This is a genomic window from Streptomyces sp. NPDC045695 (assembly GCF_056432025.1).
Genome location: NZ_JBWKJU010000003.1, coordinates 445,779 through 499,464 on the forward strand (window position 1 = coordinate 445,779; position 53,686 = coordinate 499,464).

58 protein-coding genes, 1 tRNA gene and 2 pseudogenes (2 of these 61 only partly in view) are annotated in these 53,686 nt (G+C 71.2%); 28 read left to right on the forward strand and 33 right to left on the reverse strand.

Annotation, left to right across the window (positions count from 1 at the left end; translation table 11 throughout):
- On the reverse strand, positions 1–333 hold the 5' portion of the coding sequence (locus AC07DU_RS08375; protein ID WP_479110311.1) for an N-acetyltransferase family protein. 144 nt of this gene lie to the left of the window's left edge; 333 of the gene's 477 nt are visible here — the first part of the coding sequence; the start codon lies at positions 331–333; the stop codon falls past the left edge of the window.
- Between the two features lie 185 nt (positions 334–518).
- Here AC07DU_RS08375 and AC07DU_RS08380 point away from each other — a divergent pair, with 185 nt between their 5' ends.
- The 9 genes from AC07DU_RS08380 (at position 519) to AC07DU_RS08420 (ending at position 10,322) form a co-directional block, all read left to right on the forward strand.
- Positions 519–1,901 carry an NAD(P)/FAD-dependent oxidoreductase gene (locus AC07DU_RS08380; RefSeq protein ID WP_360894113.1) on the forward strand — a complete coding sequence of 461 codons (1,383 nt, stop codon included), beginning with the start codon at positions 519–521 and terminating at the stop codon, positions 1,899–1,901.
- A gap of 394 nt (positions 1,902–2,295) precedes the next feature.
- Positions 2,296–2,820 carry a DUF6907 domain-containing protein gene (locus AC07DU_RS08385; protein ID WP_479110313.1) on the forward strand — a complete coding sequence of 175 codons (525 nt, stop codon included), beginning with the start codon at positions 2,296–2,298 and terminating at the stop codon, positions 2,818–2,820.
- Complete coding sequence (locus tag AC07DU_RS08390) at positions 2,817–3,197, forward strand: DUF6907 domain-containing protein (protein ID WP_479110315.1); 381 nt, start codon at positions 2,817–2,819, stop codon at positions 3,195–3,197. Before AC07DU_RS08385 ends, AC07DU_RS08390 begins: the two co-directional genes overlap by 4 nt.
- A 251-nt stretch (positions 3,198–3,448) precedes the next feature.
- Complete coding sequence (locus tag AC07DU_RS08395; protein WP_479110317.1) at positions 3,449–4,366, forward strand: hypothetical protein; 918 nt, start codon at positions 3,449–3,451, stop codon at positions 4,364–4,366.
- 109 nt (positions 4,367–4,475) lie between these two features.
- Entirely contained in the window at positions 4,476–4,673 is a 198-nt protein-coding gene (locus AC07DU_RS08400; RefSeq protein WP_479110319.1) for a hypothetical protein, read from the forward strand.
- Positions 4,674–4,772: 99 nt separating this feature from the next.
- Positions 4,773–5,294 carry a plasmid transfer protein TraA gene (traA, locus tag AC07DU_RS08405; RefSeq protein WP_479110321.1) on the forward strand — a complete coding sequence of 174 codons (522 nt, stop codon included), beginning with the start codon at positions 4,773–4,775 and terminating at the stop codon, positions 5,292–5,294.
- A 14-nt stretch (positions 5,295–5,308) separates the two neighbouring features.
- Complete coding sequence (gene traB / locus AC07DU_RS08410; protein ID WP_479110323.1) at positions 5,309–7,312, forward strand: plasmid transfer protein TraB; 2,004 nt, start codon at positions 5,309–5,311, stop codon at positions 7,310–7,312.
- A gap of 665 nt (positions 7,313–7,977) precedes the next feature.
- Entirely contained in the window at positions 7,978–9,762 is a 1,785-nt protein-coding gene (locus AC07DU_RS08415; RefSeq protein WP_479110325.1) for a hypothetical protein, read from the forward strand.
- On the forward strand, positions 9,759–10,322 hold the full coding sequence (locus AC07DU_RS08420) for a hypothetical protein (RefSeq protein WP_479110327.1): 564 nt from the start codon (positions 9,759–9,761) through the stop codon (positions 10,320–10,322). The genes AC07DU_RS08415 and AC07DU_RS08420 overlap by 4 nt, the downstream gene beginning before the upstream one ends.
- Positions 10,323–10,633: 311 nt before the next feature.
- Here the strand turns inward: AC07DU_RS08420 and AC07DU_RS08425 are convergent, their stop codons facing one another.
- From AC07DU_RS08425 to AC07DU_RS08450, 6 genes are all read right to left on the reverse strand, one after another.
- Positions 10,634–11,617 carry a hypothetical protein gene (locus tag AC07DU_RS08425; protein WP_479110329.1) on the reverse strand — a complete coding sequence of 328 codons (984 nt, stop codon included), beginning with the start codon at positions 11,615–11,617 and terminating at the stop codon, positions 10,634–10,636.
- Positions 11,618–11,652: 35 nt separating this feature from the next.
- The gene (locus AC07DU_RS08430) at positions 11,653–11,898 is read right to left on the reverse strand and encodes a hypothetical protein (RefSeq protein ID WP_479110331.1); all 246 of its coding nucleotides are present in this window, start codon (positions 11,896–11,898) and stop codon (positions 11,653–11,655) included.
- Positions 11,895–12,164, reverse strand: coding sequence for a hypothetical protein (locus tag AC07DU_RS08435; protein ID WP_479110333.1), 270 nt, complete (start codon positions 12,162–12,164; stop codon positions 11,895–11,897). Before AC07DU_RS08435 ends, AC07DU_RS08430 begins: the two co-directional genes overlap by 4 nt.
- Entirely contained in the window at positions 12,161–12,355 is a 195-nt protein-coding gene (locus tag AC07DU_RS08440) for a hypothetical protein (protein WP_479110335.1), read from the reverse strand. Before AC07DU_RS08440 ends, AC07DU_RS08435 begins: the two co-directional genes overlap by 4 nt.
- A complete protein-coding gene (locus tag AC07DU_RS08445) occupies positions 12,352–14,670 on the reverse strand; it encodes a YfjI family protein (protein WP_479110337.1) in 2,319 nt (772 codons plus the stop codon). The genes AC07DU_RS08440 and AC07DU_RS08445 overlap by 4 nt, the downstream gene beginning before the upstream one ends.
- A gap of 298 nt (positions 14,671–14,968) precedes the next feature.
- On the reverse strand, positions 14,969–15,199 hold the full coding sequence (locus AC07DU_RS08450; RefSeq protein WP_479110339.1) for a DNA-binding protein: 231 nt from the start codon (positions 15,197–15,199) through the stop codon (positions 14,969–14,971).
- 127 nt (positions 15,200–15,326) lie between these two features.
- On the opposite strand from AC07DU_RS08450, the gene AC07DU_RS08455 reads away from it, so the two are divergent.
- Both AC07DU_RS08455 and AC07DU_RS08460 read left to right on the forward strand, forming a co-directional pair.
- Positions 15,327–15,920: a helix-turn-helix domain-containing protein gene (locus AC07DU_RS08455; protein WP_479110341.1), complete on the forward strand. Its 594-nt coding sequence runs from the start codon at positions 15,327–15,329 to the stop codon at positions 15,918–15,920.
- Positions 15,913–17,109: a tyrosine-type recombinase/integrase gene (locus AC07DU_RS08460; RefSeq protein WP_479110345.1), complete on the forward strand. Its 1,197-nt coding sequence runs from the start codon at positions 15,913–15,915 to the stop codon at positions 17,107–17,109. The genes AC07DU_RS08455 and AC07DU_RS08460 overlap by 8 nt, the downstream gene beginning before the upstream one ends.
- A 100-nt stretch (positions 17,110–17,209) precedes the next feature.
- Here AC07DU_RS08460 and AC07DU_RS08465 read toward each other — a convergent pair.
- Positions 17,210–17,283 (reverse strand) — tRNA-Thr (locus AC07DU_RS08465).
- Positions 17,284–17,392: 109 nt separating this feature from the next.
- Positions 17,393–18,562 (reverse strand): hypothetical protein, encoded by a 1,170-nt coding sequence (locus tag AC07DU_RS08470; protein WP_479110347.1) that lies wholly within the window; start codon positions 18,560–18,562, stop codon positions 17,393–17,395.
- A gap of 287 nt (positions 18,563–18,849) precedes the next feature.
- Here AC07DU_RS08470 and AC07DU_RS08475 point away from each other — a divergent pair, with 287 nt between their 5' ends.
- From AC07DU_RS08475 to AC07DU_RS08485, 3 genes are all read left to right on the forward strand, one after another.
- Entirely contained in the window at positions 18,850–19,938 is a 1,089-nt protein-coding gene (locus AC07DU_RS08475; protein ID WP_360894168.1) for an ABC transporter ATP-binding protein, read from the forward strand.
- A gap of 254 nt (positions 19,939–20,192) precedes the next feature.
- Positions 20,193–20,606 carry a hypothetical protein gene (locus AC07DU_RS08480; protein ID WP_360894171.1) on the forward strand — a complete coding sequence of 138 codons (414 nt, stop codon included), beginning with the start codon at positions 20,193–20,195 and terminating at the stop codon, positions 20,604–20,606.
- A gap of 28 nt (positions 20,607–20,634) precedes the next feature.
- Complete coding sequence (locus AC07DU_RS08485; protein WP_479110349.1) at positions 20,635–21,420, forward strand: nucleotidyltransferase family protein; 786 nt, start codon at positions 20,635–20,637, stop codon at positions 21,418–21,420.
- A 126-nt stretch (positions 21,421–21,546) separates the two neighbouring features.
- On the opposite strand, the gene AC07DU_RS08490 is transcribed toward AC07DU_RS08485, so the two are convergent.
- The 6 genes from AC07DU_RS08490 to AC07DU_RS08515 form a co-directional block, all read right to left on the reverse strand.
- Positions 21,547–23,052, reverse strand: a complete 1,506-nt coding sequence (locus tag AC07DU_RS08490; protein WP_479110351.1) for a DoxX family protein — start codon at positions 23,050–23,052, stop codon at positions 21,547–21,549.
- 189 nt (positions 23,053–23,241) lie between these two features.
- On the reverse strand, positions 23,242–24,213 hold the full coding sequence (gene rlmB / locus AC07DU_RS08495; protein WP_360894180.1) for a 23S rRNA (guanosine(2251)-2'-O)-methyltransferase RlmB: 972 nt from the start codon (positions 24,211–24,213) through the stop codon (positions 23,242–23,244).
- 95 nt (positions 24,214–24,308) lie between these two features.
- On the reverse strand, positions 24,309–25,709 hold the full coding sequence (gene cysS / locus AC07DU_RS08500; protein WP_360894183.1) for a cysteine--tRNA ligase: 1,401 nt from the start codon (positions 25,707–25,709) through the stop codon (positions 24,309–24,311).
- A 94-nt stretch (positions 25,710–25,803) separates the two neighbouring features.
- Entirely contained in the window at positions 25,804–26,361 is a 558-nt protein-coding gene (ispF, locus tag AC07DU_RS08505; RefSeq protein WP_479110353.1) for a 2-C-methyl-D-erythritol 2,4-cyclodiphosphate synthase, read from the reverse strand.
- Positions 26,351–27,097 carry a 2-C-methyl-D-erythritol 4-phosphate cytidylyltransferase gene (gene ispD, locus AC07DU_RS08510; RefSeq protein ID WP_360894189.1) on the reverse strand — a complete coding sequence of 249 codons (747 nt, stop codon included), beginning with the start codon at positions 27,095–27,097 and terminating at the stop codon, positions 26,351–26,353. The genes ispF and ispD overlap by 11 nt, the downstream gene beginning before the upstream one ends.
- Positions 27,098–27,363: 266 nt before the next feature.
- The gene (locus AC07DU_RS08515) at positions 27,364–27,846 is read right to left on the reverse strand and encodes a CarD family transcriptional regulator (protein WP_003953493.1); all 483 of its coding nucleotides are present in this window, start codon (positions 27,844–27,846) and stop codon (positions 27,364–27,366) included.
- Between the two features lie 623 nt (positions 27,847–28,469).
- Between AC07DU_RS08515 and AC07DU_RS08520 the strand changes: the two genes are divergently transcribed.
- Positions 28,470–29,159: a DUF461 domain-containing protein gene (locus AC07DU_RS08520; protein WP_479029021.1), complete on the forward strand. Its 690-nt coding sequence runs from the start codon at positions 28,470–28,472 to the stop codon at positions 29,157–29,159.
- Positions 29,160–29,281: 122 nt separating this feature from the next.
- Here the strand turns inward: AC07DU_RS08520 and phoP are convergent, their stop codons facing one another.
- Positions 29,282–29,953 carry a two-component system response regulator PhoP gene (phoP, locus tag AC07DU_RS08525; RefSeq protein WP_465270294.1) on the reverse strand — a complete coding sequence of 224 codons (672 nt, stop codon included), beginning with the start codon at positions 29,951–29,953 and terminating at the stop codon, positions 29,282–29,284.
- A 69-nt stretch (positions 29,954–30,022) separates the two neighbouring features.
- Positions 30,023–31,204, reverse strand: a pseudogene (phoR, locus tag AC07DU_RS08530) (two-component system sensor histidine kinase PhoR); the annotation flags it as partial.
- Positions 31,205–31,424: 220 nt separating this feature from the next.
- Between phoR and phoU the strand changes: the two are divergent.
- Together phoU and AC07DU_RS08540 are read left to right on the forward strand one after the other, a co-directional pair.
- Positions 31,425–32,102 carry a phosphate signaling complex protein PhoU gene (gene phoU / locus AC07DU_RS08535; RefSeq protein ID WP_360894197.1) on the forward strand — a complete coding sequence of 226 codons (678 nt, stop codon included), beginning with the start codon at positions 31,425–31,427 and terminating at the stop codon, positions 32,100–32,102.
- Positions 32,103–32,318: 216 nt separating this feature from the next.
- The gene (locus AC07DU_RS08540) at positions 32,319–32,468 is read left to right on the forward strand and encodes a hypothetical protein (protein WP_360894200.1); all 150 of its coding nucleotides are present in this window, start codon (positions 32,319–32,321) and stop codon (positions 32,466–32,468) included.
- 117 nt (positions 32,469–32,585) lie between these two features.
- On the opposite strand, the gene AC07DU_RS08545 is transcribed toward AC07DU_RS08540, so the two are convergent.
- A complete protein-coding gene (locus AC07DU_RS08545) occupies positions 32,586–33,146 on the reverse strand; it encodes a TetR/AcrR family transcriptional regulator (protein WP_360894203.1) in 561 nt (186 codons plus the stop codon).
- A 98-nt stretch (positions 33,147–33,244) separates the two neighbouring features.
- On the opposite strand from AC07DU_RS08545, the gene AC07DU_RS08550 reads away from it, so the two are divergent.
- Positions 33,245–33,841, forward strand: coding sequence for a DUF2867 domain-containing protein (locus tag AC07DU_RS08550; protein ID WP_479029024.1), 597 nt, complete (start codon positions 33,245–33,247; stop codon positions 33,839–33,841).
- A gap of 37 nt (positions 33,842–33,878) precedes the next feature.
- Here AC07DU_RS08550 and AC07DU_RS08555 read toward each other — a convergent pair whose 3' ends face one another.
- The 3 genes from AC07DU_RS08555 to AC07DU_RS08565 all read right to left on the reverse strand — a co-directional run bounded on the left by AC07DU_RS08555 (position 33,879) and on the right by AC07DU_RS08565 (position 35,851).
- Positions 33,879–34,271 carry a hypothetical protein gene (locus AC07DU_RS08555; protein ID WP_479110355.1) on the reverse strand — a complete coding sequence of 131 codons (393 nt, stop codon included), beginning with the start codon at positions 34,269–34,271 and terminating at the stop codon, positions 33,879–33,881.
- 232 nt (positions 34,272–34,503) lie between these two features.
- A complete protein-coding gene (locus AC07DU_RS08560; RefSeq protein WP_360894212.1) occupies positions 34,504–34,800 on the reverse strand; it encodes a hypothetical protein in 297 nt (98 codons plus the stop codon).
- Positions 34,801–35,038: 238 nt separating this feature from the next.
- Positions 35,039–35,851: an arylamine N-acetyltransferase family protein gene (locus AC07DU_RS08565; RefSeq protein ID WP_479110357.1), complete on the reverse strand. Its 813-nt coding sequence runs from the start codon at positions 35,849–35,851 to the stop codon at positions 35,039–35,041.
- Positions 35,852–36,178: 327 nt separating this feature from the next.
- Here AC07DU_RS08565 and AC07DU_RS08570 point away from each other — a divergent pair, with 327 nt between their 5' ends.
- Positions 36,179–36,406 (forward strand): hypothetical protein, encoded by a 228-nt coding sequence (locus AC07DU_RS08570; RefSeq protein ID WP_479110359.1) that lies wholly within the window; start codon positions 36,179–36,181, stop codon positions 36,404–36,406.
- Positions 36,407–36,562: 156 nt separating this feature from the next.
- Here the strand turns inward: AC07DU_RS08570 and AC07DU_RS08575 are convergent, their stop codons facing one another.
- Positions 36,563–37,321 (reverse strand): phosphoglyceromutase, encoded by a 759-nt coding sequence (locus tag AC07DU_RS08575; protein WP_479110361.1) that lies wholly within the window; start codon positions 37,319–37,321, stop codon positions 36,563–36,565.
- 164 nt (positions 37,322–37,485) lie between these two features.
- On the opposite strand from AC07DU_RS08575, the gene AC07DU_RS08580 reads away from it, so the two are divergent.
- The gene (locus AC07DU_RS08580) at positions 37,486–38,763 is read left to right on the forward strand and encodes an MDR family MFS transporter (protein WP_479110363.1); all 1,278 of its coding nucleotides are present in this window, start codon (positions 37,486–37,488) and stop codon (positions 38,761–38,763) included.
- Positions 38,764–38,792: 29 nt separating this feature from the next.
- Here AC07DU_RS08580 and AC07DU_RS08585 read toward each other — a convergent pair whose 3' ends face one another.
- The gene (locus tag AC07DU_RS08585) at positions 38,793–39,293 is read right to left on the reverse strand and encodes a type III secretion system chaperone family protein (protein ID WP_360894225.1); all 501 of its coding nucleotides are present in this window, start codon (positions 39,291–39,293) and stop codon (positions 38,793–38,795) included.
- Complete coding sequence (gene mshA / locus AC07DU_RS08590; protein ID WP_479110365.1) at positions 39,286–40,656, reverse strand: D-inositol-3-phosphate glycosyltransferase; 1,371 nt, start codon at positions 40,654–40,656, stop codon at positions 39,286–39,288. The genes AC07DU_RS08585 and mshA overlap by 8 nt, the downstream gene beginning before the upstream one ends.
- A 332-nt stretch (positions 40,657–40,988) precedes the next feature.
- Between mshA and AC07DU_RS08595 the strand changes: the two genes are divergently transcribed.
- From AC07DU_RS08595 to AC07DU_RS08605, 3 genes are all read left to right on the forward strand, one after another.
- A complete protein-coding gene (locus AC07DU_RS08595; protein ID WP_479110367.1) occupies positions 40,989–41,822 on the forward strand; it encodes a class I SAM-dependent methyltransferase in 834 nt (277 codons plus the stop codon).
- A gap of 230 nt (positions 41,823–42,052) precedes the next feature.
- On the forward strand, positions 42,053–43,108 hold the full coding sequence (locus tag AC07DU_RS08600) for a C40 family peptidase (RefSeq protein ID WP_453289070.1): 1,056 nt from the start codon (positions 42,053–42,055) through the stop codon (positions 43,106–43,108).
- Positions 43,109–43,624: 516 nt separating this feature from the next.
- Complete coding sequence (locus tag AC07DU_RS08605; protein ID WP_479110369.1) at positions 43,625–44,992, forward strand: PP2C family protein-serine/threonine phosphatase; 1,368 nt, start codon at positions 43,625–43,627, stop codon at positions 44,990–44,992.
- A 103-nt stretch (positions 44,993–45,095) separates the two neighbouring features.
- Here the strand turns inward: AC07DU_RS08605 and AC07DU_RS08610 are convergent, their stop codons facing one another.
- From AC07DU_RS08610 to AC07DU_RS08620, 3 genes are all read right to left on the reverse strand, one after another.
- Positions 45,096–45,431: a DUF2516 family protein gene (locus AC07DU_RS08610; RefSeq protein ID WP_360894240.1), complete on the reverse strand. Its 336-nt coding sequence runs from the start codon at positions 45,429–45,431 to the stop codon at positions 45,096–45,098.
- Positions 45,432–45,576: 145 nt separating this feature from the next.
- Positions 45,577–46,143 (reverse strand): hypothetical protein, encoded by a 567-nt coding sequence (locus AC07DU_RS08615; RefSeq protein ID WP_360894243.1) that lies wholly within the window; start codon positions 46,141–46,143, stop codon positions 45,577–45,579.
- Positions 46,144–46,160: 17 nt separating this feature from the next.
- Complete coding sequence (locus tag AC07DU_RS08620; RefSeq protein WP_360894246.1) at positions 46,161–46,559, reverse strand: helix-turn-helix domain-containing protein; 399 nt, start codon at positions 46,557–46,559, stop codon at positions 46,161–46,163.
- A gap of 185 nt (positions 46,560–46,744) precedes the next feature.
- Between AC07DU_RS08620 and AC07DU_RS08625 the strand changes: the two genes are divergently transcribed.
- The 4 genes and pseudogenes from AC07DU_RS08625 (at position 46,745) to AC07DU_RS08640 (ending at position 47,901) form a co-directional block, all read left to right on the forward strand.
- The gene (locus AC07DU_RS08625; protein WP_479110371.1) at positions 46,745–47,320 is read left to right on the forward strand and encodes a hypothetical protein; all 576 of its coding nucleotides are present in this window, start codon (positions 46,745–46,747) and stop codon (positions 47,318–47,320) included.
- A 27-nt stretch (positions 47,321–47,347) separates the two neighbouring features.
- Positions 47,348–47,443: pseudogene (locus tag AC07DU_RS08630) on the forward strand (RNase A-like domain-containing protein); the annotation flags it as partial.
- 16 nt (positions 47,444–47,459) lie between these two features.
- Entirely contained in the window at positions 47,460–47,735 is a 276-nt protein-coding gene (locus AC07DU_RS08635; protein ID WP_479110452.1) for a hypothetical protein, read from the forward strand.
- Positions 47,716–47,901, forward strand: coding sequence for a hypothetical protein (locus tag AC07DU_RS08640; RefSeq protein ID WP_479110373.1), 186 nt, complete (start codon positions 47,716–47,718; stop codon positions 47,899–47,901). The genes AC07DU_RS08635 and AC07DU_RS08640 overlap by 20 nt, the downstream gene beginning before the upstream one ends.
- Positions 47,902–47,984: 83 nt before the next feature.
- Here AC07DU_RS08640 and AC07DU_RS08645 read toward each other — a convergent pair whose 3' ends face one another.
- The 5 genes from AC07DU_RS08645 to AC07DU_RS08665 form a co-directional block, all read right to left on the reverse strand.
- Positions 47,985–48,788 (reverse strand): hypothetical protein, encoded by an 804-nt coding sequence (locus tag AC07DU_RS08645; RefSeq protein WP_479110375.1) that lies wholly within the window; start codon positions 48,786–48,788, stop codon positions 47,985–47,987.
- A gap of 116 nt (positions 48,789–48,904) precedes the next feature.
- On the reverse strand, positions 48,905–49,252 hold the full coding sequence (locus AC07DU_RS08650; RefSeq protein WP_360894255.1) for a DoxX family protein: 348 nt from the start codon (positions 49,250–49,252) through the stop codon (positions 48,905–48,907).
- Positions 49,253–49,397: 145 nt separating this feature from the next.
- Positions 49,398–50,165 (reverse strand): putative protein N(5)-glutamine methyltransferase, encoded by a 768-nt coding sequence (locus AC07DU_RS08655; protein ID WP_479110377.1) that lies wholly within the window; start codon positions 50,163–50,165, stop codon positions 49,398–49,400.
- Between the two features lie 115 nt (positions 50,166–50,280).
- Entirely contained in the window at positions 50,281–51,525 is a 1,245-nt protein-coding gene (locus AC07DU_RS08660; protein WP_360894261.1) for a GNAT family N-acetyltransferase, read from the reverse strand.
- 90 nt (positions 51,526–51,615) lie between these two features.
- A complete protein-coding gene (locus AC07DU_RS08665; protein WP_479038227.1) occupies positions 51,616–52,191 on the reverse strand; it encodes an RsiG family protein in 576 nt (191 codons plus the stop codon).
- A 136-nt stretch (positions 52,192–52,327) separates the two neighbouring features.
- Here AC07DU_RS08665 and dtd point away from each other — a divergent pair, with 136 nt between their 5' ends.
- Positions 52,328–52,753, forward strand: a complete 426-nt coding sequence (gene dtd, locus AC07DU_RS08670) for a D-aminoacyl-tRNA deacylase (RefSeq protein WP_360894267.1) — start codon at positions 52,328–52,330, stop codon at positions 52,751–52,753.
- 16 nt (positions 52,754–52,769) lie between these two features.
- Here the strand turns inward: dtd and ygfZ are convergent, their stop codons facing one another.
- Positions 52,770–53,686, reverse strand: partial view of a CAF17-like 4Fe-4S cluster assembly/insertion protein YgfZ gene (ygfZ, locus tag AC07DU_RS08675; RefSeq protein ID WP_360894270.1) — the 3' portion only. It continues 52 nt past the right edge of the window; the window shows 917 of its 969 coding nt (coding positions 53–969); its start codon lies beyond the right edge, outside the window — the gene reads right to left on this strand; its stop codon occupies positions 52,770–52,772.

Sequence of the window (53,686 nt, forward strand, 5' to 3'; positions counted from 1 at the left end):
CCCGCGCTCCACGCAGAGCCGTGCCAGCTCCCGCAGCAACGCCTTGCCGTGGCCGGCGCCGCGCACGCCAGGCCGTACGTAGAGGTCCTCCAGGTAGATCCCGGGCACCCCGCGCCACGTCGAGAACGACAGGAACCACATCGCGAAGCCGACGACCTCGCCGTCCTGCGCCTGCGCGACGTGCGCGAACACCGCCGGCCGCTCCCCGAAGAGCGCCTCCCGCAGCTGCTCCTCGCTGGCGCGTGCCTCGTGCGGCACCTTCTCGTACTCCGCGAGCTCGCGGATCATCGCGTGAAGGACGGGAACATCGGTGACCACGGCGCTACGAATCATCCGAGCACCCTAATCCGACGCCTCCGACGCCTCCGACGCCTCCGACGCCACGCGCCCCCACCTCCGCCAGCCCCCTACGGCCCCCGCCACCCCACCCACACCGGACATCCGGCCCCGCATCACGCCCCACGGCGCGACAGTCCGTCCCTGGACACCCCCGCGCCACCCCGTGTAGCAATCCCCCCATGACGATCAACGGCGGCATTTCCTTCTGGTACGCGACCGACCACACCACCCCCCGCACCCCACCCCGCGCCCCCCTCACCGCCCACGCCACCGCCGACGTCGTCATCGTGGGCGGCGGCTACACCGGGCTCTGGACGGCGTACTACCTCAAGCAGGCCGCCCCCGACCTCCGCGTCACCGTCCTCGAACAGAAGTTCTGCGGCTACGGCGCCTCCGGCCGCAACGGCGGCTGGCTCTACAACGGCATCGCCGGCCGCGACCGCTACGCCGCCCTCCACGGTCACCCGGCCGCCCGCCGCCTCCAGCAGGCCATGAACGACACCGTCACCGAGGTCATCGACGTCACCACCAAGGAAGGCATCGACGCCGACATCCACCGCGGCGGCGTCCTCGAAGTCGCCCGCACCCCCGCCCAGCTCAGCCGCCTGAAGGCCTTCCACGCCGCCGAACTCGCCTTCGGCGAAACCGACCGCGAGCTCTACGACGCCGCCGCCACCCAGCGGCGCATCGCCGTCGCCGACGCCGTCGGCTCCAGCTGGAGCCCGCACGGCGCCCGCGTCCACCCGCTGAAGCTGGTCAAGGGCCTCGCCGCCGCGTGCGAACGCCTCGGTGTCGTCATCCACGAATCCACCCCGGTCACGGAGATCTCCGCCGGAAAGGCCGTCACCCCCTACGGCACCGTCCGCGCCCCGCACGTCCTGCGCTGCACCGAAGGCTTCACCGCCGCCCTCAAGGGCCAGAAGCGCTCATGGCTCCCCATGAACTCCTCGATGATCGTCACCGCGCCCCTACCCGCCGACGCCTGGGACCGGTTGGGCTGGTCGGGCCGGGAGGTCCTGGGCGACATGGCCCACGCGTACATGTACGCCCAGCGCACCGCCGACGACCGCATCGCGATCGGCGGCCGCGGCGTCCCCTACCGGTTCGGCTCCCGCACGGACAACGACGGCCGCACCCAGCCCGCCACCATCGAGGCCCTCACCGCCCTCCTCTTCGCCTTCTTCCCGCAGCTCACGGGTACGGAGATCACGCACGCCTGGTCGGGCGTCCTGGGCGTTCCCCGCGACTGGTGCGCCACCGTCACCCTGGACCGCGCCACCGGACTCGGCTGGGCGGGCGGCTACGTGGGCTCGGGCGTCGCCACGGCCAACCTCGCCGCCCGCACCCTGCGCGACCTGGTCCTCGGCGACGCCACCGAGCTGACCACCCTGCCCTGGGTGGGCCACCGCGTCCGCCGCTGGGAGCCCGAACCCCTGCGCTGGCTCGGCGTCCAGGCCCTCTACGCCGCCTACCGCGAGGCGGACCGCCGCGAGAGCGCCTCGCACAGCCCGGCGACAACCCCCCTGGCCCGCCTGGCGGACCGCATCTCGGGCCGCCACTGACCCCGGCCGCGCATGCCCAAGACCCCCGGCCGGACACGCCGAAGGCCCCGGACCTGAACGGTCCGGGGCCTTCGAAAAGCAGAGCCCCCTGTCGGGTTCGAACCGACGACCCCCGCTTTACAAGTCCGTGACGCCCGAACGCCTGACCGGCATCGAAGGTACTACAGGCCCCTGACCTGCATGTTTTCCATAACAGGCTATCGAAGGGTATAGGCGAGCATCGGATCCTCATGTGTACGGCATGCGTATTGGAGTACCCGAGGAGTGTTGCACGATAGACGCGAACGGGTCTAAGATGACGGCATCGCCTCGGAAACGAGGACGGCCCCGGTAGGCGCTACCAACGCCTGTCCGGGGCCTGCGATCCGAACCCCTCCGCAAAGGGAGTCGAACCATGTCCAACACCGTACCCGCTGACCTGCCCCGCATGTTCCGCCCCGAGCCGAAGCTGACCGCGGTCCCGACGCAGCCGACGGCACGGACCCGCGAGGCCCTCCCCGTCGAGGCGCCGGCCCGCACGTGGTCCTTCATCGACAGCACCACGACCCAGCTGCGGGAGGTCACCTGCCTGCCCGGCTGCACCGTCAACCACAGCATGGACCGCGAGACGCCGACCCACCCCACCGACATCTGGTGCGCCACCGAATCGTCCGAGGCGTGGCTGCCGATGCAGGTCGGCCGGGACTTCGACGAGCACCGCGTGCTGACCGTCGACATCCGGCAGGAGCCGTTCTCCAACCACATGCACGAACGTCTGCCGCACGCCACCGTGGAGATCCTTGAGGACCAGGTCATCACCGGACTGGACCCGGACGGCCTGGCCTACGTCATCCGCACGTTGGAGGGTCAGCTCGACCACATGCGGAAGGTCCACGCCCAGCTCGTCGGGCTGCGTGCGCAGGGCCGGGTGGAGCTGTGAGCGCCCCGCGGATCGTGACGGTACGGACGGTCGACCACGGCCCCGTCGACGTCGTCGAGCCGAGCTGGTGCGTGACCCCGCACCGGGACGACATTCACCGGGCGGACATCCACCACCAGGGCGTCGAGCAGCCCGCCACCCTGCACGTCCCCGGCGTCGGCGACGTGACCCTGCTGACCGCGTTCCTCAGCCAGTACCCGTTCGCGGAGCACGGGCACCGCGGGGTGTGGGCGGCGGTCGAGATCGAGGGCGAGCACTACGAGTTCGGCCCGGCCGGTCTGGGTGACCTTGCCGCCACGCTCACCTCCCACGCTCTGTACACGCTGCTGCCGCTGCGGGCCCGCCTGCAGTCGCTTCAGGAGGGTGACGAGGGATGACGACCGCCTGTGACTGGTGCGGGCAGCGCGACACCGACCCCATCGACCCGCAAGACGGGGAGTGACCTCCCGCTGGCCCGTCCGCCGGCCGACCGAGCACGCCGCGCTGCGTGCCGTCGACCGGCGGCCCCGGCCCCTCCCCGAGATTCCGGCCCTCATGGCCGCCCTGATCGTCGCGAACCGTGCCGCTGACCGGCACGGCGCCAACCTGGCCGCCCACCGCGTGGTGCGCGTAGCCGAAGGAGTCAGCAGTGAAGTTCATTGAGGAGATCCGGCACCAGCTCGTCGACCGCACGATCGACGGGACCACGCACCAGGTGTCCGAGCCGTACACGGTGCGGATGCCGAAGCTGCCCCGCGACAAGGACTCGATGGCGCTCGTCGCCGTCTCCGGCCTCGTCCTGGCGCTCACGCTCGTAGCGATCGTGTGGTCGACGTACAGCATCGGCACCCTCCTCGGCGGTGGCGTCGGCTACGCGGCCGGCGTCGTGTTCGACGTCGCCTGGCTGTCCGTGCTGCTGCTCGAATGGCTGGCCCGCTTCGACCCGGCCAAGCGGGACTTCCCCCGGAAGGTCGGATGGGGCCTGGCCCTCGTTGCCGCGGCTGCCATCTACCTTGAGGGCCAGTTGGCCGGCAGCTGGGAGATGGCCGCGGTCGGTGCTGCGGTGTCCATCGTCGCCAAGGTGCTGTGGTGGGCCGTGTTCAAGCACATCGACAAGGACTTGTCGCCGGCCGACTCCCAGTGGGTCGCCGCGGAGATGAGCAAGGCCAACGCCAAGCTCGCCATCGCGGGTGTACGCCGGCAGGCCGCGAAAGCGGAAGTCGCCGCACGGCTGGAGCTGCTGGCCGCCGAGCGGGCTCTGAACGAGATCGCGGGGTTTGATCACTTTCCCGGTGCCTCGAAAGTGATCACCGCCGAACAGGTCCGCGAACACGAGGACGGTTCGGGGCTTCCCGTACCGCCGTTGAACAGGGCGAACACGGTTCGCGAACCGTCCGAACCTGAGGCGAACATCGCCCACCTGGCCCGTGTCGCTCTCACCGCCGGAGCGTCCCGCGAGGAGGCTATCGCCGCGATCCTCGCCAAGGTTCCGGATGCCAAGCAGACATCCGTCGAGGCGACCGTGCGGCGGGAGCGGAACAAGCTCGACCGCGCCGCCTACCGCTGACCCCGACCCCTTCCGCCCTCGGCAGTGCAACGAAATCCGTAACGGAATTCGCTCGCTGCGGGGGGTGGTGGGGGCCGGGATCCACCCGGCCTGACCACGAGGAGCACCCATGTTCGGCAGGAAGAGCAGGACCACCACCGCCTCTGCGATCCCGTCCCACCCGGACGACAACCTCCGCCTCAAGTCCACCGGCGAGCGCGTCACCATCCTCGGCCACACGCCCGACGGGGCCGTCAAGGTCGCCCTCGTAGACAAGCCGTACCCCTGCGACGCCATCGTCAGCGCCGACGACATCCGCCCCGCCTGAACCCCGACCCCTTCCGCCCTCGGCAGGTGAACCATTTGTTTCACCTGCGGGGGTGCGGTGGGGGCCGGGATCCACCCGGACCGAGCTGGAGGAGATCGAATGCCGATCAACGGGCAGCGCACAAGCAGCAGCACCCGAGCCAACCCGCAGAACAAGGGCGGCGGGGCCAAGCACGGGCCGTCGTTCAGCTTCGGCCCCAACATCAACGTCAACTCCACCCGGACCACCACCATGGGCAGCAGCGGCGGCCAGCAGGGCGGAGGCCAGGGCCGCTCGCAGTTCATGCTCCCCGACCCGTCCTTCGCGTCGGCGGCCGAGCTGCGGAACTACTGCAACAGCCTGCGAGCGTTCGCCGTACACGCCTCCATCGAGGTCATGGTGGCCGCCGAGATCCTGCAGGCCGCTCTCTCCCAGGCCAGCGGCCTGCGGGACGACAACATCATTCAGCACAGGCTGAGGGCCAGGAAGGTCGCTCGGAAGCTGAAGAAGTCCGGCGAAGCCCTCGCCGACGCCGCCTCGCTGGCCGCGGCCACCTACGCCGCGTTCCAGCGCGAGTACTCCGACATCATGTCCGCCCGCACCCCGAACCGGCCGGCCCAGGCCCGCCCGTTCCAGTACTGAGAGGAGGCACCCCAATGACCGGCAAGGACATCGAGCAGCGGCACGAGGAACAGCTGAAAGGCAGCTCCGATGCGGGAGGCATCAAGGCCTACCTGCTGCACCGCGCCAAGCCCTACCTGCCGCCGTGGCTCGGCGTGGGCGCCCTCGGCATCTCCGGCACGGTCGGCCACCTTGCCTGGTCGGGGGATGCGGCCATGGGTATCGGCCTCACGCTCGGCTCGGTCGTCCTGACCGGCGCCACTTGGTGGGCCGGCGCGGGAGCCGGCCCCCAGCGGCGCCTGCACTCGGCCATCACCGTCGCGGCGGGAGCGACCTGGTTCACGTCGGCTTCCATCTTCGAGCCCTCGTACAACGGGCTGGTCGTCGGTGGCACGGTCGCCGCGCTGACCTGGAACATCCGGCAGATTTACCGCCGGGACCCCGACGGCGTGAAGGCAGTCACGGACGGCGCCGGCCTGCTGGAGAAGGTCGGCCTGGCCAAGGCCCTCATGCAGCGGGTCAAGGTCGAGCCGAACCGGGTAACGGCGCCGATCGCTCTAGAGGCCGGCGAGCAGACCAACGACGACGTCACCCGAGCCCTCCCCCGCATCGCATCCGCCCTGGACCTGCCGACCACCGCCATCCGGTACAGCCCCGACCCCGACTCGGCCCGCCGCGGCGACCTGGTCATCGTGCCCATGGACATGCTGTCCGAGATCATCCTGTGGGAAGGCCCCGCCCTCCCCGGCGGATCGATCGCCGACCCGCTCATCATCGGCCGGTACGACAACGGCGACCCGCTGCAACTGTGGCTGCCCGCCGACGTCGAGGCCGGCCGCAACGGAACCCACGTGCTCATCGCCGGGATGTCCGGCTCCGGGAAGGGCGACGGCGCCCTGAACGTCCTGACCGAGATCCTGTCGAGGAAGGACGTCCTCACCTGGCTTTCCGACCCCAAGGCCTTCCAGGACTTCCGGCCGCTGCTGCCCGGCATCGACTGGGCCGTCGAGGCTGGCGCCGGTACCGAAGCCATGGTCGAGGCCGTCCAGGCCGTCATCCCCGCCCGCACCCGCTGGCTCGGCGCCCACAAGTACCGGGCCTGGGAACCTCGCTGCTTCGACACCCAGAACGATCCCGACCACTCCTGCAAGCCCGACGGGCCGTGCGGCTGCGAGGGCATGCCGTTCCTGGTCGCCTGGTTCGAGGAAGCCGCGAACACGCTCCGCGCTCTCGGTGACGACGCGTTCACCGGCATCGCCCAGGAAGCCCGCTCCGCCGGCGTCGCCCTGATCGTGTCCCTGCAGCGCCCCAGCCACGACCAGATGTCCACGTCGACCAGGGCGTCCCTGCCGTCCGTGCTGTGCTTCGGCGTCGACAAGCGCGACGAGGGCTTCGCGCTCCCCGACGAGGTACTCGACGCCGGCGCCCACCCTGGAGCATGGGGCAACCGCCGGCCCGGCTACTGCTACCTGGTCACCCCTGGAATCGACGAGAGCCTGTACCCGTCGCCTGCCCGAACCTGGCGCTTCACCTGGGACTCGGTGTCCCTGATGGAGACTCTGGCCGCGTGGGCCGGCCGCAACGGCGCCAAGCCTGACCCGATCACCGCGGGTGCGGCGGCGGCCGTCGTGGGGAAGGCGTACACGGAACGCGCCCGCCACCAGGAGCAGAACCCTGGGACCGACGAGGACGAGGAGGCGACCGTGAGCCGCCTGGACGATGAAGACATGGACATCGACCCGCAGGAGGAACTCCCTCCGCCGCTGCCCGGGGAGGAGAACGTGCCGTTCGGGCAGCTTGAGGGAGAGGACCTCACCGCGGAGCAGGCCAGGGACGTCCTGGACGAGATCGTCGCCGAGTACGAAGCCACGGGCACGATGGTGATCGGGCCCGTGGACGTCCTGAAGCACGGCGAGCGGCTCGGCCGGAAGCGCGGATGGGTCTCCGGAGAGCTCCAGCGACTCCTCGCCGAGGGGCGCCTCGCCGAGACGTCGAAGCCTGGCAGGTACCGGATCGTGCCCGCCATGGCCGACGCCTGACCGATAGCAGCCTTCCCTGGCCAGTGCGGGCGGCACAGACTGCCCCCATCAACCAGGGAAGGGATGCTCATGAACTGCAGCAACTGCGGGGCCGGCGCGATCCAAGGATCAGACGGCCGGTGGATCTGCACCAACCAATGCGGATGGAGCTCAGGTGTCACACCCACGGCGGTATCCTCCCCGCATGGCCAGTCCACAGATCACTGAAGGCGAGTGCCGGCGCTGCGGAACCCTCATCGCGGGGTTGGACGGCCGGTATGCGTGCGGACACTGCGGCTGGTCGAACCACTGGAGCGAGGGCCACACAGAGCTCCCCACGGCGGCTGAGGACGCTGACCGGCCGGTGCCTCCCGTGAAGGGCCGAAAGCTCCTGACACGACCTGACACCGTCTGACGCGTCAGACGGGCCTGACACCCAAACCCCTAGGCGGGAGCGGGTGTCAGACGGATCTGACACCCGCCCTGACACCTTCTGACAGCCACACACGGGGGCCCTCGGCAGTACGCCGAGGGCCCCCTTTGGCATGTCCGGCCGCCGCATGGCGAAGCCCCCCGCAGGGACCAGTCGCGAGGGGCTTCCTCAGTGCTGAAGGCACTCCCTAAGCGTACCGAATGGATCTATTCTTATAGGGCTGGAGTGCATAAATCTATTCGCAGGGGACCTCATGGCTCAACGTATGGCGTTCGTCCTCGACGGCGAGGACAACCTCAGCCCGGTGTTCCGGCGCATCGGAGAGTCCGCCGAGCGGTTCCACCGCCGTATCAACGACGCTGTCGACGAGTCCGGGGGTGAGCTGCGGGCGTTCACGCGCGGCGCCGGCGGCCAGCTGCAGGAGCTCTCCCGCACGATGGACGGCGCCGGCCGAGCGGCTGGCAGTCTCGGTCACGACACAACCGACGCGGCGGTCGGCGTGCGGAACCTAGGTGAGGCGGCGGCCGACGCCAACAACCAGGTGGCGCAGCTGACCCGGGACTCCCGCGGCCGGCTGCGGGACCTGCGCGGCAGGTTCGTCACGGCGAGCGAGGCAGCCCAGCGGTTCGGGGTCGACATCAACACGGTGGTCCCCAGCCTGAACAGGGTGGGCGGCGCCGCGAGCACTACGGCCGCGAAGCTCGGCGCCCTCGGCGGCAAGGGCGGCGGTGGGCTGGGTGGGGCCATGTGGGGTGTGGCGGCCGTCGCAGGCATGTCGCTGCTGCCCGCCCTCGGCGCCCTGGTCCCGATGATCCTCGGCGCGGGCGCCGCGGCCGTCACGATGAAGCTCGGTTTCACCGGGGTGGCGGGCGCCTTGGAGGCGTCGACCAAGGGAAAGAAGGAGTACGAGAAAGCCCTCAAGGCTCTCCCCGCTCCGGCCCGCGAATTCACGAAACAGCTTGTCGCGACCAAGAAGGAATTTACCGGCCTGAGTGGCGAGATCCAGAAGGCCATGCTTCCCGGGTTCACTCAGGCCCTAAGGGAATCCAGCCCGATCATCAAGATTTTCGGCGCGGCCATGACCGAGCTGGGCGCCGGTTTCGGGAAGGCGGCAGCCGGGGCTGGCCGCCTCATGAAGGACTCGGGGTTCCAGAAGGAGTTCGCCGCGAACCTGCGTCTGGGTGGCGTGTTCGTGGCCGACCTGACCCGCGGACTCGGCGGGCTGGCCCGCGGGTTCCTCACCTTCGGCGCGGCCAGCGAGCCCACCCTGCGCTCTCTGTCGGGCGGGCTTTCCGACCTGCTGGGCAAGGGGCTGCCCGGCATGTTCCAGGGGTTGCAGCGCGGTGTCGAGGGGTCGTCGAAATTCTTGGACGGCCTGTTCGGGATGCTCAACACGAATGTGCTGCCTGCCCTTGGCCGATTCAGCGGTGAGGTCGCCCGGATCTTCGGCCCTCTCCTCGGCGAGCAAATGACGCTCTTCGGCAATGTCTTCAGCCGCGGCCTGGACGTGTTCGGCGTAGCCGTGCGCGCCCTGTCGCCCGTCGTCAAAGATTTGGTCTTCGGGCTGAAGGCGGCCTGGCTGATCGCGCAGCCTTTCGCGTCCGCTTTCAAGGACGCCGGTAAGGCGATCCTTGACGCGATGACGCCGGGCACCGCCGCTGTCGAGAGCTTCCGCGGGCCGCTCCAGCGTCTTCACGGCCTGGTGCAGGACAACAAGATCGGACTGATGGAGTTCGCCCGCATCGGCGGGAACGTGATGATCACCGTCGCCGAGGGGGTGCTCAAGGGCCTGCCCCCCGCTCTGCAAGGGTTCCGGCTGCTGGCGACCGGGGCGCTCACCGCCCTCGATGCCATCATCTCCGGTCTCGCTAAGACCCTCGGAAAGATCCCCGGATTCGGTGACGCATTCGTAGAGGCGAACCGGGACTTCGACTCCTTCAAGAATTCCTTCATCAGCGGCCTGCACACCCCGAGGAAAAGACCTCCGCATTCACGGCGTCCGTCCTCCCGCGTCTCAGCCAGAACCGGCTGCAGATGAACATCAGCAACTGGGAAAGCCAGATCGCGACGGCCAAGGGCCAGCTGTCGTCCGTACCGCCGGAGGGCAAGTCCAAGCTCACCGCGCACATTGCTGACCTGGAGCGCAAGGCTGCCCAGGCCCGAGCCGAGCTTGCGTCCATCCGGGACAGGTCCGTCAGCGTCACGCTCACCTACGTGACTCGCGGGTCCATGAACAACCGCACTCGCCTCATCGAAGGCCTGTCCGGCGGCGGCATCGTCCGTGGTCCAGGCACGAGCACGTCCGACAGCGTTCCCCGCATGCTGTCCGATGGCGAGTACGTCTTGCAGGCCTCCGCGGTCGACCGGCTCGGTCAGAGGACCCTCGACGCGCTCAACAGCGGCCAGGCGCTACCCGCGACGGCAGCAGCCTCCGCCCCAGCCGCAATGCCCGCGGCGCGAGCAGCCCGCACCACCGTGATCAATCAGAACGTAACCGTCAACGGAGCCATGGACCCGACGGCCGTGGCACAGCAGATCCAGCGGATGCTGCTCAACCTGAAGCGGCAGTACGGAGGGCCCGACCTGGGCATTGCATGACCCAGAGTCACCGTCACCCAGAGTCGCTATTTACCCAGTTGGAGTTTCTCGGTGATTAGCGTCTTTCAAATCGGCCGCGCAAAAAATCGGGCGAGAAGGGCGTTTGGGTCGCCCATGACCCCGCTCAACTTTCGATCCACTCTCCCCCCTCGGCCGTGCTCATCAGCACGTTTCGGGGTGCCCGATCCTGCTTCGTTCACGTTTCGTGTCGTGCTGAACGTCGTGCGCTTGCTTGGGTTCACGGCCTGCTACGCACAGCAGTAGGCCCGACGCCGTGAGGGCACGCCGGGCCTACCGGGTGGGGCTACTGGCTACGCCGCGCTACCGTCGGGGAACCACGGGTGCGGCGTGGCCTGGGGCTTGGGCTGCAGGTGCGCCTGCCGCACGGCTGCCAGCTGCCGGGCGAACCTCACAGCGTTGCGCTCATGCTCGGCGAGCGGGTCGGCGACCGGGGGGATTGCGGTGCGCATGACGTCCACGCACGCCTCCAGTTCCTGCCGCCGGGTACCTGCCTGCAGGAGCGCGGCGCGGGCGCAGACGAGCTGTCGCCGCAGCGTCTGCATGTGCTTGTGGTTGTACTGCTCGAACGAGTCACGCTTCTCGGCGTGCCGCACCAGCTCGGTGCCGGCCTGCTCCAGTCGTTCGAGGACGGTTCGCAGCTGGCTCTCCATCCATCCGTAGGTGGGGGCTGCGGCGAGTCGGACGGCCTGCTGTGCGCGCTGGACGGGGGTGTCACCGACGCGGTAGGCGGCCCGCTTGGCAGGGGGCTGGGCCTGGCCCGTCATGCGCGCCTGCAGGCGTTCCATGCGGGCGGCGAGGTCCGCCGGGCTGGTGTTCCTGGCGGGTGCCGCAGGCACCTCTACGGGCGTCCCGTCGGCGTGCACCTTCATGCTGCCCTTGCTGGTGCCTCGCTCGGTCCAGCTGGTGCCGTAGCCGTTGGCGTGCTTGCCGGTGTGGCCGCGGCTGAGGAGGCACGGGGCGAGGGTTGCCGTGTTGCGGGCGTTGCGGGGCGGGTTGAACACGGCGCCGCAGTCGTTGGCGGTGAGGGGCCGCGGTCCGTCGTCGCCGGCTGCTGCACTGCGGATCTCGGGAGCGGGCCGCCGGTCGGCACGGTCGCGGCCGGTGGGCCCGAAGGCAGGCTGGCGCCGGGACTCGCTGAGGCTGACGCCGGCCTGTACGAGCCCTTCGAACGCGCGAGTCAGGGTGTCGGCGGGCACGTTGCGGTTGCTGCGGATGAGGTTGACCAGGTCGCTGATGGTGGCGGCGACGTCCTTGGGGAGCGGGATGGCGTTCATGGTGTGACTCCTGTCTGTGTTGGTGTGGGTGGTGGTCACGACTGCCTGACCTTGAGGGCGTCCGGCCCGTACTCGGCAACGATTTCCGTGCGGCACATCACCCGGTCGCCGAGGAGCACGACGGGTTCGATGTCGCATCGGGCGTCCTTGCCGGTGCCCGTGGTGATCGCGGCGAGGCCCACGAAGGTGACGAACTCGTGGACGGTGCCGGTGAAGACGAGCCAGACGAGATCGTTGGCGGCGGGCGTCAGGGCGGTGACGGAGTTCGGGGGGAGGCTCATGTGTTGCTCTCTTCTGTGTGGGAGTAGGCGAGGGCCCTCTCTTGCCAGAGGTCTTCGCGGGTGCGGCCGGTGTGGTGTGACAGGTCGCGGAGGAGTCCGAAGGCGATGCCGGTGATGGTGGCCATCGCGTCCAGGGGCTCGCGTTCGAGGAGGTCGAGGGCGGCCTGGCCGACGAGGACCTGTACGTCCTCAGGGATTTCCCGGTCGGCGTCTGTGGTCTGCAGGGCGAGCGTCATGTAGGCGAGTACGTCCTCGGTGAGGGTCACGTCTCCTCCAGGGCGTTGGGGGGCGGGGTGCGGCGGGGGCAGACGGGGGCGTGCGCGTCGCTGCAGGGGCTGCGGTGGTCGGTGTGGAGGCGGGCGCCGCAGCCGGCCGTACAGAGCCGGTACTTGCCGCGGCGGACCGGCGTGGAGCACGCAGCACAGAGCAGGGGTTCGCGCCGACGGTGGAGGCTCATCGCCTCGCCTCCTTCGGGTTGGCGATGTACGGGTGGACGTCGAAGCGGGGGGAAGGCTTGCGACCGCGCCGGGCGGTCTCGGGCGGCGGGACTAGGGCCAGCCAGCCGTATTCCTCCAGCTGCAGCAGGACGTCATTCATGACGTCCATCTCCGTGGCCCACTCGCGCCCCTTGAGGGCCTGCCAGGCGTCGCGGGCAGAGAAGGAGTCCCCGGGGCTGCTGCGACCCTTGAGCCAGCCAACGACGTCTCGGAGTGGCTTGACGGCGCCTTCGCGGTTCTTGCCCATGAGGTCGAATACGGCGCGTGCGTGGGCGATGAAGTAGGGCGTCATTGCGAGGACATCCGTGATGCGCTGGTGGCTGATCTCACGGGCCCCGGGGTCCTCGTAGAGGGTGAGACAGGCCGCAACCCTGATGAGCTGGCCGCGCAGCTTGCCGGCCCAGTCCGCGAGGTCGTGCAGGTCCCCTCCGGGCTTCCGTCGCTTGGCGAACGCGTTGTAGAACTCGCCGAACGCCTGACGGGCCGGTCCTGACAGCTCGATCGTGAGCACGTCCGGGCTGGCCCACACCTGCTTAATCAGGTCCCTGATTCGGTGGTCATAGGCGTTGGCGACCTGGGCAGGGATGGGCGGAGAGTCGAAGGTGTCCGTTTCCGTGGGCGCGGGCTTGGCATACAGGAACCGGCCCAAGAGCCCGGACTGCCTGAACTCGGGGTTCTGCTTCTCCAGCCCGGAGATGATGCCGGGCTGCACGATCAGCCCGAGGGCCAGAAACGTGTGAGACATCCGCGCGCCCGCCCGACCGGTCCGGTCGATGGTGTACGGGCCGCCCGTGTACGCCTCAAGCAGCAGATCCGTGTTGGCCTTGCCGTTGTTGCCGTACAGGCCCGCCGCGACCTTGAATAGGCCTCCCTCGGAGGCAAGGGAGCCGATCCGGCCCCCTTGCTCGTACATGCGCTTGGCGAGCGCTTCGAGGGTGATGTCGCGGACCAGGAGCCGAGGTAGCTCCGGGGCGTCCCCAAGCTCCAGCAGCTTCACCCGGGCCGCCTCAGCGTCCGCCTCCGCCGAGAGCCGCTTGTCGCTGTCCGAGTTGGCAGCGTTCTGCTCGGCCTTGGTCATGCGGGCCGTGGTGATACGGATCTCCTGCGCGGTCGCCTCGACTTCGGGGCGAGCCGCCTCCATCAGCTCCTCTTCGACCTCGCGCAGGGGATTCGCAGCGGCGTTCAGGGCTGGCGTCTTCTTCTCGGAGGAGTCCGCCAGGGCGGCCAGGTAGAGCGCGGTGGACTCCTGCCAGTCGGCCTTCACCTGTACGCGGCGCCGGCCGCCGGTAGCCGTACTGATGGTGGCCAGCGCGGCGAAGGCGACCAGGTCGACGGGCACCTGCAGAGACTCGGCCGCGGCGATGACGAACTCCCCCAGGCTCCCGAGGGAGGCGACGGGGAAGGGCGGGACAGGGGCGGCGGCAAGGGACACCGGCTCGTCCCACCCGCCATCGAGGATCTGCGTCCCAGAAATCCCAGAACTCAGGTCCGGTCCCGTTCCCTGAGGCGGCACTGTCATTGTGGGATTTGTGGGATGCGAATCCGGGGTGAGCAGTTCTGGGTAGCCGAGCCCTGCGGCCAGGTGGTCCGACACGTCCTTGCCGCGGGCCGGCTCCAGCATCCGGACCGGGATCCCGGCGGCCTGGACGGACGCCACGACGGCCTCGGCGTGCTTGGCGCCCGGCTCGTCGCGGTCCCGGATCACGATGACCTCGGAGGCGCCGACCAGGGCGCGGGTGTAGTCGTCGCTCCACTTGCCCGCCCCTCCCACGTTGCAGGTGGCGGTGGCGCCCGTCGCCCGCAGGTTGTCGACGTCCTTCTCGCCCTCGACCACGAACACCGGGCCGCCGGACGCGGCGGCCGCCAGTACCTCCGGCAGCCGGTAGAGCACGCGCCGGATGCCCGCAACGCCCGGGGTCCCGTCCGGCTTGAACTGCCGGAACGTCTTGCGCTCGCCGTCGTAGCCCGGCTCCAGGCGGCGGACCAGGTAGAGCACCTGGCCGTGCTCGTCGGTGTACGGGTACTCAGCAACCACCCGGGGGCGCTCCTGCCTCTGCAGGGGCTCATCGAACAGGTCCGCCATGGTCAGGCCGAGGGCGCCGACAACCGCCTCGGTCGCGCAGCCGGCGTGGCAGTTGATGACCACGCCCTTGGCCCCGTTGGTGACCGACAGGGACGGGGATCGGTCCTCGTGTGCAACGCACTGCCAGGCGGTGCCACGGCCCTTGCTGCCGTGGGCGTTCAGCGCGTCGAGGACGCGCCCGTATGCGCTCATGCGGCCACCGCCTGAGCGGTCCGCAGGACCACGATGTAAGTGGTCCCGCATGGCGCTGTCTTGAGGACGGAGCGGACCAGCGGCAGGGGCGCGCGGTGCAGGTGAGGGTGTCCGCACCCGGGGCACCGCTCGACCTTTACCTGCCGGTGCCACTTCCCTGAGCGGGACCTGTACGTGTCGAGTCGACCCGCTACACGTGGGGGGTCTCCCTGGGCTACCGTGGTCGGAGTCGACCCGCTGGCCGCGGAGACTTTCTGAGAAGGGCCTGTTACCCGCAGGCCCTTCTCTGCGTTTCCGTTCATGCTGCGGCGCCCCCGGTCTGCACCGTGCGCTCGTCCAGCCACCGCTCGATGGCGGAGCGACGGTAGAAGACGCGCCCCGCCCGCCCCTCGGCCGTCTTGATGTACGTCGGCCCACCGCCCCGCCAACGCAGGTCTGCGAGAGCCTGCACGCTGCTGAAAACGCGGTACTGGCTGCACACCTCCGCCGGGGCGAGCAGGTCGTCCGTCACGTCCCTTACAGAAGCCACCTTGATTCTCCTTAGGGGAGAGTGTTGCTTTCCTGACGCAGGCGCATCTATCGTGATGCACATGACCCAGATGGTAACCCATAACAGCCGATACACAAGGGCTCCGAGTCCACATAGGCTGGCGCTCATGAGCGAGCAGCAGTACGGACGACGCGCCATCGAGACCGGACCGACGGGCGAGACCGTCGCGCAGAATCTGGCACGGCTCCGGAAGATCCGAGGCATGAGTACTCGGCAGCTGTCCGGAGCCCTTGAGCGGATGGGCCGGAGTATCTCGCCCTCCGGCATCACTCGGATGGAGAAGGCCGAGCGTCACATGACGGCCGACGAGCTGGTCGCTATGGCCATCGTGTTCGGTGTCAGTCCTTCAGCGCTCCTGTTGCCGCTTGAGGACTCGGACGACGTGGCCGTAGAGGTGACGGGCGCCGGCCCCGTTTCGGCCGACACAGCCTGGGACTGGATGGACGGCAAGCGCCCGCTGCAGTGGACGAACGGCGACCCAAGCACGGCATCGTTCGAGTACCGGCTCTACAGCCGGCCGCCAGGGCGACGCGAGGCTCACGGCGTCGTGCTCCGCCCTCAGGGCAGCAAGGGGCGCCAGCAGGTGGCGGAGATCCGCAAGGCCTACAGGGCCTTGCTGGAACAGGGCCTCGACATCCGGGAGCTGCAGCGCCTCGACCCGGAGTCATTCGAGCAGCTGATGGGGGAAGGCGATGGCTAGGGTCTGGATCGAGGACCGGGAGAACCACGCCGACTACCAAGCGGCCTTGGAGAAGTGGCAGGCCGCGAAGCGTGAGGGCAGCAAGCGCCAGCCGCCGGGCCGGTGGCGGGTCCGCTGGTACGGGCCGGACGGTAAGGGCAAGGCGAAGACGTTCGGGAAGCTGCCGCAGGCCGAGGCCGAGTTGCACGCGATCACGGCCCGCCTCGACAAGGGCTCGTACCGTGACCCGCGGTCCGGGAAGGCCGCTACGTCCCTCGTGGCCGAAGAGTGGTTCAAGACCCTCCGCAAACAGTCCCGGCGGACGAAGAACGACTACCGCGAGCTGCTCGACCTGTACGTGATCCCGAAGTGGGGCGACTGGCAGGTCGCGGCGATCCAGTGGGACGACGTGTCCCTGTGGGTCGATGACCTGATCAACAAGCCCGGGGCGGCCGGCCGGTCCCTGAGTCCCGGGCGCATCGCTAAGACGTTCTACGTCTTCGGCGGCGTGATGAAGCATGCGATCAGGACGCACCGGATCGCCGTGAACCCGGCCAGCGAACACACGCTGCCCCGGCCGTCCGAGGACGACGAGCACGTCTACCTCACGCACGACCAGGTCGAGGCCCTGGCCGCGGCGTCCGGCCCGTACCGGCTCCTGGTCCTCGTCCTCGCGTACAGCGGCATCCGCTGGGGTGAGGCCATCGCCATCAAGACCGCCCGGCTCAACGTGGACACGCGTCGGATCCGGATCGTTCAGGCGTATTCCGACGTGAACGGCAAGCTTGAGGTCGGGCCGGTGAAGAATCACGAGAAGCGGTCCGTGCCCGTACCGCGGTCGTTCGCCGAGGAGCTGCGCCCGCTCCTGGACGGACGGAAGCGCGAGGATCTCCTGTTCACCGCGCCCCAGGGCGGTCCGCTGCGCTACCGGAACTTCCGGCAGCGAGCCTTCGACAAGGCCATCGTCGAGGCCGACCTCGGGGACCTCGGGATCACGCCCCACAAGCTGCGCCATACGGCCGCCTCGCTCGCCATCGCTGCCGGCGCGGACGTGAAGGTGGTGCAGACGATGCTGGGCCACAAGTCCGCGGCGATGACGCTGGACGTGTACGGGCACCTGTGGCCGGACCGGCTCGACGAGGTCGCGGACGCGCTCGACAAGGGTCGCCTTGCCGCACTGGAGCGGCGGGGAGCGGTGCTCGCCGCGTAGGGCCAGAAGATCCAGCGTGTATGGAATGCGTACTGCCCGCCAGGATGACCCTGGCGGGCAGTCGCGTATTTACCCACTCTGAGCAGGCACTTTCCCTCAGAGCCCCCTGTCGGGTTCGAACCGACGACCCCCGCTTTACAAGAGCGGTGCTCTGGCCAGCTGAGCTAAGGAGGCAGGGCCGCCATCACTCTACACAGGGCCCTTTGCCTCAGCCATCACATTGGCTGCGGGCACCGCACGGAAGGGGTCACGGGAGGGGTCATGGGAGGGGTCACGCGAGGGGTCAGGCCGTGCAGCCGGGCACCGTTCCGGCGCAGTTCGTCGGCAGGTTCTTGACGATCTTGGTCTCGTTGAGGGTCACACCGGCGCCCTCCCCGTTGTTGATGCCGCCGCCCAGGACCGCCGCGCGGTTCCCCGCGATCGTCACGTGCTCCAGCGTCAGCTGCGTGACGCCGCCCGCGTTCTCCTCCGTGTTGTTGATGCCGCCGCCGTTCTGGCCGGCCTGGTTCGCCTCGACCTTGGTCTTCTTCAGCGTCGCGGTGCCGGCGTTGTTGAGGCCGCCGCCGTCCAGAGCCGCCCGGTTGTCGGCGATGGCCGAGTCGTGGACCTCCAGCGTCGCCTCCTCGCCGTTGTTGATGCCGCCGCCGTTGCGGCCGGCCCAGTTCTCGACGACCTTGGTGTACTTGAGCTTCGCCGTGCCGAGGTTGTCGATGCCGCCGCCGCTGCCGTCGCGGGCCACGTTGTCGGTGATGAGGCCGCGGTCGACGGTGAGCGTGCCCTCGTTCTCGATGCCGCCGCCGCTGCCGTCGGCCGCGTTGCCCGCGACCGTGGACTTGGTCAGGGTGACGGTGGCGTCCGCGTCGTTGCTGATGCCGCCGCCGTTCCCGGCGGTCCCGTTCGTGGTCACCGAGACGTTGGTCAGGACCTCGCTGTCGACGAGCGTGGTCCTGCCGGCCGTGTTGTGGATGCCCCCGCCCTCCCCGTCGGCCCGGTTACCGGCGACCTTGCTGTCCTCCAGGCGCAGGGTGCCCGCGTTGTTGATGCCGCCGCCGTAGCCGTCGGAGTGGCCGCCGGCCACGGTGACCCCCTTCAGGAGGAGTTCGCCGCCCTCGTTCACCCAGATCATCCGGAAGAGCGGCAGGCCTTGGGTGGAGGACCGGATCAGCGTCGAGTTGCGCCCGACGATCTTGACCTTCCCGGTGATGGCCGGCAGCGCGGTGCCCGAGTCCTCGAAGTCGTCCGTGAAGGTGTAGGCGCAGTCCTTGGCCAGCGTGATCGTGCCGCCGTCGTCGTTCGCGTTCGCGTCGCCGACCGCGGTGAGGAGCGCCGCGACGTCACCGCAGGCCACGCTCACCTTCAGCGGAGCCTGGGCCATGGCGGCCGGTGCGACCCCCATGCACAGGCCGACGCTCGCGGCAACAGCGGATCCGATGACTACGAGACGATTCTTCATTCGGTTCTCCCTCTCGGTGCCAAGCTGGGCCGGCGCCACCGCACGGGAAGCGCCCCCAAGACGCACCAGAGGTATCGCCTGCGCCCGGCCGGATCCCGCACCTGGGTTCGGACCCTCCGCAAGTCCATGCGAACGGTCGCCACCCGGACGGAGTCCGAGACGAGACCTCCCGGGTGCTGACAGAAGCCGCCCGGACCGGTAGCGTCGGGCGGAAAGTCCGCTTACTGGACTAGACCTTCCACTCGGATCGTCCGGCACGTTCCTGCCGGTAGAAGGGATTCATCACCATGGCTTCTGTCACGTTCGACAAGGCGACCCGGCTGTACCCCGGCGGCGACAAGCCCGCCGTCGACCAGCTGGAGCTGGAGATCGAAGACGGCGAGTTCCTCGTCCTCGTCGGTCCGTCCGGCTGCGGCAAGTCCACCTCGCTGCGCATGCTCGCCGGTCTGGAGGACGTCAACGGCGGCGCCATCCGCATCGGCGACCGCGACGTCACGCACCTGCCCCCCAAGGACCGGGACATCGCGATGGTGTTCCAGAACTACGCGCTGTACCCGCACATGTCGGTCGCCGACAACATGGGCTTCGCGCTCAAGATCGCCGGCGAGGACAAGGCCACCATCCGCAGGAAGGTGGAGGACGCGGCGAAGATGCTGGACCTGACCCAGTACCTCGACCGCAAGCCGAAGGCGCTCTCCGGCGGTCAGCGCCAGCGCGTCGCCATGGGCCGCGCCATCGTGCGCAAGCCGCAGGTGTTCCTCATGGACGAGCCGCTGTCGAACCTCGACGCCAAGCTCCGCGTCTCCACCCGTACGCAGATCGCGGCCCTCCAGCGCGACCTCGGCATCACCACGGTCTACGTCACCCACGACCAGGTCGAGGCCATGACCATGGGCGACCGCGTGGCCGTCCTGAAGGACGGGCTGCTCCAGCAGGTCGACACCCCGCGCAACATGTACGACCGCCCCGCGAACCTCTTCGTGGCCGGCTTCATCGGCTCCCCGGCCATGAACCTGGTCGAGGTCCCGATCACCGACGGCGGCGTCAAGTTCGGCGACAGCGTCGTCCCGGTGTCGCGCGAGGCCCTGTCCGCCGCGGCCGACGCGGGCGACCGCACGGTCACGGTCGGCGTGCGCCCCGAGCACTTCGACATCGCGGAGTCCGGCGGTCTGACGATCGTCGTGAACGTCGTCGAGGAACTGGGCGCGGACGGCTACGTCTACGGCTCCACCGCGGCCGCCGAGGGCTCGCAGGACCTCGTGGTCCGCGTCAACGGCCGCCAGGTGCCGGAGAAGGGCTCCAGCATGCACGTGGTGCCGCGGGCCGGCGAGATCCACGTGTTCTCGACGTCCTCCGGTGAGCGCCTCTCCGGCTGACGGCGCCGCAGGGTTGCAGGGTTTGGAGGGGCGTCCCGCCAAGGGGCGCCCCTTCGCCGTCCGTTGGCCGCGCGAACCCCGGGCGGACCCGGGCACTGCCCGGCGGGGCCTCTCACCAAACCCCGCAGCAACCCCGGCAGACCGGGCCATTCGGACCCGCGCGTCAACCCGTAATTCGAAAAACCACGTCGAACCATCCCCCGACCGAGTGACAGAATGTCGCCAAATCTTCACCGAGCGCTACTCTCGCCCTCGTGACCCACACTGCCCGCCGTATCGGCCGTTCCCTCGCCCTGGTCCTGCCCGTCGTCCTGGTCCTGTCCGGGACCCTCGCGGTCACCATGGTCCCCTGGGCGGACACTTCCTCCTCCCAGATCCTGACCGCCTCCGCCGAGGACGTCTCGGTGCCCGCGAAGCCGCGTGCCGCGCACGACGTGCTGCGCGACAAGCTCGTCGCTGAACTCCGGGAGGGCGAGGCGCCCGACGACGTCCTCACCCACCTCCAGCGGGAGGTGGACCGGCGGCCGTCGCTCGCCGAGCACTGCGTGGGGATCGCGCGGGCGCTGGGGCGGGCCGCCGTCGACGCCTACGGCCCGACGAAGGCCCAGTCCTACGCCCGGCCGGTGTGCGACACCTCGTACGCGTCCGGTGTCGCCTCCATGGGCTGACGCAGCCCGCGTCCCTACGCTGGCCGCCATGGCCGACAACCACCGCCCCGCGCCCGCCCCTTCCGCCGCCGACGCCCTACCCTCCGCAGCCGCGGACCCCGCCGCTCCGTCCCAGGCAGTCGTCCTGGCCGGCGGCCAGGGTTCGCGGCTGCGTCCGTACACGGACGACCGTCCCAAGCCGATGGTCGAGATCCCGGGGACGGGACTGCCGATCATCGGTCACCAACTGGCCTGGCTGGCGTCCGAGGGGGTCACGGACGCCGTGGTCTCGTGCGGACACCTCGCCGAGGTGCTCCAGGAGTGGCTGGCCGGGGCCCGGTTGCCGCTACGGGTGACGACCGTGGTGGAGGAGCAGCCGCTGGGGCGGGGCGGCGGCCTCAAGTACGCCGCCCGCCACCTCCCGCACCCGGACCGGGCCTGGTACGCGACCAACGGCGATGTGTGGACGCGGTTCTCGCTGCGCGAGATGGCGGCCTTCCACACGGAGCGGGGCGCCGTGGCGACGCTGGCGCTGGCCCGGCCCCGGATTCCGTGGGGGGTGGTGGAGACGAACGAGTTCGGGCAGGTACTGGACTTCATCGAGGCCCCGCCGTCGCCGTACGCCGTGAACGCCGGGGTGTACGTGTTCGGGCCCGAATTCGCCTCGCTGCTCCCGGATTTCGGGGACCACGAGCGGACGACCTTCCCCCGGCTGGCGCGCGAGCGGCGGCTGGCGGGCTTCCCGCTGCCCCAGGGGGCTTACTGGCGGGCGATCGACACCGCGAAGGACCTGGCGGAGGCGGCACGGGAGTTGGCCGCGCAGACGGCCTCCTGAGGCCGCACGTCCGCCGGGAGCGTACGACGGGAGCCTACGGCGGCACGTACGGCGGCACGAACAGGGGCCCGGCACGCTCGCGCGCCGGGCCCCTGTTCCGTGCCGGTCGGTCTCAGCCGAGGAGCCTCAGCCGAGGAGTCCTCCGACCAGGCCGGACTGCTTGGTCGGGGTGCTGCCGCTCGTGGTTCCCGACGTGGTCGGCGCCTTCGGCGAGGTGGACTGCCGCGGGGTGCTGCGCGGGGTCTGCTTGCTCGTGGTGCCCTTCGTCGCGGTGGGCGACTCGGAGCCCGTGCCCGCGCTCTCCCGGGTAGGGGCGGCCGAGGCCTTGGCCGACTTGGCGGCGGACTCGGTGGGGGAGGCCGAGGGGGACGGCGCCTTGGAGGGCTGCTGGCTGGGCTGCTGCCGGGCCGGGGTCTGCGGCAGCGGGCGGCCGGGCAGGTAGTTGGTCGGGGCCTCGCCCGGGCCGGGCACGGTGACGACGGTGGTGGAGCGGACGGCGCCGCCGAGGAGCGAGCCGATGAGCAGGGTGAGCCCGCAGACGACGGTGGCCATGACGGCTCCGCGGCGCAGTACGCGCCGGCGCAGCTGCCAGACCTCGGAGCGCGGTCCGAGCGTGCGCCAGGCCTCGCCGGCGAGGCGCCCGTCGAGGGAGTAGACCGGCGCGCCCGCGATGATCAGTGGGCTCCAGGCGGCGAGGTAGATGATGTCGGGCGCGTCGTAGGCGGGGACGGTCTTCCAGCTGACGGTCATCAGCAGCGCGGCGGAGAGCAGCGCCCCGAAGCAGGCGGCGAACCGCTGCCACAGGCCGAATACGGTCAGCACGCCGACGATGACCTGGAGGAACGCCACGGTGAGGCCGGCTCCGACCGGGTGCGCGAGCGCGAAGTCGCGCAGCGGTTCGGCGAGCGCCCAGGGGTGGAGGGTGCGCAGCCAGGTGACCATGGAGCCGCGCTCGCCGCCGTCGAAGTAGACGGGGTCGCACAGCTTGCCCATGCCGGCGTAGATGGAGATGAACCCGAGGAAGACGCGCAGCGGGAGGAGCACGACGCCGAGGTTCATGCGGCGGCCCGGGTAGTACGAGGCCTGGGGGCGGGTGTCGCCGGCGCCCCTCCGGGAGTCGGCCCCTGGCCCCGGGCCCGCCCCAGGGCCGGACGGCTGCCCGTGGGGGAGGTCCCGTACGGCGGCCAGCGGGCGGGTCTCGCCGGGATCGCCGTAGCTGCGCTGGCCGATGACGGTCGGCGTGGCGACGGTGGCGTCGGCGAGGTCGTGGGCCAGGTCGAGGCGCGGGATGACCTGGGTCGCTCCGCCGTCGTACTCGTCGGGGCCGCGCCCGACCTCGCGCACCGCCTGGAGGAGTCCGCCCATCGCCGCGGCGTCGCCGGCGTCGGACTTGCCGCTCCAGACGACGGGGGCCCGGCGGCGGGTGACCCCTGCGGCGGCGACCGCGGCCCCGCCGAGGACGGGCGCGCGGCCGGGGACCTTCGCGGGCTTGGAACGCGCGCTCGGGGTCGGTGCGAGCCGCACGCGGAAGCTGGCGTGGTTGACGATGACCTGTGCGGGATCGCACGGCACCTTGACCATGCTCAGCGCGGGCTGGTCGTCGAAACCTGGCGTTCTGGTGTCCACACTCATCTAACCGAGTGATCAGTGTTTAGGACACTGCCTTGACATCAGGGATCTGTCCGAGACCCGTCAAGATCAAGCCACCCCGCCCGAAACGGGCGGGGTGACACGCTCACGGGTCACTTTCCGTGAGCCAAGTGGATCAGCGATCGGACCGGGTGGGCGACCTGACCACGGTGCCGCTCCGGGCCGGGCCGGTCAGACGCGGCCGCGGTCCGCGCGGCGGCGGGCCGCCTCGTAGAGCACGACGCCCGCGGCGACACCGGCGTTGAGCGACTCGGCGCCGCCCGGCATCGGGATGCGCACGAGGTAGTCGCAGTTCTCGCCGACGAGACGACCCAGGCCCTTGCCCTCGGAACCGACGACGATGACGACCGGGCCACCGAGCGCGTCCAGGTCGCTGACCGTGTGCGTGCCCTCGGCGGCGAGGCCGACGATCGTGATGCCGGCCTTCTTGTAGTCCTGGAGGGCGCGGGTCAGGTTGGTGACGCGGGAGACGGGCGTGCGGGCGGCGGTGCCGGCCGAGGTCTTCCAGGCACCGGCGGTCATGCCGGCGGCGCGGCGCTCGGGGATGACCACGCCGTGGCCGCCGAAGGCGGAGACGGAGCGGACGATCGCGCCGAGGTTGCGCGGGTCGGTGACGCCGTCGAGGGCGACGATCAGCGGGTCGTCGCCGTCGTCGTACGCGGCCGCGGTGAGGTCCTCGGGGTGCGCGTACTCGTACGGCGGGACCTGCAGGACCAGGCCCTGGTGGTTGAGCCCGTTGGTCATGCGGTCGAGCTCGGGGCGCGGGGCTTCCATCAGGTTGATGTTGCCGCGCTCGCCCGCGAGCTGGAGGGCCTCGCGGACGCGCTCGTCGTTGTCGATGAACTGCTGGACGTACAGCGTGGTGGCCGGGACCCCGTCGCGCAGCGCCTCGAAGACCGGGTTGCGGCCGACGACCATCTCGCTGGTGCCCTTGGGACCGCCGCGGCGCGGGGCGGGGCGGCGCTTGGCGGCCTGGCGGGCCATCGCGTTGCTGATGCGGTTCGCCTTGTGCTTCTTGCGGTCCTCGGCCTTGGGCGTGGGGCCCTTGCCTTCCAGGCCCTTGCGCCGCTGGCCACCGCTGCCGACCGTCGCGCCCTTCTTGTTGGACGTGCGACGGTTCCTGCGCTGGCTGTTCCCGGCCATGACTTCTACCTGTTTTCTTTGATGCTGCGATATGTACGTATGAAGAGTGTGCGGCCCGGAGCGCCGGGCAGCACACCAAGCTCAGCTGCCCGGGCTCAGCGGGGGCCCAGAGTCCAGCGCGGTCCGGTCGGGCCGTCCTCGATGACCAGCCCGGACTGCTGGAGCTGGTCGCGGATGGCGTCGGCGGTCGCCCAGTCCTTGCGGGCCCGGGCGGACTCGCGCTGTTCCAGGACGAGACGCACCAGGGTGTCGACCGCGCCGTGCAGGTCCTGTTCCCGGTCGGCCTCGCCGGCCCAGTGGGGGTCGAGCGGGTCGAGGCCGAGGACGCCCAGCATGGCCCGGACCTCGGACAGGCGGGCGATGGCCGCGTCCTTGTCGTCGGCGGCGAGCGCGCTGTTGCCCTGGCGGACGGTGGTGTGGACGATCGCGAGCGCCTGGGGCACCCCGAGGTCGTCGTCCATGGCCTCGGCGAAGGCGGGCGGGACCTCGGCGGCCGGCTCGACGGGCTTGCCGGCCTTCTCGACGACGCGCTGGCAGAAGCCCTCGATCCGGGCGAAGGCGGACTCCGCCTCGCGCAGGGCCTCCTCGCTGTACTCGATCATCGACCGGTAGTGCGGGGTGCCGAGGTAGTAGCGCAGGACGATCGGGCGCCACTGCTTGACCATCTCGGAGACGAGCACCGAGTTGCCCAGCGACTTGGACATCTTCTCGCCGGACATGGTGACCCAGGCGTTGTGGACCCAGTACTTGGCGAACTCGTCGCCGAAGGCCTGAGCCTGGACGATCTCGTTCTCGTGGTGCGGGAAGATCAGGTCCAGCCCGCCGCCGTGGATGTCGAAGGCGCTGCCCAGGTACTTGTGCGCCATCGCGGAGCACTCCAGGTGCCAGCCGGGACGGCCGCGGCCCCACGGGGTCTCCCAGTCCGGCTCGCCGGGCTTGGACGCCTTCCACATGGCGAAGTCGCGCGGGTCGCGCTTGCCGGTGATGCCCTCCTCGGCGGGCTGGCGCAGCTCGTCCATGTTCTGGTTGGACAGCGCCAGGTAGCCGGGGAAGGAGCGGACGTCGAAGTAGACGCTGCCGTCCGCCTCGTACGCGTGGCCGCGCTCGATGAGGACGCGCATCATCTCGATCATCTCGGGCACGTGGCCGGTCGCGCGCGGCTCGTACGTCGGCGGGAGGCAGCCGAGCGCGTCGTAGCCGTCGTTGAAGGCCCGCTCGTTCTCGTAGCCGATGGACCACCAGGGGCGGCCCTGCTCGCCGGCCTTCCAGATGATCTTGTCGTCGATGTCGGTGACGTTGCGGATGAAGGTGACGTCGAGGCCGCGGTAGGTGAACCAGCGGCGCATGATGTCGAAGTTCAGATAGGACCTGACGTGCCCGATGTGCGGGGCCGCCTGCACCGTGGCGCCGCACAGGTAGATCGAGACACAGCCCGGGACGAGCGGGGTGAAGTCACGGATCTGCCGGGCGCTGGTGTCGTACAGGCGAATAGTCACGGCATCCAGGGTAGTGCGCGTATAGCAGTGCCCCGCGACCCTTTGGGGCCGCGGGGCCCCTTTGTTGCCGAAGATGTGCCGTCGCCGGGGGTGTTCAGGCCCGGTTCGTCCGGTAGACGAGGGCCGTGGCGATGGCGGCGAGGCCCTCGGCGCGGCCGGTGAGGCCGAGTCCGTCGGTGGTGGTGCCGGAGACGGAGACGGGGGCGCCCGCGGCGGCCGCGAGCGCCTTCTGCGCCTCTTCGCGCCGCTTGCCGATCTTCGGGCGCACGCCGATCACCTGGATGGCGATGTTGCCGATCTCGAAGCCCTCGGCGCGGACGATGCGCGCGGCCTCCGCCAGAAGGGTGACGCCGGCGGCGCCGGACCACTCGGGGCGGGAGGTGCCGAAGTGCGCGCCGAGGTCACCGACGCCCGCGGCGGAGAAGAGGGCGTCGCAGGCGGCGTGCGCGGCGACGTCGCCGTCCGAGTGTCCGGCGAGGCCGTCCTCGCCCTCCCACAGCAGACCGGCGCACCACAGCTCACGGCCGGCCTCGAAGGCGTGCACGTCGGTGCCGATGCCGACCTGCGGCAGCAGGGGGGCCGGGGCGGGCGCTGCGGTCGCGGTGGCGGGGCTCGCGCCCTGGTCCGGCGAACCTGCGGGGCTAGTAGGCATCGGTGGCCCTCCTGCGGGCGAGTACGGCCTCGGCGAGGACCAGGTCGAGCGGGCGGGTGACCTTGAAGGCCTCTTCGTGGCCGGGGATCACGACGACGGGCACGCCGAGCCGTTCCACCATGCCGGCGTCGTCGGTGGCGCCCTCGCCGTCGACGGCGATCGCGGCGTGTGCCCGCCGGAGGGTGGCGAGGTCGAAGCCCTGCGGTGTCTGCACGGCGCGCAGCCGGGCCCGCTCGGGCGTGGCGACGACCGGCTCGGGCTCGCCGGGCTTCCCGGGCTCGACCTCCTTGACGGTGTCGGCCAGGGGCAGCGCGGGCACCACGGCGGCGGCTCCGTCGCGCACCGCCTCGACGACCGAGTCCACGGTGTCCACGGGGACGAGCGGGCGGGCCGCGTCGTGGATGAGTACGGAGGTGACGTCCTGCGGCAGCGCGTCCAGACCCGCGCGTACGGACTCCTGGCGGGTCTCCCCGCCGGGGACGACGAGGACCTCGGTCCGCTCGGGCAGCGCGTGCTCGGCCAGCAGGAGGCGCACCCCGGCGGCTTCGGCGGGCGGCGCGACGACCACGACGAGGGAGACGGCGCGGGAGCGGGCCATCGCCCGCACGGCGTGGATGAGCATCGGGATGCCGCCGAGGGCCCGCAGGGCCTTGGGGGCACCGGGGCCCAGGCGTACCCCGCGGCCGGCGGCCGGGATCACCGCGGCGGTGCGGTGGGTGGGCGTTGCGTCAGACATCAGTAGCTCCGAGCCAGGTTTGTGACTTCGGCCGACATGGGTATGGCCTGAGGGGTGCCGGGTGCGACGCCCTCGCCCCTTCCGTGACGACCGGTCGAGCAGGCTGCCCGGACCCGGCACGCCAGTCACGCCATGGGAATGGCGTGATCAAAGAAGTAGATCAAAGGTATGGGTACAGACATGCCGCAGCGCCCGGCAACAGGCCTCTCGTGGAGGAGAGACCTAGTCATCGGGCACCGCGGCACAACTGTGTACGGGGCTTCGCGTCAGGACGCGAGAACCTCGTCGAGGAGGGCCTCGGCCTTGTCCTCGTTCGTGTTCTCAGCGAGCGCGAGCTCGCTGACCAAGATCTGGCGCGCCTTCGCGAGCATGCGCTTCTCACCCGCGGAAAGCCCGCGCTCGCGCTCACGACGCCACAGGTCACGCACAACTTCGGCGACCTTGATGACATCGCCAGAAGCGAGCTTTTCCAGATTTGCCTTGTAGCGCCGGGACCAGTTCGTCGGCTCTTCGGCATACGGTGCGCGAAGCACCTCGAAGACCCGGTCCAGCCCGTCCTGGCCGACTACGTCGCGAACGCCGACGAACTCCGCATTGTCCGCAGGCACACGAACCGTCAGGTCGCCCTGGGCGACCTTGAGCACCAAGTAGGTCTTGTCCACGCCTTTGATCTGGCGAGTCTCAATGGCCTCGATCAGCGCGGCCCCGTGATGGGGATAGACCACGGTGTCGCCAACCTTGAACGTCATGTGACAGGTACCCCTTCCGTGGCTATCCAGGGTAACACGAGAACTGACCGTTATGAATGGCGTTTTCGCAGGTCAGGGCACATCTCGGGGCTTGACAACAGCAACAGGAACGTGCTGCGGAGGGCTCTCGGAAGGGGGTATTCGCAGGTCGGGGGCGCTGCGCGGACCGGGCGAAAGGGCCACGCTACACCTGCCCGGCACCCCCATCCGTGTGACGTACGTCCCGTTTTGCCGGTTTCGGAGTCGGGAAACCGAACTACTCCGTTGGACTGGCGGAGCCGGCAGCGACCGGGTTCCGGCCCAATCCTCGAATTGATCACGGAGTGGCGTTCGAGGGAATCCGGAAATTGATCACGGAGTGGCCGGCGCACGATATGTGCGAGCCACATGATCGGCGAGGTGAACGCGGGGCGGGCGGCACGGTGAACGACAAGGAGACGGCCGGCGGAATGCAAGATCGTGGGACACCCCCAGGGTGACGGCCGCGCTGCGGAGGGTCGGGTGCGGGGGCGGGGCGGCGGCTCGGTAACCTAAGCGCGCTGACACACCCTTAGAGCGGCTTTACCTCGGCCGTTCCGAGTGCCCACCCTCCCCTTCCGTTCGTCCAAGGAGTTGCCGCCGCCGTGAGCCGCAGCCTTCGACGCGGCGCCCTCGCCGCCACCGCCGTCGTGTTCTCGATCGCCTCGCTGGCCGCATGCGGTGCGGGCAACGACGCGCAGACCCTCCAGATCAAGCCGGACAACGCCGCCGTCACCAAGGGCGAGATCAAGATCCAGAACGCGCTGGTCATCACCCAGGGCGAGAAGGACAAGAAGGGCCCCGCGACGGTCTCGGCGACGGTCTTCAACTCGGGCACCAAGGCGCAGACCCTTGACGGCATCACCCTGGCGGGTGGCAAGGGCAAGGTCGTGCTGAAGGCCGCCGAGGGCGCCGGCAAGGTCACCGTGCCGGCCGGCGGCACCCTGGTGCTGGGCGGCCAGGGCAACGCCTCCGCCGTCATCGAGGACGGCGCCGAGGCCGCCAAGAACGGTGACGTGCAGAAGGTCGTCTTCCAGCTGAGCAGCACGGGCGGCGTCGAGCTGGACGCCTTCGTGGTCCCGGGCACGGGCATGTACGCGGGCTTCGGCCCGTCCGCGGCCCCCGCCGCCGGCTCCCTCCCCTCCGGCAGCCCCTCGGGCACGCCGTCCGGCTCCCCCGCCGGCACCCCGTCGGGCGCGGCCACCGGTGCGGCCTCGGGCAGCCCGTCCGGGTCCCCCTCGGGCAGCACGGCCGCCTCCCCGTCGGGCTCCGCCTCTCACGCCGCGGGCCACTGACGCAGGCCGCACGGGGCGCCGTAGCGCCGTAGCGCCCCGTACGCATACGGGAAGTACGGGAAGGGCCCCGGCCGCATCAGCGGCCGGGGCCCTTCCCTTATCCAGACGGCTCGCCGTCGGGCCTACGGCTCGAACTTGTAACCCAGGCCGCGGACCGTGACCAGGTAGCGCGGCGCGCCCGGGTCCGGCTCGATCTTGGCGCGCAGGCGCTTGACGTGGACGTCGAGGGTCTTGGTGTCACCGACGTAGTCGGCGCCCCAGACCCGGTCGATGAGCTGCATGCGGGTCAGGACGCGGCCCGCGTTGCGCAGCAGCATCTCCAGCAGGTCGAACTCCTTCAGCGGGAGGTCCACCTTGCCGCCGGCGACGGTGACCACGTGGCGGTCGACGTCCATGCGTACGGGGCCGGCCTCCAGGGCCGCCGGGGTGACCTCCTCCGGCTCGCCGCGGCGGCGCAGGACCGCGCGGATGCGGGCGACCAGCTCGCGCGAGGAGAAGGGCTTGGTGACGTAGTCGTCCGCTCCTATCTCCAGCCCGACGACCTTGTCGATCTCGCTGTCCTTGGCGGTCACCATGATCACGGGGACGTTGGAACGGCCGCGCAGCTGCCGGCAGACCTCCGTACCGGGCAGGCCGGGGAGCATCAGGTCGAGGAGGACGAGGTCGGCGCCGTTGCGCTCGAACTCGTCGAGCCCGTCGGGCCCGGTCGCTGCGATCGCGACCTCGAAGCCCTCCTTGCGGAGCATGTAGGACAGGGCGTCGCTGAAGGATTCCTCATCCTCGACGACGAGCACTCGGGTCACGAAAGGACCTCCGGGGCAGGGATGGCTGGGGCGGGTTCTGGTTCAGGCAGGGGTCGGATGGGTGCGCGGGGCCGCAGCCGGAGCCGGTGCGGCTGCTTCGGGGAGTCGCAGGGTGAACGTGGAACCTTGACCCTCCGAGCTCCATACCGACACCTCCCCGCCGTGCGAGGCCGCCACGTGCTTCACGATCGCAAGGCCGAGGCCCGTGCCTCCCGTGGCGCGGGAGCGGGCCGGGTCCACGCGGTAGAAGCGCTCGAAGATGCGCTCGCGGTCCTTTTCCGGGATGCCGATGCCCTGGTCGGTCACGGCGATCTCGATCAAGTCTCCACCCGGCGCCGTCACCCTGCGCCCGGCGATGCCGACGCGGGTACGGGCGGGGCTGTAGTTGACGGCGTTCTCGACCAGGTTTCCGAGGGCGGCCGCGAGCTGTCCGCGGTTGCCCCAGACCCTCAGGTCGGCGGTGCCTCCCGCGGCCATGGTGATCTGCTTCGAGGACGCCGTGTGGCGGCAGCGGTCGATGGCCTCGGCCACCAGCGTGTCCACGCGCACGGGCTCGGCGTCCTCCAGCGGGTCGTCGTTCTGGACCCGGGAGAGGTCGATGAGCTCCTGCACGAGGTTGATGAGCCGGGTCGACTCGATCTGCATGCGGCCGGCGAAGCGGCTGACCGCCTCGGGGTCGTCCGCGGCGTCCATGACGGCCTCGGAGAGCAGGGAGATCGCCCCGACCGGGGTCTTGAGCTCGTGCGACACGTTGGCCACGAAGTCGCGGCGTACGGCCTCGATGCGGCGGGCCTCGGTGAGGTCCTCGACCAGGAGGAGCACCAGGCGGGAGCCGAGCGGGGCGACGCGCGCCGAGACGGCGAGGGCCTCGCCGCGGCCGGTGCCGCGCCGGGGCAGGTCCAGCTCGACCTGGCGTATCTCCCCGTCGCGGCGGGTGTCGCGGGCCATGTGGAGCATGGGCTCCACGGCGAGCTTGCCGCCGCGGACCAGGCCGAGGGCGTACGCCGCCGAGCTGGCCTTGACCACCGCGTCGCCCTCGTCCAGTACGACGGCGGAGGAGCGGAGCACGGAGAGGACGGTGTCCACGCCGGGCGGGAGCACCGCATTGATGTCGGGGCGCATGGAGCTCCGGGTGGGGCGGGCCTGGTCGCGCTCGCTCCAGCGGAACGCCAGCATGGCGATGACGCCGGTACACAGACCGGCGATCGCTGCAGCTGCGGCGACCGCCGCGTTCACGTCCATGGATCCAGGTTAAGCAGGTGAGAGGACACTTCCACAGCCGTTCGGGTGGCAGCTCGAACAGTCGTCGCCCAGAGTTCACCCTGGAGACGGGGTTGATTCACTTGCGGTGCCGGAGTCGGACGCGTTCGCGGCTCACCGTGTCACCGTGGGGCCAACGGCCGCCCCGGCCCGCCCCCGGGCAGTACCGCAGTACGTCAAGGCCAAGAGAGGGACACCAGACATGCGCGACGCGTACCACGAGGAACTGGACTCGATCGGAGAGAGCCTGGTCGAGATGGCCCGGCTCGTCGGTTCCGCGATCGGGCGGGCCACGACGTCCATGCTCGACGCCGACCTGAAGCTCGCCGAGAGCGTCATCGCCGCCGACCAGAAGGTCGACGACCTCCAGCACGACCTGGAGGCGCGCGCCATCGCGCTGCTGGCCCGCCAGCAGCCGGTCGCCACCGACCTGCGCATCGTGGTGACCTCGCTGCGGATGAGCGCCGACCTGGAGCGCAGCGGCGACCTGGCCCAGCACGTGGCGAAGCTGGCCCGGCTGCGCTTCCCGGACACGGCGGTGCCGCGGGACCTGCACGCCACCATCCTGGAGATGGGTCAGCTGGCGCAGCGCCTGATGGCGAAGGCCGCGGAGGTCATCATCACCAAGGACGTCGACCTGGCCCTCCAGTTGGAGACGGACGACGACGAGATGGACCAGCTGCACCGCACGCTGTTCCAGCACCTGATGGACGACCGCTGGAAGCACGGCATCGAGACGGCGGTGGACGTGACGCTGCTGGGCCGCTACTACGAGCGCTTCGCGGACCACGCGGTGTCGGTGGCCAAGCGCGTGGTCTACCTGGTGACGGGCGAGCACGCGGACGACCTCCAGCAGCCGACGCAGGTGGAGGGGGCCTGAGGGGCGGGGGCGGCTGAGGGCCGGGCGCGATCAGGCGGCCGGGCCCGGTCAGGCGGCTGGGGTGTCAGGCGGCCGGGCGCGGTCAGGCGGTTGGGGTGTCAGGCGGCCGGCGTCGCGAGCCCCAATGCGCCGTTGACGCGCCGGTGCCGCTGGGCATGAATGAGGCGAGGGCGGTCCGTCGTGCGAAGTCCCGTACGCCGCCTGCGAGGAGGAACCATGCCCGATTCCCCCGTCCCCATCACCCCGGAGCAGGAGCCGCCTTCGCGGCCGGAGCCCCAGCGGCTCCCACTGCTCGCGGCCTGCGGCTGCGGCTCGGGCTGCGGCTGCGGCTGCCAGTCCGGTGCCCCCTGCCAGTGCGGCGGCTGACTGCCGCCACCGGCGCCCGCACGAGCAGGGCCCCGTCCGATCTCCCTCGGCCGGGGCCCGACGTGCGCGTCATGAAACTCCGCGTCTCCACGAACTCCGCGAACTCCACGAACTCGGCTACCTCAGGAGCCATTTAGTGGTCAGGTCCATGACCTCCGCGCGGCTGTGACGGCCGTGGTCGGCGGCGATGAAGTAGCCGCCGATCCGCACCGAGAAGGTGAGCAGGCAGCGGACCTCGACGTCGTCCTCGTCGGAACAGATGGCGCGGAACAGCGAACGCAGGTACTCCATGCGCCGGTTGTCGGCGCGGCGCAGCCGCTGCGCCACGGCCTCGTCGCGCCGGGCCCACTCACGGATCGCGAGCTCGGCCGCGGTGCCCTTGACCGCCTCTTCCTCGGCGCCCCCGGCGATCGCGAACAGCCGCTCCAGCTTGGCCCTGGCGTCTCCCCCACCGGTCTCGACCTGGGCGATGACCCCCTCGGTGCCCTCGCGTTCCCAGGTGTCGAGCATCTCGGTGAGCAGCGCGCCGCGGTTGGCGAAGTAGCCGTAGAAACCGCCCTTGGTCACGCCGAGCGCCTGCGCCAGCGACTCGATCCGGACGGCCTCGGGGCCGCCGGCGGCGAGGGCCCGTAGCCCCTCCTCGATCCACTTGCCGCGCGGCGTGCGGGTCGCGCCCATGCTCTGTCCCTCCTCACGCCCGGCCCCTTGTATACGGCGGCGTATACACGGCTGCTAGGCTCTCCATATACGGCATCGTATAGATAGGGGCTTGGCTCATGAGACTCCCCAGAACCGCGCACACCTCCCGTCCCTGGCGCATCCACGAGATCGCCGGTGACTTCCAGGTCGAGGACGTATGGGCGCTGCCGACACCGGGAGGTCCCGACGACCTCGCCCGGCTGGTGGCCCAGTTCGCCGACAGCTCCGAGGCCGCCTCCTCCCCCGTACCGCGGCTGCTGTTCGCGGTCCGCTGGAAGCTCGGAGCCCTGTTCGGCTGGGACAAGGCCGACGGCGGCGTCGGCGCCCGGGTGGCGTCCCTGCGCGACCGGCTGCCGACGGACCTGCGGGAGGGACCGCGCGGGCCGGACCTGACGTCGGTTCCGTTCACCTCCGTCTACCAGACCCACGACGAGTGGGTGGCCGAGAGCGCCAACCGCACGGTGCAGGTGCTGATGCACATCGGCTGGGTCCCGGACCCGGCGGCGCCCGGCGGTTACCGCGGCCAGATGACCGCCCTGGTCAAGCCGAACGGCCTGCTCGGCGCGGTCTACATGGCGGGCATCAAGCCCTTCCGCTACCTGGGCGTCTACCCGGCGCTGCTCCGCTCGATCGGCCGCAAGTGGCAGGAGACCGCCCCCGGGCGCGCGGCCTGACGGCTCCCGGCGCGCCCGCGGCCCCTGCCCGGAGGGATCACCTTTCCGGCATCCATCTGAAGTGCGGGCCGTTGTCGATCGGCCAGCCGTGGCGCTTCACCGTGTCGTGTTTGTGGGGCCTGACGCACAGCACGTCCCGGTCCCATGTGTCCCGGTCCCACGTGTCCCGCCAGACGGAGCCGGAGCCGTGCTTGCACGTACAGGTCCGGAAGACATCCCCGCCGGGCTCCCGGTCCCGGTGGTCGTGCGAGCGGATGCTGGTGACCGAGAGCTGGGTCGAAGGCGCGGTCGCCGCGGACGTCGTGGTCGCAGCGGTCGCCGGCAGCGCGATGGCCCCCGAGATGAAGACGGCCGAGGTCAGGGCCATCCCGAAGCGTGCGATCCGCCGCTTCGACTGGACGTCGGCCGGGGTGGGAAGGTCGTAGGACATGACTGCTCCTTGTGCGTTGTGCGTCCGTTCTCCTGGCCGGCCCGCCGCGTGTGCGGCGTGGCCGTGCCTCCAGTAGGCGGGACGGCGACCCGGCCCGTCATGACACGGGAAAACGGGACTTGACCCCGCGGAGCCGATCTGTCAGGAGACGGCGAAAAGCCCCCGATCCGCGGGAAGACCGCAGGCAGGGGGCTGTTTCGAGCACAGGGCCCGTTTCGAGCAGAGGACCTGCTCAGCCGGTCATGCGCCAGGCCGCTTTCGCCGCGGTGTGGTCGTGCCAGAGCCGGACGAGCTGGTCGGCCTGCGCCTTCGTGATGACGCCACCCTCCACCGCCAGCGCCGCCGCATCGGTCACGGGTACGCGCTGGATCTCCAGCATCGTCTCCACCATCTTGTCCGCGTTCCTCGGCGTGCCCTCGTGGCCGTACTCCAGATCGGACGGCAGGAACGTCTCGACCTTCCCGTCGCTGCTCTCGAAAGCGGCTCGGGTGAGCTCGACCTTCACCCGCTTGATCCCGAGGCTCAACACGACGCCATGAGAACCGTGCAAGTGGAACGGCCGGTCGCTCGTGGAGTAAACGGTCACTGGATCTCCAGGGACGAGCTCCCTGCCCTGTCGGTCTTTCACCACTGCCTCCCCAACACGAATGGTGATCAAGCTGTCAGGCTAACTGCGGCGGAAGACGGACAGAGCTGACTTGGTCGAAAGTGGCCGGAGGCCGTCCCCCGACGTCCGGACCGCGCGGGCTCCGCCCCACCTGGCCGGCTCAGGGCCGGGGGTGCAGCGGCACGGGCAGCCGGTCGAGCACGATGCCGAACTCGGCGCGGTAGACGGCTCGTACCTCGTCGTCGGTCGCCAGCTCCTCCTCCGTGCGGTCGCCGTCCGCGGCGGTGGTGATGAGGGTGCGCTCCCGCAGGGTGATCCGGCCGCCGCCCTCGGTGAGCCGGGAGCAGACCGGGCCCCTGGTGAAGCCGGACTGGGGGCTGGTGCGGTGCCACCAGGCGCCGGTCAGGAAGTCGGCGAGCGCCCGGGGGCGGGTCTCCAGCCGGTACGCCGGCACGCCGTCGCGCAGCACCTCAAGGTCACCACCACCGCCGCCGCTGTGCGCGTCGTCCGGGGCCGGCCGTACGAGGAACACCCCGCCGGGATCCTTCTGCTCACCCGGCTCGTCCAGGTCGAGCGGGTGGGCGCTGTGGTCGCCGAACCCCACGTCCGCGAGCCAGCGCCCGTCGACGCGCAGCGCCAGGTGGTCGTACGGGACGCCCAGCGCGCCGTCCTTGCCGTACACCCGGGCCTGGAGGAGTTCGACCCGGTGGCCGAGCGCCCCCAGCAACTCCGCGAAACCCGCGTTCAGTTCGTAGCAGATACCGCCGCGCCCGGCGGTCACGATCTTGTCGAAAACGGCGTCCCGGCTCAGCACGAGATCCTCACCGAGGTGGATCGCCAGGTTCTCGAACGGCACGGCGCGCAGGTGCCGCAAGTGCAGCTCGCGCAGCGACGCGGCCGTGGGCCGCTCGGGCCGCGCCGCCCCCAGGCGGCGCAGATAGGCCTCGGTACGGTCGGGGTCGAGAGGTTCCATGGCCGCCACTCTGACGACCCCGACCGGCCGGCGCCATGCGCCATTGGACCTAGGTCGTCTCTTTCGGATCTTGTCGGTTGAGCCCGCGTCGTCCGGTGCCGTGCATCGCAAGGCGGAGGGGCGCCCGTGTACGGGACGTACTCGGGCGCCCCGACAACGCGGCGAGGTGCGGTGCCGGGCGGCGCGGGCCCGGCAAGAGCCGGAAGAGACGGCCCAGGTCCCGGTCGGACGGCCGGGCCGCATACGACGCGACTGCATCCTTCGGCCTACTGAGCTTTCCGCCCTGGTGAGGACGATCCTGCGGCGGGGCCGCGAGAGGGTTGATCCGTGCGAACAACCATCGGGTACACCGCCGAGAGCATCGGCTACGTCGTAGGAGCCCAGGGGCTCGTCAGCTTCACCTCGCAGGCCTTCTTCGGCACGGAGTGGGGCTGGCTGCACAAACTCGTCGCCCTCCCGTCCGCCGCCTACCTCGGCGTCGCCGTGGCGGGTCTGGCGCTCATCGTCGCCGGGGCGAGGACACGAAAGACGCCCCGCCGCGAGGCGTCCGCCTGACCGGTGCCCTGACCCGCGCCGTGGCTGCTGGTGGCGCTGCGCATCACGGCCCGGGGCCAGCGCCACGTCTGACGGCCACCGGCGCGGCCCCAGGGCAACGAGAAGCCCCCCACCCGCCGGGAAACGGCAGGTGGGGGGCTCGTTCGTGGCTGAGGGTTACTTCTTGCCCTGGTTCTTGACGGCCTCGATGGCGGCCGCGGCCGCGGCCGGGTCGAGGTAGGTGCCGCCCGGCTTCAGGGGCTTGAAGTCGGCGTCCAGCTCGTAGACGAGCGGGATGCCGGTCGGGATGTTCAGGCCCGTGATGTCGGCGTCGGAGATGCCGTCCAGGTGCTTGACCAGGCCGCGCAGGGAGTTGCCGTGCGCGGCGACCAGGACCGTGCGGCCCGCGAGCAGGTCCGGGACGATGCCGTCGTACCAGTACGGCAGCATGCGCTCGACGACGTCCTTGAGGCACTCGGTGCGCGGACGCAGCTCGCGCGGGATGGACGCGTAGCGCGGGTCGTCGGACTGCGAGTACTCCGTGCCGTCCTCGAGGACCGGCGGCGGGGTGTCGTAGGAGCGGCGCCACAGCATGAACTGCTCCTCGCCGAACTCGGCGAGGGTCTGGGCCTTGTCCTTGCCCTGGAGGGCGCCGTAGTGGCGCTCGTTCAGGCGCCAGGAGCGGTGCACCGGGATCCAGTGGCGGTCGGCGGACTCCAGCGCGAGCTGCGCCGTGCGGATGGCGCGCTTCTGGAGGGAGGTGTGCAGAACGTCGGGCAGCAGGCCGGCGTCCTTGAGCAGCTCACCGCCCCGGATCGCCTCCTTCTCGCCCTTCTCGGTGAGGTTGACGTCCACCCAGCCGGTGAACAGGTTCTTCGCGTTCCAGTCGCTCTCGCCGTGGCGGAGGAGGATCAGCTTGTACGGTGCGTCGGCCATGCGTACGAGCCTAATGGACGGGCGGGCGCGCCCGCGCGCGGTGTGGGGCGCCTGCGCCCGGGCCCGCCGATTGACGGCGCGCGTCAATTGACTGGCGTGGAGGGACGACCACTCGTAATGTGCGTGGAGGTCGAGTGACGCTTACACCTCCGGGGGGATTCCTTATGTCCGTTGCGAGCCTGAGACGGGCTGCCCGGGAGAGCGTCGCCGGCCTGCCCCGCGAGTTCTGGTGGCTGTGGACGAGCACGCTCGTGAACCGCCTCGGGGCCTTCGTCGCCACCTTCATGACCTTGTACCTGACCGTGGAACGGGGCTACTCCGCCTCCTTCGCCGGCCTCGTCGTCGCGCTCCACGGACTCGGCGGTGTGATCTCCTCCCTGGCCGCCGGGGTGATGACCGACCGGCTCGGGCGCCGGCCCACGCTGATGGCCGCGCAGATCTCGACCGCGTTCTCCGTCGCCCTGCTGGGCTTCATGGAGCACCCGGCGGCGATCGCGTCGGTCGCCCTGCTGGTCGGCATGACGTCCAACGCCTCGCGGCCCGCGGTCCAGGCGATGATGGCGGACATCGTCCGCCCCGAGGACCGGGTCCGGGCCTTCGCGCTCAACTACTGGGCGATCAACCTCGGCTTCGCCGTCTCGGCGACCGTCGCCGGGTTCGTGGCCCAGTACAGCTACCTCGCCGGCTTCCTGGGCGAGGCCGTCCTGACGCTGGTCTGCGCGGTGCTCGTGTACGTGAAGCTGCCCGAGTCCCGGCCCGAGAAGGGCGACGCGGCGCAGGTGGCCGCCGAAGCGGAGGTCAGCCTGGGCACGGTGCTGCGCGACGGGCGCTACATGGGGGTGGTCGGGCTGTCGTTCCTGATCGCGCTGATCTTCATGCAGGGCTCGTTCGGCCTGCCGCTGGCGATGGGGTCCGCGGGCTTCTCCACCGGCGACTACGGGCTGGTCATCGCCGTCAACGGGGTCCTGATCGTGCTGCTCCAGATCCCTGTCACCCGGTTCATCGAGCACCGCGACCCGCAGAAGCTGCTGGTCCTCTCGGCGCTGCTGGCGGGGTACGGGTTCGGGCTCACGGCCTTCGGCGGCTCCGTCGGGATCCTCACCCTGACCGTCTGCGTCTGGACCCTGGCCGAGATCGTCAACTCGCCGACCCAGATGAGCCTGGTCGTCCGTCTTTCCCCGCTGCACGGACGCGGCCGCTACCAGGGCATGTACACGATGTCGTGGGCCGTGGCCTCGCTGGTGGCCCCGCTGCTGGCGGGCACGGTCATCGACCACTTGGGGGCGGGCTGGCTGTGGGGCACGACCGCTGTCCTGGGCACGGTGGCCGGCGCCGGCTACTGGCTGCTGATGCGGAATCTGGCGCAGGCGCCGGTGGCCGGGCAGGACGCCGGGGCGGCGCCCACGGCCGGCGCCCCGCTCCCGGCCGGCGCCGACGCGTAACGCGCCGCTCGCCGGGGAGGACCGCTCGCTCAGGACGGCTGCGTCAGGTGCTTGAAGGCGTCCAGGTTGTACGTAGGTTCGCCGCGGGACACGCGCCATTCGTACTCGCGGCGGATCGCGCTCGCGAAGCCCAGTTCCAGCAGGGTGTTGAAGGAGCCGTCGGCCGCCTCCAGGACCGTGCCGAGCAGCCGGTCCAGCTCCTGCGGGCTGACGACCGACAGCGGGAGCCTGGCCGTCAGGTAGATGTCGCCGAGGCGGTCCACGGCGTACGCCATGCCGTACAGCTTGAGATTGCGCTCCAGCAGCCAGCGGTGGACGCCCGCCTCGTTCTCGTCGGGGTGGCGGATCACGAAGGCGTTGACCGACAGCGAGTGCCGGCCGACCCGCAGCGAGCAGGTGGTGCTCAGCTTGCGGGTGCCGGGGAGCTGGACGACGTAGGAGCCCGGCTCGGGGCTCTCCCAGCTCAGTTCGGCGCCGTCCAGGGCGCTTTCGATGGTCGAGGCGATCTCTGCGGTGTCAGCGTCAGCCATGGTGCGAGCGTACGCGACGGCGGTGATCGTGCATGGCGGCCGTGTAGACGTCGGCCGTGCCACTGGCCGCGGTGTCCCAGCCGAAGAACTGCGCGTGCCGCGCGGCCTCGGCGCCCATCCGGTCCGCGAGGCCGGGCTGGTCCACGAAGCGCCGCAGTTCGCGCGCGTAGTCCACGGGGTCGTGCCCGGCTACGAGGATCCCCGTGGTCCCGTCGTTGACCGCGACGGGCAGTCCCCCGACGCGGGCGGCGAGCACGGGCGTGCCCGTGGCCTGGGCCTCTATCGCGACGAGCCCGAAGGACTCGTTGTAGGAGGGCATGACCAGTACGGACGCCGCCCGGAACCAGTCCGCGAGCCCGTCCTGCGCGACCGGCGGGTGAAAGTGCACGAGCTCGGCGATGCCCAGCTTCGCGGCGAGCTTCTGCAGGCCCTCCGGCTTGGCGAGACCGCTGCCGCTGGGGCCGCCGACGACGGGGACGAAGAGGCGCCGGCGCAGCGAGGGGTCCTGCTCGACCATGACGGCGACGGCGCGCAGCAGGATGTCCGGGGCCTTCAGCGGCTGGATCCGCCCGGCGAAGAGCGGGATGACGGCGTCCTGCGGCAGGCCGAGGCGGGCGCGGGCGGCGGCCCGGCCGTCGCCGACGGTGAAGCGGTCGAGGTTCACGCCGGGGTGGACGACGGCCACCTTGGCCGGATCGGCCTCGTAGTGCCGGACGAGCTCGTCGGCCTCTTCGGCGGTGTTGGCGATGAGCCGGTCGGCTGCGGAGACGATCTGGGTCTCGCCGATGACGCGGGCGGCGGGCTCGGGAGTGTCCCCCTCGGCCAGCGCCGCGTTCTTGACCTTGGCCATGGTGTGCATGGCGTGGACGAGCGGCACGCCCCAGCGTTCGGCGGCGAGCCAGCCCACGTGGCCGGAGAGCCAGTAATGGGAGTGGACGAGGTCGTAGTAACCCGGGCGGTGGCCGGCCCACGCCTGCATGACGCCGTGGGTGAAGGCGCACAGCTGCGCCGGGAGCTCCTCCTTGGCGAGGCCTTCGTACGGGCCCGCGTCCACGTGCCGTACGAGGACCCCGGGAGCCAGCTCGACCACGGGCGCCAGCCCGCCGGTGGTGGCCCGGGTGAAGATCTCGACCTCGATGTTGATCGCGGCGAGACGCTTGGCGAGCTCCACGATGTAGACGTTCATCCCGCCGGCGTCACCGGTGCCGGGCTGGTGCAGCGGGGAGGTGTGCACGCTGAGCATGGCGACGCGGCGCGGCTTGCGGTGGTGGCCGACGGTCGGCAGGCGCAGCCGCGGCGGCTCGTGGCGGGTGGCGCGGGCGGCCGCGAGGCGGCCGCTGAGGCGGGACACGTACTGGCTCAAGGGAGCGGTTCCTCTCGGCTAGGACGGCCGCGCGCACGACGCCCGGACGGCATGACGGCGGGGGCGCGGAAGGCGCCCTGCAAGGAGTGCAACCCGGAAGGCGGTCCCCCGCATTCCGGGGTCCGCGATTTTGCCGGTGGTTTACCGGGGCCTTCCCGGGGCGGAGCCCTCCGCCGAGCCCCGTACGGGGCGGGCGCGGCCGGTCTTTCATGCCGGGCGGAGCCTCGTACGGGGGCGGGCGCGGCCGGATTTTCCTGCCGTGCGGAGCCCCGTACGGGGGCGGGCGCGGCCGGATTTTCCTGCCGTGCGGGCGCTGCGCATACCCTCGGCCCATGACCTCCCGCACCACCCCGCCCCCCGGCCGCGCGCCCGGCCGCGCCGCCGGCCGCCCCGTGGGCTCGGTGACGCGCGGGACGACGAATCCGAACCGGCTGCGCCGGATGGACCGCTGGATCGCGGCCGCGCACGGGGCCGCGCTGCGGCGCGCGCAGGCGCCGGTCGCGGTGGACCTCGGTTACGGCGCGGCCCCCTGGACGGCGGTCGAGCTGCTGACGCGGCTGCGCGAGGTGGCCCCGCGGGTCCAGGTGGTGGGCATCGAGATCGAGCCGGCGCGCGTCGCCGGGGCGAAGCCGTACGAGCGGGAAGGGCTGAGCTTCCGGCACGGCGGCTTCGAGGTGCCCCTGGACGCGGGGGCGCGGCCCTCGCTGATCCGCGCGGCGAACGTACTGCGCCAGTACGACGAGGAGCAGGTCGCGGAGGTCTGGGCGCGGCTGTGCGCGCGGCTGGCCCCGGACGGGCTGCTGGTCGAGGGCACCTGCGACGAGATCGGGCGGCGGCACGTGTGGGTGGCGCTGGGCCCGGAGGGGCCGCGCACGGTGACGTTCGCGACCCGGCTGGGCTCCCTGGAGCGTCCCTCGGACCTGGCGGAGCGGCTGCCGAAGGCGCTGATCCACCGCAACGTGCCGGGTGAGCCGGTGCACGCGTTCCTGCGGGACTTCGACCGGGCGTGGGCGGCGGCGGCGCCGTACGCCTCGTACGGGGCGCGGCAGCGCTGGATCCGGACGGCGCGGGCGCTGTCCGGCGACTGGCCGCTGGCGGACGGGCCGGGCCGGTGGCGGCAGGGTGAACTGACGGTCCGCTGGGAGGCGTTGCGCCCGATGGGGTGAAGGGGGCGCGGCGGTGAACCGGGGGTCCGGGCGGGCCGTTGGGCGTCGGGGGGCGGGGGCGCGGCGTCCGCTGGGCGGCGGACGGCCTCCGTTGGGGCGGACAAGATCGGACAGCCGTCCACAAGGCTGTTGGAATTCATCGAGTCGTGGCACCATCCCGAAGGCAGTGGAAAGTTACTGATGAATAGTCAGATCTGATACCAGATCCGACTCGGGTGCCTGGGGGAACCATGGGGGCCGTAAGGCGACGTCGAGGCGCGAGCTCGTTCGTACTGCTGTGCGCGCTGGCGGTGCTGACCGCACCGGGTCTCGCGACCGGCACGGCGTTCGCCGCCCCGCCGCCCGAACCGGGCGTCAAGTCCCTTGAGCAGGTGCGCAAGGAGATCGAGGACCTCTACCGGCAGGCGGGCACGGCCACCGACGCGTACAACCTCGCCGAGGCCGAGACGAAGACCCAGTCGGACAAGATCGTCGAGATCGCCAAGCAGGTCGCCGCCGGCCAGGAGCGGATCACCACCCTGAAGAGCCGCGCGGGCGCCGCCGCCCGCGCCCAATACCGCTCGGGCGGACTGCCGCCGGGCGCGCAGCTGGCGCTGAGCGACAGCCCGAGCCAGTTCCTCGACGGGGCGGACCGGCTGCGCCAGGGCGAGAAGGCCACGTCGGACCTGCTCTCCGAACTGAACCGGACGCAGAGCGACTTGCAGCAGTACGCCCAGGAGGCGAGCACGCGCTGGGCGACGCTGGAGGCCAACCGGATCAAGCAGGAGGACTCCAAGAAGCAGGTCGAGCAGAAGATCAAGGCGGCGGAGGAGCTGGAGAGCAAGCTGGAGGCCGAGGAGAAGGCCAAGCTGATCCAGCTGGAGCAGGAAGCCCAGTACCAGGCGCAGAAGGCGTGGCTGTCGACGGGCGCGATGAAGGACGTCAACAACGCGGCCTCGGAAGCCGGAAAGCGCGCCGTGCAGTTCGCGACCGCCCAGATGGGAAAGCCGTACGTGTGGGGCGCCACGGGCCCGGGTTCGTTCGACTGCTCCGGGCTGACCTCCCAGGCCTGGCGGGCGGCGGGCAAGGGCATCCCGCGCACCTCGCAGGAGCAGCTGCGCCTGCCGAAGGTCGCGATCAAGGACATGCGCCCCGGCGACCTGATCATCTACTTCGACGACGCGAGCCACGTCGGGATGTACGTGGGCGACGGCGCGATGGTCCACGCCCCGCGCCCCGGCCGCAACGTAACGCTGGCGGGCGCGGGCTCCATGCCGATCAAGGCGGTGGTCCGCCCCGACGCGTAGCCCCTGCGGGGTTGCTCGGCGTGGTGTGCGGGCCCGCCCGCGCGGGTGCGGTGCGGCTCCGCCGCACGGGTGCGGGCCCGCCGCACGGGTGCGGGCCCGCCGCACGGGTGCGGGCCCGCCGCACGGGTGCGGGCCCGCCGCGCGTGCGGCGTCCTGTCCGGGCCGGGGTTATGTCCCGGCCGGGTTATGTCCGGGGCGGCGGCGGTGCTGGGGCTCCGCCCCCGACCCCGCGCCTCAAACGCCGGCGGGGCTGGATTGGGCGGGCCGCGCCGCGAGCGGCGACGGGCTGTGACAGGCCGGCGTCGGGAGGCAACCATCCGGGGGTTCGGTACGTCTCGCTAGGCGGGACGGAACACGGCCCCGTCGTGACGTTTGTCATCCATGAGGCCGATTTTCCCCCGTGATGGCGGCATATGCCGGAGGCCCTCACACTCAGCGGCATTCCGCTTACCCGGCCCGGCCGCTAGGGTCTGGCGGACGAGCGCACCCTCGGGGGGAGGGAAGGAACCGGAGACGATGCCCGCACCCGTACCCCGGCAAAGGGACACCCCGGCCGCGGAGAGCGGTCAGGCCGTTCTGAACGGCGCGGCAGCGCCAGCTGCCGCACCCGCCACCGCCACTGCCATCGGCGTCGCCCAGGCGACCGCGCAGACGACCCCGCTGACCCTCCTCGTCATCGAAGACGACCCCGCCGGCGGCCTCACCGTCCCCGAGATCCTCGACACCGACGGCCACCGCATCCGGCTCCGCACCGCCCGCAACCTCACCGAGGCCGAGCGGCTGCTCACGCCCGACGTGCACTGCATCCTCCTCGACCTGGCCCTCCCGGACACCGGTGCCCGTACCCCGGGAGCCTCGGGCGGCATCGGCATCGGCACTGCCACCCCCGCCGCCACGACCACCACCGTCGACCGGCTGACGGCCCTGCGCCAGGTGCTGCGCATCGCCCCGCACCACGCCGTCCTGGTGCTCACCGGGGAGGACGAGGTCGAGCACGCGGCCGAGGCCGTCCGGGTCGGCGCCCAGGACTACCTCTTCCGGGACGAGCTCGACGGCCGGCTGCTGAGCCGCGCCATCCGCTACGCGGTCGAGAGAAAGCGGGCGGACATCGCCCAGTACAAACTTGCAGAATCGAAACTGCGCGCCCAGGAGAACGCCCGCCTGGAACGCGGCCTCCTCCCCACCCCCCTGCTGGAGGGCTCCGACCTCCGCTTCGCGGCCCGCTACCGCCCCGGCCGCAGCCGCGCCCTCCTCGGCGGCGACTTCTACGACACCGTGCGCACCCCCGACGGCACCGTCCACGCCATGATCGGCGACGTCTGCGGCCACGGCCCCGACGAGGCCGCCCTCGGCGTCGAGCTCCGCATCGCCTGGCGCGCCCTGACCCTGGCCGGCCTGTGCGGTGACGATCTGCTCGCCACGCTGCAAGAGGTCCTGGAGGTCGAGCGCCCGGGCGACGAGATCTTCGCCACCCTCTGCACGGTCGACATCGCCCCCGACGGCCGCCGCGCGGGCCTGTGCCTGGCCGGGCATCCCGCCCCGCTGATCTCCAGGCCGGGCCGCCCAGCGCAGCTCCTCCCGTACGAGAACAACGGCCCCGCGCTCGGCCTGCTGCCCAAGGCCCGCTGGCCCCGCCGCCAGGTCGAGCTCGGCGGCAGCTGGAGCCTGATGCTCTACACCGACGGCCTGATCGAGGGCCGGATCGGCGAGGGCAAGGAGCGCCTGGGCCAGGACGGCATGGTGGAGATGATCAACCGGCACCTGGACCGCGGCCTGAGCGGCGAGGCCCTGCTGGAGGCCTCCGTCACCGAGGCGCGGCGCCTCAACGGCGGCGAGCTCACCGACGACGTGGCCCTGGTCCTGCTCTCCCGCGCCGAAGGCTGAGCCGGGCGGCGAGCCTCAGCCCGGGCCCCGGCGTGCCGACCCCGAGCCGGGCATGCCGACCCCGCGCCGGGCGCGCCGGGCGCGAGCGGACGAACGGGGAGCGCTACCGCCCGCCGTTGTACGGTCCGTACGGCCCGTCGCTGCTGCTGCCGCCGCGTCGGCCGCCGCCCGAGACCTGCTTGAGGGCCGGGCGCACGTCGACGAAGAACACGATGGTGGCGACCAGACCGGCGATCTGCAGGAACAGCATCCCCAGGAAGAAGTCCACGAGCACCGTGATGCCGAGGATGACCAGCCAGAAGGTCTTGGTCTGCTTCTCGGCGGCCCGGTACGCGTCCTCGCGCGCCAGCAGCGCGAACACGAAGGCCACGACGGCGAGGACCAGCATGACGAGCCCGAGCATCGGGATCACGCCTCGATCGAACCCGTCCATCAGCATCGCTCCGACCGCCTTCTCCTGCTCGCACTTCGCACGTCACGTGCCGCCCGACTCCACGCTACCGGCCCGGGCCCCTTCATGAACCACAACGGGCCGGGCGCCTCAAGGGTGCCCGGCCCGTCGTGGTTCATACCGTTGTGCTGCTTCAGCTCGCGTCGTCCGCCGCGGCGGCGGTCTTCTTGGCCGTGCTCTTGCGCGCGGCGGGCTTCTTGGCGGCGGGCTTCTCCTCGGCGGCGACCGGCTCCGCCTTGGGCTCCGGCGCGGCCTCCGGCTCGACGACCACGGCGATGTCGACGATCTCCGCGGAGACCTCGCCCCGCCAGGCCCGTACGGCCTGCTCGCCGTGCTCGGCGACCTTGTCGTACGTCTCCTTGGCGCGCACCGCGTACTCCGCCGCCACGCCGACACCACGCAGCGCCAGGTCCTGCGCGGTCTCCCCGAGCTTCTTCGCGTCGATCGCGCCGAGCACCTCGGCGACCTTGGCGGTGACCGCCTCCTGCGCCTCCTTGGCCGCTTCCCGGGCCTTGTCCTGCACGGCCTTCGGGTCGGTGTTCTTCACGGCCTCGATCCGCGCGGGCGCTTCGGCGCGCAGCTGCTCGATGAGCCCCGGCACCTTCTTGGCCTGCTGCACGGCCAGGTCGGCGGTGCCGGCGGCGAAGTAGAGGGGGGTGGGGTCGGTGAGGGTCTTCTTCAGGTCATCGGCGATGGCCATGTGCTGGTCCTCCCGGATCAACTTCGGTTCGTTTCCGACGGCATCCCGTCGGCGGGCGCGGCGGGCGCATCGAGCGCGTTCTCCTTGCGGAACGACTCGTAGATCTGGAGCAGCACCTGCTTCTGCCGCTCGTTGATGGACGGGTCGGCGAGGATGACGGCCCGCGTCTCCACCTCGTCCGGATCCCGCTCGTCCAGGATCCCGGCCTGCACGTACAGCGTCTCCGCGGAGATCCGCAGCGCCTTGGCCAGCTGCTGGAGGATGTCCGCGCTCGGCTTGCGCAGCCCGCGCTCGATCTGGCTCAGGTACGGATTCGACACCCCCGCCGCCTCGGCCAGCTGCCGCAGCGAAAGCTGGGCCTGCCGACGCTGCTCACGGAGGTACTCGCCGAGGTTTCCGACGTTGAGCGATGCCATGCTCCGATCCTGCCCGACCTTGCTAACTTTTGCAAGCGACTCGCTTGCAGCAGCTCGCACGTCTCCCGTCATGCCGGGTTCCTCTCCGTGCAGGACCTGCAAGGGCTGGCGCCCCTATCTCCGCTGAGGTGACGGCATCCACGCTCTTCGACAAGTGGAGGTGGACCATGAAGGACTGTGAGGACATGGAACCCCTGACCTCGGAAGCGTGGACGGACGCTCTCAAGCTGTACCAGTGGGTATGCACGTTCGTCGGCGTCGCTGCGCGCGAGCACGACGAGTGGTGGCTGGACGCCGGGGCGATCATGCGCCTCGAAACGCAGGACCCACGAGGCTGGGAATCTATCGACCCCTACGACGGCGAGGAGGAGCGCCGGGAGGACCCGCTGTTCCCGTGGCTGGAGACACCCTCCACATCCGCGGACGCAGAACGCTACCGGGCGCTGGTGACTGAGCTCCCCCGGTCCTCGGTGCCGTCGCTGCTCGTCCTGCTCGCAGTCCGACCGCTCTCGGACCCTTCCCTGCTGCCGGGCTGGGAGGAGCGCGGGCCGCACATGGATGGCCGGGCCGAGGCGATCCTGTCACGTTTCCCGGACGACACCCGCTTCTACACCAACCTCGGCTGGAAGGGCGGCCGTCCTGATTTCCGCAAGCAATCCGCTCTGAGTTTCAACCCCTTCAGCGGGTACGACTGTGACGCCGGGCTGATCGCCGTGAACGAGGACGAAGTCGCCGTGTTCTGGAACTTCCAGAACATCTGAACCGACCAGCCGAACAGGGAAAGCCACATGCTCACCAGATCCGCCACCTACCCCGCCCGGGAAACCGCCCAGTGGGCCGCCCAGCAGGTCGTCACCCGCAACGAGCAGGCGATCCATCGGTGGCCAGAGGCACACGACCATGTCCATGAAGCCGCGGGAATTCGACCGCCGATACGGTGAGCTCGACCAGGTCATCAGCGCCTACACCGGCCAGTCCGCCGCCGAGGACACGGTCGAGCGGCCCGGCCCTGCCCTCACGGCCTACCTGCGCCACACCTGGCATACCCGTCCCTGGGCCCTGTCCATCGCCGAGCAGCAGATCCGCACCTACGCCCAGCCCGCCCGGCCGGCTGCGGCACCGCCTAGGCGAAGCCCGCTCGGCCGACCCGACCCTGTTGGCGCGCCTCGTCGGTGAGATACGCGACCTGCTCGCCCTCGGCCTGGAGGAGGTGGACTACGCGGTCGCCATCGCCGAGCTCGGCATGGAGGTCGATCCACCCGCCGCCTGCACGCCGAGCGGCTGGCTGGCTCTTCGTGGCCGAGCAACTGGCCGGTCCCCGCTCCGAGTAACTCCAGCTTGATCTTTAACGTCCAGGTCGAACGGTGCTCTCGCAGAGAGCGGCCCTGGTCGGTGGGCATCACCGGTGGCATCTATCGCTAGCACTCACACGCCGTCACGGCCACCGTCCCCCGCCGGGCCGGCCTCGTCGCGGTCCCAGCGCAGGGCGGCGATCGTGGCCGGGACGGCTATCAGTGACGAGAGGGCCACCGTCATCGCCACTGCCGTCCAGCCGTCCCAGACGCTGCCCGACAGGAAACCCGCGGCGAGCGGGACGACCAGCACGCCGGCCCACTTCGCCGGGCCGAACCGGACCGGCGGTACGAAGGGGCGGCCGGCCGCGAGGGCGCGGGTGCGGCGGGCGCTGCCGAGCGAGGCGGCGAAGGCAAGGGCCGCCAGCCAGACGCCGATCAGGGTGAACCCGACGGACATGGCGGGGTCCTCGTCCGGGAGCCCGGGGAGCGTCTCGCGGACCCCGTCGTGGCTGACGGCGACCAGGAGGTTCCCCCAGGTCGTGACCTCCACCGTGTCCCCCGGCTGGATGCGCTCCGCGAGCGGGCCGTCCGGGTCGAGGTTCAAGGGCCGGTCGGCCGGGGCGGGGACCGGAGGCCGCAGCTGCACCTGGTACATCACGGCCCGGGCGCTCTTGGCGTACTGGGCGGAGCGGGCCGTCCCCCGGACCGTGCGGAGGCAGTCCGTCGTGGCGTCCGCCGCCGGCTCGTCGGCGCAGGGCCGGGCCTCCAGGAAGGCCGTCTCGACGGCGAGCTGCCCGGGGACCGCGAGGCTGGGGACCGCGGAGAGCGCCAGCAACGCCAGCCCGAGCAGTGCCCAGAGCAGTGGCCCGAGCACCGCGCCCGTACCCGCGCCCGTTCCCGTACCCGGCCCTGACGTATCCGCGCGCTCGGTCATCCCCGTCGCCCCCTGTGCTCCAGTCGGCGGCGCAGCCGCCGTGAAGGATCTTCCCCCGGGCTACGACGCCTGCCGGCCGCGCCCGGTTCGAGCAGGCCCGCTGAAGATCCGTGGGCTCAGCCGCTGAAGCCGAGCGCCAGGGCGACGACGGCCGGGGCCGCGTACACGACCGGGAAGACGGCGTGTGCGTACGCCTTCGCGCGGAACGTCGTGATCACGGCCCCCGCGAAGTAGAGGGCGATCCCGATCGCGGCGGCGACACCGACGAGCGGCACGAAGAGGCCGACCACCAGGCCCACCGCCCCGGCCGCCTTGGCGAGTCCGAGCCAGGTCCACCACGAGCGCGGGACCCCGTACTCGGCCAGCGGCCCGACGACGTACGGCGCCTTGGCGAAGACCGAGTAGGACGAGAAACCGACCATGACCGCGCCGGCCAGGGCGAAGACAACAGCGGTGGTGGACATCCGGGCTCCCCTCGGACGGGCGCCGGCGCGATGCTCGCTCCGGTCGGGTTTCCCGTCTCGTTCACTGCTCTGACCCGCCGCACCCCACCGATGTGACAGCCCCGCCCAGACGAGTTTCCGGGGCCGGGTTTCCGGGGCTGTCGGCTCAGGCCGTCGCGATGACCACCGTCGCGTACAGCTCCTCCGAGGTGACCACCCGGGTCGCCAGCCCCGCCGCCGTCAGGGCCGCCGCCGTCGACGGCCACTGGCGGGCGCTCGTCTCGATCAGCAGGTGGCCGCCCGGGGCCAGCCAGGGCAGGGCGCCCGCCGCGACCCGGCGGTGGATGTCCAGGCCGTCGTGCCCGCCGTCCAGCGAGACCAGAGGCTCGTGGTCCCGCGCCTCCGACGGCATCAGCTCGATCTCCTCCGTCGGCACGTACGGGGCGTTGACCACCAGCACGTCCACCCGGCCCCGCAGGGACGCCGGGAGCGGCGCGTACAGGTCGCCCTCCCACACACGGCCTCCGTACGGGGCCACGTTGCGCCGCGCGTACGCCAGCGCCGCCGGGTCGATGTCCGCCGCGTGCAGCTCCACCCCGCCCGGGAACCGGGCCGCCACCGCCGCGCCCAGGGCGCCGACTCCGCAGCACAGGTCGAGCACCACCGCGCCGGGCGCGGCCAGCGCCACCGCCTCCTCGACCAGGAACTCGGTGCGCCGGCGCGGCACGAAGGCCCCCTCGCCCACCTCCATGCGCAGTCCGCAGAACTCCGCCCAGCCCACGACGTGTTCGAGCGGTTCGCCGCCCACCCGGCGGGCCAGCAGCCCGGCCAGGTGAGCCTCGTCCCGGGCGGCCCCGCCCAGCAGCGCCGCCTCTTCTTCAGCGAAGACGCAGCCCGCCGCGCGCAGGGCCTGCACCAGTGACGTCGAATCCATCGAAGGCGTCAAAAAATTTCAGTCCTCATCCGTGAAAGAGCGTGGCGTCCACGCACAGCCGTCCATGGCGACGATACGGCCGCCGTACCCGGGCGCCCCCGGCGCCGGGCCTGCCTCAGAAGACGTCCGGGCACCAGGGGCGGCGCGCGGTACGGAACACCGCGTCCGCCAGCGCGACCGCCCCCGGCCGCTCCTGCGTCACCCGCCCGAGCTCGGCCAGGCGCACCGCCGACTCGTCGCCGAGGTACAGCGCGCCCAGCGCGGACGCGTCCAGCCGCAGGTCCGCCGGCTCCTGCGTCCGTGCGCACGCGCCGCTGCCCGCGTCCAGCCGGTAGCGGCCCGCGGCCGGTCCCGCCGCGTCCGTCACCTCCAGTACGAGCACCCCCGGCACCTCGTACGTCCGCGCGCTCAGCGCTCGTACGACGTCCAGCACCCGCACCCACAGGAAGTCCGCCGCGGTGACCACCCGGGCCGCGCGGGGGTCGGGCAGCAGGTGGGGGGCGAGGTCGTCGGGGGCCCGGTAGCCGGTGCGGACCTTGGTCACCCAGTCGATGGAGCACAGGAACTGCCACAGCGCGCGCTGCGCCTGCGGGGTGAGCGCCAGCAGGTCCCTGACCTGGACGGTGTTCTGCGGGATCTTCGCGTCCGTCCAGTGGTCGTCGGCGGTGTAGAGGACGAGTCCGGCCACCTCCCCCGCCGCCGTCCGGTACACGGCGTGGAACTTCTCCGTGCGCGGCCGGTACGAGACCGTCTCCAGGCCGGTCATCAGCCGCCACCAGCGCTCGTCCCGGCCCACCATGCCGGGCGTCAGCGCCCGCAGCCGCTCGTGCAGCTCCGGGCCGATCCGCCGGACCTCGGCCTCGTCCACCATCTCGATCCGCCCGCCGTCCGCGGGCGCGGACAGCTGAGGGTCCAGTCCGGTGCGCGGTACGTCGATCTCCCATTCCGAGACGGATGCGGCGGGGCCGAAGCCGTACCGCCCGTAGATCCGGTACTCGGCGGCGATCAGCGTCGCCAGCACGTCGCCGCGCTCCCGGGCCGCGGCGAACTCGGCGGCCATCATCCGGGACAACAGCCCCTGGCGGCGATGGGTGGGCAGCACGCCGACGTTGGAGACCGCGGTGGCCGGGACGGCCGCCCCGCCGGGCACGGTCAGCTCCTGCGCGAAGGAGCGGAAGGCCGCCACGCAGCGGCCGGTGTCGGTGTCGAACCCGCCCTGGACGCGGCCGAGGTCGTAGTACTTGGCCAACTGGGCCACGTCTGACTCGGTCGCTCTGGCGGCGTTCAGGAAACCGGTGTTCACGGTGTGCAGCCAGTCGGGGAGTTCGGATGCGGCGATCGGCCGGACGTCAGCACTCATGACGGGCCACGCTAATCGCCCGCCCGGCGCCCGTCGCCCGAATTTCCGCCCGCTCAGGGCCAGTCCGCCCGCTCAGCCCGGCCCACCCGCTCAGACCAGCAGGTCGTCCACCTGCGCCTCGCCGTCCCGGTAGCGCCGGGTGATCTCCGCGGTGCAGTCGTCCGCCGTGCGCTGGAGCTGCTGCCTGCGCCGCGAGACCTGCTGCTCGTAGTGCACCAGCCGCGCCATCCCCTCGTGCAGCTCAGCGTCCGTGCGGGCGTCCAGGTCCGAGAGCTCCACGTCGGAGAGCATCTCCGACGCCAGCAGCCGGTACTCCTCGCTGTGCGGGGTGCCGAGCGTGACGTGCCGGGCCGAGGCACTGCGGCTGGAGGGGGCGTCGGCGAGGATCACCGAGAGCCGGTCCACCACCGGCGTCTCGGGATCGGTCCGCCGGGCGAGTTCGGCGCGCAGGATGTCGATGCGGCCCTGGAGGATTCTGCGGACGTAGCTCAGATCGGCCTCGTCGCGCTGCGCGTCGCGGCGCAGCGCGCGCAGCTCCGGCAGTCCGAGCGCGGCGGTCGGTGTCACCGCCTCAAGGGCTTCGGCCGTGCGCTGCGCGGGCGGTCGTACCGCGGCAGCTGCGACGGAAGCGGGTGATGCAGGTACGGAGGTACCAGAAGTATTCATGCGAACGAGTCCGTCCCCTCGACCGGTGCGGCGCACCCGCACCGCCTGCGTGCATCGTGCCACTCTCCGTGGCCCCGATGCAGTCCCACTCCACCCGATCGGCCCCGGACGGATGCAAGCCTGGTACACAGGTGGTATGCGAGCAGTGGTGCAGAGGGTGGACGGCGCGTCCGTCGTCGTCGGCGGCGAGACCGTGGGCGAGATCGTCGGCGAGGGACTGTGCGTACTGGTGGGGGTGACCCACGACGACACACCGGAGAAGGCGGCGCTGCTGGCGCGCAAGCTCTGGTCGGTGCGGATCCTGGAGGGCGAGAAGTCGTGCAGCGACGTGAACGCCCCCCTGCTGGTGATCTCCCAGTTCACGCTGTACGGGGACGCCCGCAAGGGCCGTCGCCCCACGTGGAACGCGGCGGCGCCCGGCCCGGTGGCCGAGCCGCTGGTGGACGAGGTCGTGGCGCAGCTGCGCGAGCTGGGCGCGACGGTGGAGACGGGCCGGTTCGGCGCGCAGATGCGGGTCTCGCTGACCAACCACGGCCCGTTCACCATCGTCATCGACATCTGACGACGTCTGGCGTCGGCTAGGGCGCTACGACGACCTCCTGTGCCGCGGCCGTCTTGCCGGCCAGCAGCGGGGCGTCGACCGGCACGTTCCGCTTGACCAGCGCGAGGGCGATCGGCCCCAGCTCGTGGTGGCGGACGGCGGTGGTCACGAAGCCCAGCTGGCGGCCCTCCTCCCCGTCGGCGGCGAGCCGGACCGGGGCGCCGTGCGCCGGGAGGACCACCTCCGAGCCGTCCAGGTGCAGGAAGACCAGGCGGCGCGGGGGCTTGCCCAGGTTGTGCACGCGGGCCACCGTCTCCTGGCCGCGGTAGCAGCCCTTCTGGAGGTGCACGGCGGTGCCGATCCAGCCCAGCTCGTGCGGGATGGTCCGGTGGTCGGTCTCCAGGCCGAGCCGCGGCCGGTGCGCCTCCACGCGCAGGGCCTCGTAGGCGAGGAGGCCCGCGGCCGGGCCGTGCGAGGCGGCGAAGGACTCCAGCTCGGCGCGGGGCAGGAAGACCTCACGGCCGTGCGCGGTCTCGCGTACGACGAGCTCCTTCGCGACCTCGGCGATGGAGCCGGCCGGCAGGTGCACGACCGCGAACTCGGCGGTGCGGTCGGCGACTTCGACGCGGTAGAAGAACTTCATGGCCTCCAGGTAGGCGATCAGCTCCCCCTGGGTGCCGGGCTCCACGTGCGCCCACGTGGTCTCGCCGTCGTCGACGAGGTAGAGCGCGTGCTCGATGTGGCCGTTGGCGGAGAGGATCAGCGCTTCGGTGGCCTGCCCGGCCGGCAGCTCGGTGACGTGCTGGGTGAGCAGCAGGTGCAGCCAGCTCAGCCGCTCCGGTCCGGAGACGGTGACGACTCCGCGGTGCGAGAGGTCGACGAAGCCGCGCCCGTCCGCGAGGGCGCGCTGTTCGCCGTACAGCTCGCCGTAGTGGGCGGCGACGCCCTCGTCGC

Bases quoted from the DNA above. Each gene is read 5' to 3' on its own strand.
- AC07DU_RS08665 (WP_479038227.1), bottom strand. From the start codon at position 52,191: ATGAATACTTCTGGTACCTCCGTACCTGCATCACCCGCTTCCGTCGCA.
- AC07DU_RS08420 (WP_479110327.1), top strand. From the start codon at position 9,759: ATGAACATCAGCAACTGGGAAAGCCAGATCGCGACGGCCAAGGGCCAG.
- AC07DU_RS08580 (WP_479110363.1), top strand. From the start codon at position 37,486: ATGTCCGTTGCGAGCCTGAGACGGGCTGCCCGGGAGAGCGTCGCCGGC.
- AC07DU_RS08565 (WP_479110357.1), bottom strand. From the start codon at position 35,851: ATGGAACCTCTCGACCCCGACCGTACCGAGGCCTATCTGCGCCGCCTG.
- AC07DU_RS08460 (WP_479110345.1), top strand. From the start codon at position 15,913: ATGGCTAGGGTCTGGATCGAGGACCGGGAGAACCACGCCGACTACCAA.
- AC07DU_RS08440 (WP_479110335.1), bottom strand. From the start codon at position 12,355: ATGAGCCTCCACCGTCGGCGCGAACCCCTGCTCTGTGCTGCGTGCTCC.
- AC07DU_RS08400 (WP_479110319.1), top strand. From the start codon at position 4,476: ATGTTCGGCAGGAAGAGCAGGACCACCACCGCCTCTGCGATCCCGTCC.
- AC07DU_RS08650 (WP_360894255.1), bottom strand. From the start codon at position 49,252: ATGTCCACCACCGCTGTTGTCTTCGCCCTGGCCGGCGCGGTCATGGTC.
- AC07DU_RS08385 (WP_479110313.1), top strand. From the start codon at position 2,296: ATGTCCAACACCGTACCCGCTGACCTGCCCCGCATGTTCCGCCCCGAG.
- AC07DU_RS08545 (WP_360894203.1), bottom strand. From the start codon at position 33,146: ATGGGCGCGACCCGCACGCCGCGCGGCAAGTGGATCGAGGAGGGGCTA.
- AC07DU_RS08635 (WP_479110452.1), top strand. From the start codon at position 47,460: ATGTCCATGAAGCCGCGGGAATTCGACCGCCGATACGGTGAGCTCGAC.
- AC07DU_RS08605 (WP_479110369.1), top strand. From the start codon at position 43,625: ATGCCCGCACCCGTACCCCGGCAAAGGGACACCCCGGCCGCGGAGAGC.
- AC07DU_RS08585 (WP_360894225.1), bottom strand. From the start codon at position 39,293: ATGGCTGACGCTGACACCGCAGAGATCGCCTCGACCATCGAAAGCGCC.
- AC07DU_RS08430 (WP_479110331.1), bottom strand. From the start codon at position 11,898: ATGAGCCTCCCCCCGAACTCCGTCACCGCCCTGACGCCCGCCGCCAAC.
- AC07DU_RS08620 (WP_360894246.1), bottom strand. From the start codon at position 46,559: ATGGCATCGCTCAACGTCGGAAACCTCGGCGAGTACCTCCGTGAGCAG.
- AC07DU_RS08515 (WP_003953493.1), bottom strand. From the start codon at position 27,846: ATGACGTTCAAGGTTGGCGACACCGTGGTCTATCCCCATCACGGGGCC.
- AC07DU_RS08540 (WP_360894200.1), top strand. From the start codon at position 32,319: ATGCCCGATTCCCCCGTCCCCATCACCCCGGAGCAGGAGCCGCCTTCG.
- AC07DU_RS08575 (WP_479110361.1), bottom strand. From the start codon at position 37,321: ATGGCCGACGCACCGTACAAGCTGATCCTCCTCCGCCACGGCGAGAGC.
- AC07DU_RS08660 (WP_360894261.1), bottom strand. From the start codon at position 51,525: ATGAGTGCTGACGTCCGGCCGATCGCCGCATCCGAACTCCCCGACTGG.
- AC07DU_RS08550 (WP_479029024.1), top strand. From the start codon at position 33,245: ATGAGACTCCCCAGAACCGCGCACACCTCCCGTCCCTGGCGCATCCAC.
- AC07DU_RS08415 (WP_479110325.1), top strand. From the start codon at position 7,978: ATGGCTCAACGTATGGCGTTCGTCCTCGACGGCGAGGACAACCTCAGC.
- rlmB (WP_360894180.1), bottom strand. From the start codon at position 24,213: ATGGCCGGGAACAGCCAGCGCAGGAACCGTCGCACGTCCAACAAGAAG.
- dtd (WP_360894267.1), top strand. From the start codon at position 52,328: ATGCGAGCAGTGGTGCAGAGGGTGGACGGCGCGTCCGTCGTCGTCGGC.
- AC07DU_RS08555 (WP_479110355.1), bottom strand. From the start codon at position 34,271: ATGTCCTACGACCTTCCCACCCCGGCCGACGTCCAGTCGAAGCGGCGG.
- AC07DU_RS08625 (WP_479110371.1), top strand. From the start codon at position 46,745: ATGGAACCCCTGACCTCGGAAGCGTGGACGGACGCTCTCAAGCTGTAC.
- ispF (WP_479110353.1), bottom strand. From the start codon at position 26,361: ATGCCTACTAGCCCCGCAGGTTCGCCGGACCAGGGCGCGAGCCCCGCC.
- traB (WP_479110323.1), top strand. From the start codon at position 5,309: ATGACCGGCAAGGACATCGAGCAGCGGCACGAGGAACAGCTGAAAGGC.
- AC07DU_RS08655 (WP_479110377.1), bottom strand. From the start codon at position 50,165: ATGGATTCGACGTCACTGGTGCAGGCCCTGCGCGCGGCGGGCTGCGTC.
- traA (WP_479110321.1), top strand. From the start codon at position 4,773: ATGCCGATCAACGGGCAGCGCACAAGCAGCAGCACCCGAGCCAACCCG.
- AC07DU_RS08425 (WP_479110329.1), bottom strand. From the start codon at position 11,617: ATGAACGCCATCCCGCTCCCCAAGGACGTCGCCGCCACCATCAGCGAC.
- AC07DU_RS08455 (WP_479110341.1), top strand. From the start codon at position 15,327: ATGAGCGAGCAGCAGTACGGACGACGCGCCATCGAGACCGGACCGACG.
- AC07DU_RS08595 (WP_479110367.1), top strand. From the start codon at position 40,989: ATGACCTCCCGCACCACCCCGCCCCCCGGCCGCGCGCCCGGCCGCGCC.
- AC07DU_RS08615 (WP_360894243.1), bottom strand. From the start codon at position 46,143: ATGGCCATCGCCGATGACCTGAAGAAGACCCTCACCGACCCCACCCCC.
- AC07DU_RS08600 (WP_453289070.1), top strand. From the start codon at position 42,053: ATGGGGGCCGTAAGGCGACGTCGAGGCGCGAGCTCGTTCGTACTGCTG.
- ispD (WP_360894189.1), bottom strand. From the start codon at position 27,097: ATGTCTGACGCAACGCCCACCCACCGCACCGCCGCGGTGATCCCGGCC.
- AC07DU_RS08485 (WP_479110349.1), top strand. From the start codon at position 20,635: ATGGCCGACAACCACCGCCCCGCGCCCGCCCCTTCCGCCGCCGACGCC.
- AC07DU_RS08645 (WP_479110375.1), bottom strand. From the start codon at position 48,788: ATGACCGAGCGCGCGGATACGTCAGGGCCGGGTACGGGAACGGGCGCG.
- AC07DU_RS08610 (WP_360894240.1), bottom strand. From the start codon at position 45,431: ATGCTGATGGACGGGTTCGATCGAGGCGTGATCCCGATGCTCGGGCTC.
- AC07DU_RS08380 (WP_360894113.1), top strand. From the start codon at position 519: ATGACGATCAACGGCGGCATTTCCTTCTGGTACGCGACCGACCACACC.
- AC07DU_RS08490 (WP_479110351.1), bottom strand. From the start codon at position 23,052: ATGAGTGTGGACACCAGAACGCCAGGTTTCGACGACCAGCCCGCGCTG.
- AC07DU_RS08445 (WP_479110337.1), bottom strand. From the start codon at position 14,670: ATGAGCGCATACGGGCGCGTCCTCGACGCGCTGAACGCCCACGGCAGC.
- AC07DU_RS08470 (WP_479110347.1), bottom strand. From the start codon at position 18,562: ATGAAGAATCGTCTCGTAGTCATCGGATCCGCTGTTGCCGCGAGCGTC.
- phoU (WP_360894197.1), top strand. From the start codon at position 31,425: ATGCGCGACGCGTACCACGAGGAACTGGACTCGATCGGAGAGAGCCTG.
- AC07DU_RS08475 (WP_360894168.1), top strand. From the start codon at position 18,850: ATGGCTTCTGTCACGTTCGACAAGGCGACCCGGCTGTACCCCGGCGGC.